The sequence below is a fragment of the Kitasatospora arboriphila genome, from assembly GCF_039528095.1.
GTDB lineage: Bacteria > Actinomycetota > Actinomycetes > Streptomycetales > Streptomycetaceae > Kitasatospora > Kitasatospora arboriphila.
This window is the reverse complement of record NZ_BAAALD010000021.1, coordinates 1-57,671: the sequence shown is the minus strand read 5'-3', so window position 1 is coordinate 57,671 and position 57,671 is coordinate 1. Positions and strand designations below refer to the sequence as shown.

The 57,671-nt window shown below is 70.2% G+C and carries 46 protein-coding genes, 1 tRNA gene and 5 pseudogenes (1 of these 52 running past the window's edge); 23 read left to right on the top strand and 29 right to left on the bottom strand.

Going from position 1 to position 57,671, the window contains the following annotated elements:
* The 3 genes in view from ABD353_RS13890 to ABD353_RS13880 are tightly spaced (at most 10 nt apart) and all read left to right on the top strand, a layout consistent with a single transcriptional unit that may run on beyond the window.
* Positions 1–991 carry the 3' portion of a FomB family phosphonate monophosphate kinase gene (locus ABD353_RS13890; protein ID WP_344623865.1) on the top strand. Its footprint begins 77 nt before the window's first position, so only the last 991 of its 1,068 coding nucleotides appear in the window; the start codon falls outside the window, past its left edge; the stop codon is at positions 989–991.
* Entirely contained in the window at positions 988–1,857 is an 870-nt protein-coding gene (locus ABD353_RS13885) for an EamA family transporter (RefSeq protein WP_344623864.1), read from the top strand. Before ABD353_RS13890 ends, ABD353_RS13885 begins: the two co-directional genes overlap by 4 nt.
* A gap of 10 nt (positions 1,858–1,867) precedes the next feature.
* Positions 1,868–2,335, top strand: coding sequence for a CYTH domain-containing protein (locus ABD353_RS13880; protein ID WP_344623863.1), 468 nt, complete (start codon positions 1,868–1,870; stop codon positions 2,333–2,335).
* A 102-nt stretch (positions 2,336–2,437) separates the two neighbouring features.
* Here the strand turns inward: ABD353_RS13880 and ABD353_RS13875 are convergent, their stop codons facing one another.
* The 4 genes and pseudogenes from ABD353_RS13875 to ABD353_RS13860 all read right to left on the bottom strand — a co-directional run bounded on the left by ABD353_RS13875 (position 2,438) and on the right by ABD353_RS13860 (position 4,780).
* Positions 2,438–2,614: a hypothetical protein gene (locus ABD353_RS13875; protein WP_344623862.1), complete on the bottom strand. Its 177-nt coding sequence runs from the start codon at positions 2,612–2,614 to the stop codon at positions 2,438–2,440.
* Between the two features lie 17 nt (positions 2,615–2,631).
* A pseudogene (locus ABD353_RS13870) lies at positions 2,632–3,578 on the bottom strand (IS630 family transposase).
* 436 nt (positions 3,579–4,014) lie between these two features.
* Positions 4,015–4,092, bottom strand: a tRNA-Pro gene (locus tag ABD353_RS13865).
* 100 nt (positions 4,093–4,192) lie between these two features.
* Complete coding sequence (locus ABD353_RS13860) at positions 4,193–4,780, bottom strand: HNH endonuclease (RefSeq protein ID WP_344623901.1); 588 nt, start codon at positions 4,778–4,780, stop codon at positions 4,193–4,195.
* Between the two features lie 145 nt (positions 4,781–4,925).
* Between ABD353_RS13860 and ABD353_RS13855 the strand changes: the two genes are divergently transcribed.
* Positions 4,926–6,827 carry a DNA/RNA helicase domain-containing protein gene (locus ABD353_RS13855; protein ID WP_344623861.1) on the top strand — a complete coding sequence of 634 codons (1,902 nt, stop codon included), beginning with the start codon at positions 4,926–4,928 and terminating at the stop codon, positions 6,825–6,827.
* Between the two features lie 109 nt (positions 6,828–6,936).
* Here the strand turns inward: ABD353_RS13855 and ABD353_RS13850 are convergent.
* A pseudogene (locus ABD353_RS13850) lies at positions 6,937–7,461 on the bottom strand (HNH endonuclease); the annotation flags it as partial.
* 109 nt (positions 7,462–7,570) lie between these two features.
* Positions 7,571–8,263 carry a hypothetical protein gene (locus ABD353_RS13845; RefSeq protein WP_344623860.1) on the bottom strand — a complete coding sequence of 231 codons (693 nt, stop codon included), beginning with the start codon at positions 8,261–8,263 and terminating at the stop codon, positions 7,571–7,573.
* 491 nt (positions 8,264–8,754) lie between these two features.
* Here ABD353_RS13845 and ABD353_RS40415 point away from each other — a divergent pair.
* Positions 8,755–9,833, top strand: a protein-coding gene (locus ABD353_RS40415) for an IS630 family transposase (protein WP_425555151.1) whose coding sequence is annotated in 2 segments (ribosomal slippage) — positions 8,755–9,256 and positions 9,256–9,833 — 1,080 coding nt in all. Because the reading frame shifts where the segments join, the coding sequence is not laid out codon by codon here.
* Here the strand turns inward: ABD353_RS40415 and ABD353_RS13830 are convergent.
* Positions 9,825–10,235 (bottom strand): hypothetical protein, encoded by a 411-nt coding sequence (locus ABD353_RS13830; RefSeq protein ID WP_344623858.1) that lies wholly within the window; start codon positions 10,233–10,235, stop codon positions 9,825–9,827. The two genes, ABD353_RS40415 and ABD353_RS13830, sit on opposite strands and share 9 nt — an antisense overlap.
* A gap of 69 nt (positions 10,236–10,304) precedes the next feature.
* A pseudogene (locus ABD353_RS13825) lies at positions 10,305–11,284 on the bottom strand (IS5 family transposase).
* Positions 11,285–11,640: 356 nt separating this feature from the next.
* Here ABD353_RS13825 and ABD353_RS13820 point away from each other — a divergent pair.
* Entirely contained in the window at positions 11,641–12,624 is a 984-nt protein-coding gene (locus ABD353_RS13820) for a tyrosine-type recombinase/integrase (protein WP_344623857.1), read from the top strand.
* 537 nt (positions 12,625–13,161) lie between these two features.
* On the opposite strand, the gene ABD353_RS13815 is transcribed toward ABD353_RS13820, so the two are convergent.
* The 4 genes from ABD353_RS13815 to ABD353_RS13800 are packed head-to-tail and all read right to left on the bottom strand — an operon-like array spanning position 13,162 to position 22,577.
* Entirely contained in the window at positions 13,162–18,327 is a 5,166-nt protein-coding gene (locus ABD353_RS13815) for an FtsK/SpoIIIE domain-containing protein (RefSeq protein WP_344623856.1), read from the bottom strand.
* On the bottom strand, positions 18,324–20,006 hold the full coding sequence (locus ABD353_RS13810) for a hypothetical protein (RefSeq protein WP_344623855.1): 1,683 nt from the start codon (positions 20,004–20,006) through the stop codon (positions 18,324–18,326). Before ABD353_RS13810 ends, ABD353_RS13815 begins: the two co-directional genes overlap by 4 nt.
* A gap of 1 nt (position 20,007) precedes the next feature.
* Positions 20,008–21,762 carry a hypothetical protein gene (locus ABD353_RS13805; RefSeq protein WP_344623854.1) on the bottom strand — a complete coding sequence of 585 codons (1,755 nt, stop codon included), beginning with the start codon at positions 21,760–21,762 and terminating at the stop codon, positions 20,008–20,010.
* Positions 21,759–22,577: a helix-turn-helix domain-containing protein gene (locus tag ABD353_RS13800; RefSeq protein WP_344623853.1), complete on the bottom strand. Its 819-nt coding sequence runs from the start codon at positions 22,575–22,577 to the stop codon at positions 21,759–21,761. Before ABD353_RS13800 ends, ABD353_RS13805 begins: the two co-directional genes overlap by 4 nt.
* A gap of 721 nt (positions 22,578–23,298) precedes the next feature.
* Between ABD353_RS13800 and ABD353_RS13795 the strand changes: the two genes are divergently transcribed.
* Positions 23,299–24,675 carry a hypothetical protein gene (locus ABD353_RS13795; protein WP_344623852.1) on the top strand — a complete coding sequence of 459 codons (1,377 nt, stop codon included), beginning with the start codon at positions 23,299–23,301 and terminating at the stop codon, positions 24,673–24,675.
* Positions 24,676–24,818: 143 nt separating this feature from the next.
* Positions 24,819–25,025 (top strand): annotated as a pseudogene (locus tag ABD353_RS13790) (transposase); the annotation flags it as partial.
* Between the two features lie 447 nt (positions 25,026–25,472).
* Here ABD353_RS13790 and ABD353_RS13785 read toward each other — a convergent pair.
* From ABD353_RS13785 to ABD353_RS13770, 4 genes and pseudogenes are all read right to left on the bottom strand, one after another.
* Positions 25,473–25,841 (bottom strand): hypothetical protein, encoded by a 369-nt coding sequence (locus ABD353_RS13785; RefSeq protein WP_344623851.1) that lies wholly within the window; start codon positions 25,839–25,841, stop codon positions 25,473–25,475.
* Between the two features lie 40 nt (positions 25,842–25,881).
* Positions 25,882–27,135, bottom strand: a pseudogene (locus ABD353_RS13780) (IS256 family transposase).
* Positions 27,136–27,522: 387 nt separating this feature from the next.
* Positions 27,523–27,768: a hypothetical protein gene (locus ABD353_RS13775; protein WP_344623850.1), complete on the bottom strand. Its 246-nt coding sequence runs from the start codon at positions 27,766–27,768 to the stop codon at positions 27,523–27,525.
* A gap of 154 nt (positions 27,769–27,922) precedes the next feature.
* Positions 27,923–28,717, bottom strand: coding sequence for an NgoMIV family type II restriction endonuclease (locus tag ABD353_RS13770; RefSeq protein ID WP_344623849.1), 795 nt, complete (start codon positions 28,715–28,717; stop codon positions 27,923–27,925).
* Between the two features lie 236 nt (positions 28,718–28,953).
* Here ABD353_RS13770 and ABD353_RS13765 point away from each other — a divergent pair, with 236 nt between their 5' ends.
* Both ABD353_RS13765 and ABD353_RS13760 read left to right on the top strand, forming a co-directional pair.
* Positions 28,954–30,216: a restriction endonuclease gene (locus ABD353_RS13765; protein ID WP_344623848.1), complete on the top strand. Its 1,263-nt coding sequence runs from the start codon at positions 28,954–28,956 to the stop codon at positions 30,214–30,216.
* Positions 30,217–30,266: 50 nt separating this feature from the next.
* Complete coding sequence (locus ABD353_RS13760) at positions 30,267–31,481, top strand: DNA cytosine methyltransferase (RefSeq protein ID WP_344623847.1); 1,215 nt, start codon at positions 30,267–30,269, stop codon at positions 31,479–31,481.
* 162 nt (positions 31,482–31,643) lie between these two features.
* Here the strand turns inward: ABD353_RS13760 and ABD353_RS13755 are convergent, their stop codons facing one another.
* Complete coding sequence (locus ABD353_RS13755; protein ID WP_344623846.1) at positions 31,644–31,832, bottom strand: AbrB/MazE/SpoVT family DNA-binding domain-containing protein; 189 nt, start codon at positions 31,830–31,832, stop codon at positions 31,644–31,646.
* A gap of 78 nt (positions 31,833–31,910) precedes the next feature.
* Here ABD353_RS13755 and ABD353_RS13750 point away from each other — a divergent pair, with 78 nt between their 5' ends.
* Together ABD353_RS13750 and ABD353_RS13745 are read left to right on the top strand one after the other, a co-directional pair.
* On the top strand, positions 31,911–32,864 hold the full coding sequence (locus tag ABD353_RS13750) for a NaeI family type II restriction endonuclease (RefSeq protein ID WP_344623845.1): 954 nt from the start codon (positions 31,911–31,913) through the stop codon (positions 32,862–32,864).
* Complete coding sequence (locus ABD353_RS13745; RefSeq protein WP_344623844.1) at positions 32,861–33,400, top strand: very short patch repair endonuclease; 540 nt, start codon at positions 32,861–32,863, stop codon at positions 33,398–33,400. Before ABD353_RS13750 ends, ABD353_RS13745 begins: the two co-directional genes overlap by 4 nt.
* A gap of 64 nt (positions 33,401–33,464) precedes the next feature.
* On the opposite strand, the gene ABD353_RS13740 is transcribed toward ABD353_RS13745, so the two are convergent.
* From ABD353_RS13740 to ABD353_RS13720, 6 genes are all read right to left on the bottom strand, one after another.
* The gene (locus ABD353_RS13740; protein WP_344623843.1) at positions 33,465–34,775 is read right to left on the bottom strand and encodes a DNA cytosine methyltransferase; all 1,311 of its coding nucleotides are present in this window, start codon (positions 34,773–34,775) and stop codon (positions 33,465–33,467) included.
* A 208-nt stretch (positions 34,776–34,983) separates the two neighbouring features.
* The gene (locus ABD353_RS13735; protein ID WP_344623842.1) at positions 34,984–36,222 is read right to left on the bottom strand and encodes a tyrosine-type recombinase/integrase; all 1,239 of its coding nucleotides are present in this window, start codon (positions 36,220–36,222) and stop codon (positions 34,984–34,986) included.
* 157 nt (positions 36,223–36,379) lie between these two features.
* Complete coding sequence (locus ABD353_RS40410; RefSeq protein WP_425555152.1) at positions 36,380–36,883, bottom strand: helix-turn-helix domain-containing protein; 504 nt, start codon at positions 36,881–36,883, stop codon at positions 36,380–36,382.
* A gap of 5 nt (positions 36,884–36,888) precedes the next feature.
* A complete protein-coding gene (locus ABD353_RS13730; RefSeq protein WP_344623841.1) occupies positions 36,889–37,836 on the bottom strand; it encodes a TRM11 family SAM-dependent methyltransferase in 948 nt (315 codons plus the stop codon).
* A 41-nt stretch (positions 37,837–37,877) separates the two neighbouring features.
* Positions 37,878–38,654, bottom strand: coding sequence for a hypothetical protein (locus tag ABD353_RS13725; RefSeq protein WP_344623840.1), 777 nt, complete (start codon positions 38,652–38,654; stop codon positions 37,878–37,880).
* A 120-nt stretch (positions 38,655–38,774) separates the two neighbouring features.
* Positions 38,775–39,428 carry a hypothetical protein gene (locus ABD353_RS13720; RefSeq protein ID WP_344623839.1) on the bottom strand — a complete coding sequence of 218 codons (654 nt, stop codon included), beginning with the start codon at positions 39,426–39,428 and terminating at the stop codon, positions 38,775–38,777.
* 760 nt (positions 39,429–40,188) lie between these two features.
* On the opposite strand from ABD353_RS13720, the gene ABD353_RS13715 reads away from it, so the two are divergent.
* From ABD353_RS13715 to ABD353_RS13665, 11 genes are all read left to right on the top strand, one after another.
* Positions 40,189–40,956 (top strand): hypothetical protein, encoded by a 768-nt coding sequence (locus tag ABD353_RS13715; RefSeq protein ID WP_344623838.1) that lies wholly within the window; start codon positions 40,189–40,191, stop codon positions 40,954–40,956.
* 233 nt (positions 40,957–41,189) lie between these two features.
* A complete protein-coding gene (locus tag ABD353_RS13710) occupies positions 41,190–41,558 on the top strand; it encodes a pilin (RefSeq protein ID WP_344623837.1) in 369 nt (122 codons plus the stop codon).
* Complete coding sequence (locus ABD353_RS13705; RefSeq protein ID WP_344623836.1) at positions 41,555–43,474, top strand: conjugal transfer protein TrbL family protein; 1,920 nt, start codon at positions 41,555–41,557, stop codon at positions 43,472–43,474. Before ABD353_RS13710 ends, ABD353_RS13705 begins: the two co-directional genes overlap by 4 nt.
* Positions 43,471–44,385, top strand: coding sequence for a PrgI family protein (locus tag ABD353_RS13700; protein ID WP_344623835.1), 915 nt, complete (start codon positions 43,471–43,473; stop codon positions 44,383–44,385). The genes ABD353_RS13705 and ABD353_RS13700 overlap by 4 nt, the downstream gene beginning before the upstream one ends.
* Positions 44,382–46,127 (top strand): VirB4 family type IV secretion system protein, encoded by a 1,746-nt coding sequence (locus ABD353_RS13695; protein ID WP_344623834.1) that lies wholly within the window; start codon positions 44,382–44,384, stop codon positions 46,125–46,127. The genes ABD353_RS13700 and ABD353_RS13695 overlap by 4 nt, the downstream gene beginning before the upstream one ends.
* On the top strand, positions 46,124–48,490 hold the full coding sequence (locus ABD353_RS13690) for a DUF8128 domain-containing protein (protein WP_344623833.1): 2,367 nt from the start codon (positions 46,124–46,126) through the stop codon (positions 48,488–48,490). Before ABD353_RS13695 ends, ABD353_RS13690 begins: the two co-directional genes overlap by 4 nt.
* Positions 48,491–48,498: 8 nt before the next feature.
* The gene (locus tag ABD353_RS13685) at positions 48,499–49,482 is read left to right on the top strand and encodes a replication-relaxation family protein (RefSeq protein WP_344623832.1); all 984 of its coding nucleotides are present in this window, start codon (positions 48,499–48,501) and stop codon (positions 49,480–49,482) included.
* Between the two features lie 8 nt (positions 49,483–49,490).
* Complete coding sequence (locus ABD353_RS13680; RefSeq protein WP_344623831.1) at positions 49,491–50,435, top strand: C40 family peptidase; 945 nt, start codon at positions 49,491–49,493, stop codon at positions 50,433–50,435.
* Between the two features lie 94 nt (positions 50,436–50,529).
* Entirely contained in the window at positions 50,530–50,814 is a 285-nt protein-coding gene (locus tag ABD353_RS13675; RefSeq protein WP_344623830.1) for a DUF7662 domain-containing protein, read from the top strand.
* 271 nt (positions 50,815–51,085) lie between these two features.
* Positions 51,086–52,324 carry a hypothetical protein gene (locus ABD353_RS13670; RefSeq protein WP_344623829.1) on the top strand — a complete coding sequence of 413 codons (1,239 nt, stop codon included), beginning with the start codon at positions 51,086–51,088 and terminating at the stop codon, positions 52,322–52,324.
* 233 nt (positions 52,325–52,557) lie between these two features.
* Complete coding sequence (locus tag ABD353_RS13665; protein ID WP_344623828.1) at positions 52,558–53,301, top strand: MarR family transcriptional regulator; 744 nt, start codon at positions 52,558–52,560, stop codon at positions 53,299–53,301.
* A gap of 173 nt (positions 53,302–53,474) precedes the next feature.
* Here ABD353_RS13665 and ABD353_RS13660 read toward each other — a convergent pair whose 3' ends face one another.
* From ABD353_RS13660 to ABD353_RS13635, 6 genes are all read right to left on the bottom strand, one after another.
* Positions 53,475–54,107: a hypothetical protein gene (locus ABD353_RS13660; protein WP_344623827.1), complete on the bottom strand. Its 633-nt coding sequence runs from the start codon at positions 54,105–54,107 to the stop codon at positions 53,475–53,477.
* Between the two features lie 148 nt (positions 54,108–54,255).
* Positions 54,256–54,528, bottom strand: coding sequence for a hypothetical protein (locus tag ABD353_RS13655; RefSeq protein ID WP_344623826.1), 273 nt, complete (start codon positions 54,526–54,528; stop codon positions 54,256–54,258).
* A gap of 236 nt (positions 54,529–54,764) precedes the next feature.
* Positions 54,765–55,181 (bottom strand): hypothetical protein, encoded by a 417-nt coding sequence (locus ABD353_RS13650; RefSeq protein ID WP_344623825.1) that lies wholly within the window; start codon positions 55,179–55,181, stop codon positions 54,765–54,767.
* 118 nt (positions 55,182–55,299) lie between these two features.
* Entirely contained in the window at positions 55,300–55,818 is a 519-nt protein-coding gene (locus ABD353_RS13645) for a hypothetical protein (protein ID WP_344623824.1), read from the bottom strand.
* Between the two features lie 100 nt (positions 55,819–55,918).
* Entirely contained in the window at positions 55,919–56,392 is a 474-nt protein-coding gene (locus ABD353_RS13640) for a hypothetical protein (RefSeq protein WP_344623823.1), read from the bottom strand.
* A gap of 109 nt (positions 56,393–56,501) precedes the next feature.
* Positions 56,502–57,314 carry an SPDY domain-containing protein gene (locus ABD353_RS13635; protein WP_344623822.1) on the bottom strand — a complete coding sequence of 271 codons (813 nt, stop codon included), beginning with the start codon at positions 57,312–57,314 and terminating at the stop codon, positions 56,502–56,504.
* Positions 57,315–57,671: the final 357 nt, after the last annotated feature.

The following is a 57,671-nucleotide window of genomic DNA, read 5'->3' as shown; positions in this document are numbered from 1 at the left end:
CACCAACCTGGAGGAGTTCGCGGCCTACGCCTACTTCTCCCGCGAGGCACCGCCGGGCGAAGAGCCCGACCACGAGATCTACTGCATCGACCTCGACCGGGACGACCACGACACCGACGAACTGGCCCGGCTCGCCGACCGCTCGCTGCGCGCCAAGCGCTTCCGCACCGGCTACTACCTGAACCACGTCTTCGGCGACCCGGCGTACCTGATCACCGAGGGCCGGCGCTCGTACGTCTTCGGCCGGCGCCTGGAGCGCACGGTGTGGCCGTACTTCGTGAAGCGGATCCTCACGGACTTCGCCGTCGACCACGGGTACCTCCACCTGAAGGCCGCCGCGTTCGTCCTCGACGGCGCGGCGACCCTGCTCGTCGGCCCCAACGCCGGCGGGAAGACGGTGTTCATGACCCAGGCGTGCCTGGCCGGCGCACGCTTCCTCAGCAACACCCACCTGCTCGTCCGGGACGGGTACGCGTACGGCGTGCCGTCCGCCGTCCGGGTCCGGCGGGACGCCTCCTTCGGCCCGCTCATCGACCGGCACGGCCTCACCGAACACCTGGAGCAGGGGGACTTCGTGGCCTCCCCGGAGCTGCTGTTCCCGGGCGAGCCGGTCGACGCCGCACCGATCCGCAACATCGTGATCACCGACTTCGACCCGTCCCGACCGCCCGGCTTCGAGGAGATCCCCACGGCCCGGGCGGAACTCTTCCTCGACCAGTTCGCCTTCGCCGTCACCACCTACGGCCTGAAGGACGACCTGATGAACCACTGCGGCGGCGACGTCCTGCGGTTCACCGACGTGCTGGGCGCCATGAAGGCCCAGCTCGCCGAACTCGTCGGCGGAGCACGGTGCTTCCGCTCCAACGTCGACATGCTCGACCCGGCCGCCCGGGACACCGTACTCCGCGAGCTGGCCGGTACTCACTCGGCCGGCGTCCCTGCGGTCGGCGCAGCCGCTGGCGCCACCCGCCTTCAGGCCGCAGGCCGGTGACGCCGCTCGTCGCGGCCGTGGTGCTCGTCGCCGCGGTCACCCACGCCGGCTGGAACGCGATCGCCCACAGCATCAAGGACGAACTCGCCGGACTGTGCATGGTCGGCGTCGGCCGAACGGCGTGCGGGGTGGGCCTGGCCTGCCTCGCACCCGTCCCGGCGCCGGCCGCCTGGCCCTGGCTGCTGGTCTCGGTCGTGCTGCACGTGGTCTACCAGGTCCTGCTGATGCGCTCGTTCCGGCTGGGCGACTTCGGGCAGGTGTACCCGATCGCCCGCGGCACCGCACCGGTCGTGGTCACCCTGGTCGCCGCACTCGTCGTCGGCGAGCACCTTGCCGGGGCGAGCGCGGCCGGCGTCGCGGTGGCCTCGGCCGGCCTGGTCGGGCTGGCCGTGCGCGGCCTGCGCGCCGGGCGGCGCCCGGACGGCACCGGCGGCACCGCCTCGCCGTGGCCCGCCGTCACCGCCGCCGTCGCCACCGGACTGACCATCGCGGCGTACACCGTCGTCGACGGGGTCGGCGTCCGCTCCTCCGGGGCCGTCCTGGGCTACATCGCCTGGCTGATGGCACTGGACGGCGCCGCCGTCCCCGGGTACGCCCTCCTCACCCACCGCCGCGGGCTCGCCGAACGGCTGCGGCCGGTCCGGGCCCGCGGACTCCTCGGCGGTGCCATGTCGGTGCTGTCCTACGGGCTGGTGCTGTGGGCCCAGGCGCGGGCCGCGCTCGCACCGGTCGCCGTGCTGCGCGAAACCAGCATCATCGTGGGTGCGGCGATCGGCACCGTGTTCTTCCGGGAACGCTTCGGCGGGGCGCGGATCACCGCCGCCGGCGTGATGCTCGCCGGCATCGCCCTGATCCTCTGGCAGTAGGAGGCCGCTGATGGCTGTGGAGATCGAGAAGAAGTACCTGCTGTCCGGCGAGGACTGGCGGGCGGAGGTGGTCCGCACCGAGACGCTCACCCAGGGCTACCTCTCCATGGACCGCGACCGCGAGGTCCGGGTGCGCCTCTCCGGGGACACCGCGGCCTTCCTCACCGTCAAGGCCCGCCGGAGCGGCCCCGCCCGCCTCGAATACGAGTACCCCGTACCGGTGGCCGACGCCCGCGAACTCCTCGCCCTCTGCCTCGGCACCCCGCTCCAGAAGCACCGCCACCACCTCTCCCGCACCCCCGGCCGCTGGACCGTCGACGAGTACGCCGGCGCCAACACCGGCCTCCTCGTCGCCGAGGTCGAATGGGACGAACACCAACCCGAACCCCCCACCCCCACCTGGGCCGGCCCCGACGTCAGCACCGACCGCCGCTACTCCAACGCCGTCCTCACCCTCACCCCGTACACCTCCTGGTGAACCGGACGGGCAGCTCACCAAGGCCGCCCGGGCTACCGAGTGGGCGTGGGCACGCGGTCGTCGCTCAGCAGCGCCCCGCCGCCGCGACCGTCCGGCTCACCGTCATCCGACCCGCAGCTTCAGTTGCCGGTTGTGCTCGGAATGCTCGGAGACGACGCCTCCGACGGTTTCGCCCACCACAGGCCACAACTCCGGGGGCACGGGATCGCGGTCGGGGTAGTAGGAGATGGCATCCACCACTGCCGCGACCCCGGCATGCCCGGGGATTTCGACGAACATCCCGAACGGCCTATTGATCAGAAACTCAATTGGTTCTCGTCGAGGGTGTAGCGGACCTGCGGACCGTGGAAGTAGCCGCGGACGATGTGGGGTTGGCGCTGGCGTCGGTGGAAGAAGCGTCGGGCTTCGGCTGCCAGCTCGGCCTGGTCCCGGGCCCGGTGCCTCATGGGCAGGCTGCGCTTGAGGTCAGCGTTGACGAGTTCGTCGGGATTGAGCTCAGGCGAGTACGACGGCAGGAAGTGCAGCTCGACCCGGTCGGCATGGTCGGCCAGCCAGGCACGGACCTTCTTGCTGCGGTGGGCCGAGTGGCGGTCCACGACGAGGTGGATCTTGCGGTCGAAGTGGCCGGCAAGCCGGTCGAGGAACCGGCACATGACCTGCGCGTCGAAGGTCTCGGTGAAGACCATGAAGTGCATGCGGCCCTGGTGCTGATCGCCGACATCGCGTTGACCGAGAAGCGGTTCCCGGTCCGGCGCACGATCGGGGTCCGCCCCTTCTCGCCCCAGGTCCGGCCGGTGACCTGGTCAGAGCGGATGCCGACCTGGTCGGCGAAAAGCACCTCGGCGTCCTCGGCCTTCGCCCGTGCTCGGATCGCCGGCCAGGCCTCCTCCAGCCAGCCGCGCACCGCCTCGGGATTCTGCTCGACGGCCCGTTTGTCCGGGCGCTGGAACGACAGCCCCCAGCGGCGCAGGTACTTGCCCACCCCCGGCTCCGTCAGGCGGACCCGGTACAGCTTCGCGATCAGCGCACCCACCTGGGAGCGCGTCCACAGCTGCCCGGCAAGCCCCAGCTCACAGGGCTGGTGGTCGAGCACGGCCTGCCGCACCGCGGCCTGCTCGGCCTCGGACAGCACCTGATGCTCCCCGACCCGCCGCCCGCGCGGACGCCCGATCAGCGCCTCACGACCGCCGGCCAGCCACTTCGCCCACCAGCCGTCCACCGCCTTCAGCGAGACCTTGAACATCGCCGCGACGTCCTCGTGGTCCCGCCCCTCGACCAGCGCGGCCACCGCCCGCAGCCGCAACGCTTCCTGCGCCGACGGCGACAAGTGCCGCGCGTCCCCCACCAGTCCACTCACACGGTGTTCAACGACCCAGAACCCCCTACCGTTTCGGATCAATAACGGTCGCGACTTCTCCGCACAGCACGGCACCGACCGGGTGGTCGAGCTTTGCGGCTTCCCATTCCTCGGAAGTTGTCATCGATGTCGGATCCTCGGGAATTCGTTAAGTCAAGCCCTGAACCGCTAATTCGAAACAGCACCCAGCAATTGTCTGATCGTCCAACCTCGGCGACAACATCGCCGACGCGAAAGACGCGCTTGGCTGGATCCAACCCCCGCTCTCCCGTGCTACGCAACGCGGCGGCCCTGGAGGTCAGCAGGGCTCTCGGGTTTCCTGCCAAGACGACAGCATTTGAACCTGCAGCCCCTTGATCCCCCATCAAGGAACCAGCCGCGCCCACAGGTCAACCACTTGCTGGCGGACGAGCGTGCGTTTCATCGAGCTGCCCCCGGCCCCCTGCACTGCGCGTGGTCCCCAACTGGTCCCCAACAGCCCCGGTTCCGATCGAAGCTCCTCACTGACGCCAGCGCTCGCGGTGCTGTCGCACACAATTGAGATCGATCTTGTGCTGCGGATGGGTACGGAGCAGTCCCATCTCGGTACCGCCCTTGATGACCATGAGATCGTCACTCAGGACGATGGCGCCCACGTCAAGCATGACGTGGCAGTTCGGACAGAGGCAGAGAACGTTCGCAGCGAGGTCAGGTCCGTTGTGGGGGCTGCCCAGTGCTTGGATATGGGCGCCCTCGCTGTAGCTGCCGCCGGGGACCTCGATGCGCAACGCACATACCTGGCACCGGTTGTCGTGCCAGGCCTTGACCCACCGTCGCCCGGCGATGTTGACTTCAGTCGCCCGGGAATAGCTATCGCTGCACGTCGGACGGTAGACAGCCCGCGCTGTTCGTTCACCGAAAGACGCCTCAGAGGCGATGGTGATCGACGCGTGGTCCCCGGCACGTCCCCGGTTCTCCCCGCTCCAGAACTCCCCGCCTCCGTCGCAGCTGTCGTGGCCCAAGCCGTCGGAGCAGCCCCCGTCCAGACGGCCGCCCCGGGGCTCTGCCGGCCACGCAAGCCGCCCCGTCACCCACCTCCGGTCCGCCATACGCCGGTGGAGGTGCAGGTGTTCGGGCACCGGCTCAGGCTCTCCGTTGTAGGTTTGGCCCTGTCATCAGCGCGGCCCGCCGGGCTTCCCTCCAGGGACATGCCCCCACCCGCACGAGTCACTTCGTGCTGCCTGGGAGCATTCCTTGCTGTTCCGCGACTCCGCGTCCGCGGTCGCCGCCGAGAGCCTGGCCGGATCACTGTTCGTGCGCCTCATCGACCAGTTCGTCCACAAGCACGGCCACAAGCCCAGCCCGTCCGAGGTACGTTCCTGGGAGCGGAGCATCCCGGCTCTGACCAATGCTCTCCTGGACGCCGGGCTCGGCATGGTCGAGGTGCTCCTCGAGTACTCACTTCCACTCAACAGCAAGCGCGCGGACGTCATACTCGCCGGCGTCCACCTGGGCACGGGCGAACCGTCGTATGTGGTGGTCGAGCTCAAGCAGTGGAGCAGTGCGCTTCCGGAGGACGGCGAGCCGCTGCTCTGCCGGGTCGACGCGTACACCCGGCCGGTGCTGAACCCGATCGAGCAGGTCCGCGGCTACTGCGACTACCTGATCTCCTTCAACGGCGCGCTCGCCGCCCATCCCGAGCGGCTGTCCGGCGTGGCCTTCCTCCACAACGCGACCGAGTTCGGCGTCCAGGGCCTCTACGAGGTGTCGCAGGACGATCGCGGCCGGCTCTTCACCGCCGAGCGCCGCGGGGAGTTCGTCCAGTACCTCCGCTCGAAGCTGAAGCCGGTCTCCGGCGCGGAGGCCGCGGATCAGTTGCTTGCGGGCAAGGTGGCCCCGTCCAAGCAGTTGATGGCGGTGGCCGCCGAGGAGGTCCGCGAGCGCGAGCAGTTCGTCCTGCTGGACGAACAGCGGGTCGCCTACGAGCTGGTGCTGCGCGCGGTCCGCCAGGCGCAGCAGGCCGACCACAAGGAAGTCGTCGTTATCACGGGCGGCCCGGGCACCGGGAAGAGCGTCATCGCGCTGTCCCTCCTGGGTGATCTGTACCGGCGTGGCGTAACGGCTCTGCACGCGACCGGGTCCAGCTCGTTCACCACCACCATGCGTCGGACGGCCGGTGCGCGGAAACGCGAGGTGCAGGAGCTGTTCAAGTACTTCAACAGCTTCATGACGGCCGAGCGCAACGTGTTGGACGTGCTGATCTGCGATGAGGCACACCGGATCCGGGAGACGTCGGCGAACCGGTACACCCGGGCCGCGCAACGGACGGGGAAGCCCCAGATCGAGGAGCTGATCGATGCCGCCCGGGTGCCGGTGTTCCTGCTGGACGAGCACCAGGTCGTCCGGCCGGGCGAGATGGGCACCGTGGCCCAGATCAGGGCCGCCGCCGCGGTGAAGGGGCTGGACTGCCAGGTGGTCGAGCTGGACAGCCAGTTCCGCTGCGGCGGCAGCGACGCCTACCTGCACTGGGTGGTACGCCTCCTGGGCCTAGAGCCCGGCGGCCCCGTCGACTGGGAGCCCGACGGCAAGGTCGCCCTGGAGGTCGTGGACAGTCCCCGGGAGCTGGAGGCGTTCCTCGATGCCCGGCGCGCGGAGGGGTACGGCGCCCGCATGTCGGCCGGGTACTGCTGGAAGTGGACCACGAAGGTCGCCCCGGGTGATCCACTCCCCCTCGACGTACGGATCGGCGACTGGGCCAGGCCGTGGAACGTCTACGGCGACCGCTCGATCGCCGGTGCTCCACCGGCCGCGCTATGGGCCACCGACCCGGCTGGCTTCGGCCAGGTCGGCTGCGTGTACACCGCCCAGGGCTTCGAGTACGACTGGAGCGGCGTCATCCTCGGGCCGGACCTCGTCTGGCGCACCGACCGCTGGATCACCGACCGGACGGCCTCCAAGGACCCCGTCTTCCGCAAGTCCACCACCGACGCCGACATCGACCGCCTGATCCGCAACACCTACAAGGTGCTGCTGACCCGTGGAATGATCGGCACGGTCGTGCACTCGACGGACCCGGAGACGCGCGTCAAGTTGCGTGATCTGGTTACCGGGCAGCGGGCGGGACGGATCGAGATGGGGCACGGCCGCCGCGGCTGACGTCCACTCACGACTCCGCGCGGGGCGTCCGGTGCCATCGGTTCCGCAGGGTCTGTTCCCGGCCGTGCGGTACGGAGCCGGACGGTACGTGGTCGTCAACGCTGGTGGATCAGCAGTCGGGCAGCCTCTGCCCGACGGTGTGCGCCGGTGTCGGGGCTTCTCTGGGCTCGCCGCGGAAGACCTGGTCGGCATGCCACTTCCGGTGCCGGCCCGCAACCGGTGGGATCCCCGCCTGCGGGCCGATGACCGGCCGTCCGGCCAAGGCGAGCACGTGCTGCCTACTGGCCTCGCTGCGTCCGACGAAGCGCCGTGAAACGAGTACGCGGTGCCCGTCCCCCAGTCCCAGGACTCCCTTGCCGAAGAGCTTGTGGTGCAAGGAGCACAGGCACAGGCCGTTGTCGACCTCATCCGGCCCGTCATAGGACCACCACCGCACATGAGCTGCTTCCAGGCCGACCGTGCTCGCGCCCAGCATCCCGTCGTAGCCGCAGAAGGCGCACTGGAACTCATAAGCGGTCAGAACGAGTTCACGCATCCGCTGGTCCCGCTGCCGTCGCGCCGCCCGCTCCCTTCCGCCCGGGACGCCTCCCGTCACGCCCTCGGTCTCGGCCAGGTCCAAGTCGAGTCCGACGGCCCACCAGCCGGTCACCTCAGCGGCAGTCGTCGCCGAAAGGCCGGACGGGAACGGGCCAAGCCCCCGGCAGCGGGGCCGGGGGCTTCTCGAACGGGCGCGTCGCCGGGGGTCAGCCGGCGGGCCACGCTTCCGGCGCGGGGCCGAACGCGTATCGGGTGGCCTTCACGCACCCGCCGGCCAGGAGGGCACTGGCCCCGCCGCCGAGGGCTGCGCCGATCCCGAACGGCACGATCCGGCCGAGCACCACGATGCCCTGCTTCGACCCGTACTTCGTGATGAAGTTCTGCCCCAGGACCTTGTTGATCTGGCGCAGCGTCTGGGCGGGGACGCCGTCGACGACATGTCGGGCCCAGTGCCGGGCGGTGCGGTTGGTGGCCTCGGCGATGGTCTTGCGGCCGCCCCCTCCGAGGAGGATCCCGAGTACGAGCGCTCGGCGGCGCTCGACCTCGTCGACCGGGATTCCGTGGACGTCCGAGACCGAGAGCACGAACAGGGCGCTGACCTCCAGGGAGGTCAGCGCCTCGCCTGCGGACATCGCCAGCGCCAGCCCTGTGCCTATCGCCGGTACGGCGGCAGCACCTCCTACCGCGGCGCCCGTCGTGGTCTGGGTGGCGAGGTACATCCGCTCCAGGGCTCGGACCACCTCCGCCGGCGTCGCGGCCCGGTTCCGGTGGCGGGCCCGGGTGATGTTCTTGCTCACCATCGGGCTCTGGGTCTCTATCGCCTTGTCCAGCAGGCGCAGGACCAGCGAGCGGGACTCAGGATCGTCCGGGCCCCGCCCGTCGTGGTCGCTCGTCGGCATGTTCAACTCCTCGGTGACTACGTCCCGGTTGAGTGTCCCATCCGATCGTGGAAGGCCTTGACACAGCGGGTGTGACGGCGGCCCGCCAACTGCGGAGAGGACGCCCCGGAGATGACAGCGCCGCTCCAACCGCCCGGCCGCCGCCACCGCGGCCCTGGACCCGGCTGGCGGCCGCCCGCACAACACCGCGCCGCACCATCGCCGGCGCACGTGCACCGCGGTCACGCGCGCCCCCGACGCCACCGTCCACTACACGTCCCCGAATCCCCCGGTGGCGGCGAGGACGGTGAGGCCGTGCGATGCACGCGACTGATCGCCATCGCCGATCAGCTTACTCGGAGATCGTGTACGGGATTTCGAGCGAATGCTCTTCAAGGCTACGCAGCGTGAGGACGCCGTCGGCTGCCTCGTCGATACTGACTTCGGCGCGTCAGGGTGATCCTTCTTGAAGTGCCTGATAGGGCCGGGGCGTGGGCTGTATCCCGTGGTGTGTGAGATATGCGGATGGGGGCGGGCTGACCGTTGCGGGACGACTGCGCCGTGAGTCGGTGCGGGTTCAGGCAGCCGAGCTGTTCGAGCAGCAGGTCAAGCCGCCGGAGGTGGCTCGGCGTCTGCGGGTGAGTCCGAAGTCGGCTTACCAGTGGCACCAGTTGTGGCGCGAGGGCGGGGTCAAGGCGTTGGCGTCGCGCGGCCCGAGTGGGTCGCGGTGCCGGCTGTCGCCGCGCTGTCTGGAGAAGCTCGCCGTGCATCTGGAGCAGGGCCCGGCCGCGCACGGCTGGGTGGAGGACCAGGTGTGGACCGCTGCGCGGGTGGCCACGCTGATCGGGCGGAAGTTCCACGTCTCGTACAGCGTCTCGGGCGCCACGAGGATGATGCACCGGCTCGGGTTCTCCCCGCAGATCCCCGCACGCAGGGTGGCCGAACGCGATGAGCAGGCTGTGAAGGTGTGGAAGGAGGCGACCTGGGCGGAGGTAAAAGAGCCCGGGCGGCCTGCGGGGGCTACATCTGCTTCGAGGACGAGGCAGGCTTCACCCGGCGGCCGCCCCGGGGACGCACCTGGGGCCGGCGGGGCCGCACTCCGGTCGTGACGGTGAGCGGCCGTCGCTCCGGACGCCTGTCCGTGGCCGGGCTGATCGCGATGCGGCCAGGGTCACGCACCCGTCTCTCCTACCGCCTCCTTGCCCACCCGGCGGGCAAGGGCAAGCGCCGCAGCATGGGCGAGAGCGACTTCATCGCGCTGATCGACGGTGTCCACCAGCTCGTGCGCGCGCCGCTCGTGCTGGTCTGGGACAGGCTGAACACCCACGTCTCCCGCAGGATGCGCGCTCTGATCGACGAGCGTGACTGGCTGACGGTGTTCCTGCTGCCTGCCTACTCACCGGACTTGAACCCGGTCGAGGGCGTGTGGGCCCACGTCAAGCACAGTCTGGCCAACCTCGCCGTCGTCGCCCTGGACCGCCTGGAAAGCCTCGTCCGCAATCGCATCAAACGACTCCAGTACCGGCCCGAGACCCTCGACGGCTTCATAGCCGGGACCGGCCTCACTCTCAACAGCCCGACGTCACCCTGACGAGCCGAAGTCAGTAAGGAACAGCTCGCGTGCATTGCACTGGGCGCACAAGCTCACTGCCGCGAGCGGCCAAAGGTCGACCGGCTTGCCGGAGGGCGTGCTGACAACATAGATCCGGTCGGGGCGCAGCGGGAACTGGCTGGGGCGTTCGAACGGCTCCCAGCTCGGATGGCTTCCTCGCAGCCGCTGGCCGACCAGCCGGTACGAGGACTCATCGAGGTACTCGCAGCGCTCCACCCAGTCCCAGTGGGCGCCGGATAGCCAGTTCACCAGACCAAGGGCCTCTACTACGCGAGGCTCCAACTGGGCGACTTCGCTGTTGAGTTCATGGCTGGCGCGGACTCCGTGTGCGTGGTGTGAGCCGTTCCTGAAGTCCTTGATGCCCTCCAGTACGGAGTACACGCCGTCTTGATCGCGAACATCCAGGAGTTCTCGTACACCAGGAGCACTAGGGCCTGTGTGATGTTGTGATCAGTCGGCATTTCGCAGGAGGTCGTCGACCCAGATCATCGAGGCGCGGAGCTGGAGGCCGGCGAGGTAGCTCTCGGGCTTCTTGTCGCAGCGGGTGGCGATGCCTCGCCAGGCCTTCAGTTTGTTGATCAGGCGCTCGACGGTGTTGCGCTCTTTGTAGAGGTCGGCGTCGTGGCCGACAGGCCGACCGCCTCTGCTGCCCTTCTTACTGCGATTGGCGGCCTGGTCCCGCTTCTCGGGGATGACGGCCTTGATGCCGCGTTTGCGCAGGTAGGCGCGGTTGGCGCGGGACGAGTAGGCCCTATCTGCGGCGACCGCGCCGGGCCGGGTGCGGGGTCGGCCGACGGGCCCTCGCACGCGCACCTCGGCGAGGACGGGGACGAACTGCGGGCTGTCACCGGCCTGTCCCGCGGTCAGGACGAGCGCGAGCGGACGGCACCGGCGGTCGGCGACGAGATGGACCTTGCTGGTCAGTCCACCCCTGGACCGGCCGAGCAGGGCCAGCTTCAGACGGAGCTTGCGTCGCAGTTGGACCCGTCTTCGCTCGTCCTGTCCGTTCTGTTCCTGCGGCTCGCCCCTTTTTGTCGGGCCGCCTCCTGCTCGCGCGCGGCCTCCTCCAGGGCCTGCATGAGTTCCTCGTCCACGAGCATTCCGGCGGCATCGTGGTGGGCGCGGACGGTCGTGGAATCGACGCCGACCAGCGACAGGTCCGTCTTTCCCGCGCGGGCGGCCTCGGCGATCAGGCCTTCGAGCAGTGCGCTGAACACGCCGGCGTCCCGCCAGACCCGAAACCGGCCGAAGACCGTGGACCAGGGGCCGAACTCGTCAGGCATCTCCCGCCACTGGGCGCTGGAACGGAACCGCCAGATCACTCCCTCGAACTGGTCGCGAAGCCGTTCGGGATAGGGCCCGAACCTGCCGATCGGCAGGTAGGGCTCGATCAAACTCCACTGCTCGTCGGTGAGTTGCCTGCGCGTCACGGCGGCCCAAGCGCCATGCTCCGCCAGCTGCCCTCCCCGGACGCCGAGCACAATCGTGGAACGTCTCTCCCATCTGGAGGTAACCACCATGACCGCTCGTCCCGACCGAGGCCGGACCTACCGGCGTTGCGGCTGCCGCGACGCCAACGGAAAGCAGTACGGCGCACGCTGCCCCAAGCTCAACCGAGCTACGCGCCACGGCTCCTGGGCCTTCGCCGTCGACCTGGCGGCAGCCGGCGCCCCCCGCCGACAGCAGTGCCGCAGCGGCTTCCCCCACCCGCAAGGCCGCCCGCGAGGCACTGGAGCACGCCCTCGAGTGCGAGCGCACTGGCCTGGACCGCGACGACGACCTCACGGTGGCCGGCTATCTGACCGGCTGGCTGCGCACCAAGGAGGACGTGCTCAGGCCCACGACCTTCGCCCGCTACCGCGACCACGTACACAACGACCTCATTCCGGCCTTCGGCCGGCTCAAGCTGTCCGACCTGCGCGAGCGACACATCACCGCCTGGAACGACGCCGAGCTGGCCCGCGGGCGGGAACGCACCAGCGTCTACCGCGCCGGCGCCACCCTCTCCAGCGCCCTGAACGCCGCGGTCCGCACCCGACGGCTGGCTGACAACCCGGCGCGCTACGCCGTCATGCCCCGCCCCGCCGCGCCGGAGCGGATCTGCTGGACCCCGTCGCAGGCTGCGGCGTTCCTGCAGCACAACCACGACACCTACGGCGACCAACTGGCGGACGCCTTCGAGGTCCTGCTGGGCACCGGGATGCGCCGCGGCGAACTTCTGGGTCTGCACTGGCCCGAGGTGCACCTGGCCGAGCGGATACTGCTGGTGCGGTGGAACCTCACCGCCGTCGACAACAACCACCTCCACCTCGACCACCCCAAGACCAAGGCGAGCCGCAACTGGGTCAGCCTCTCCCCTCGGGTCGTCGCCGCGCTGGAACGGCGAGCTGCGGCCGCGCGGGCGAGCCTGCCGGAGGACGCCCCGCTCGAAGGCCTCGTGTTCTGCCAGCCGGACGGCGCGCCACTGCGGCCACAGCAGCTTCTCGTCACGCTGCGCCGCAGGTCGGCGGAGATCGGCCTCCCGCGGATCGGGGTTCACGACCTGCGGCACACGGACGCCACCATCATGATCAGCTCTGAGGTTCCGCTGGCCGTGGTGTCGAAGACGCTGCGGCACTCGACGCTGTCGACCACGGTCAACATCTACGGCCATCTGCTCCCGCACGCCGCACGCGATGCCGTCACCGCACTGTGCCAGGCACTGGACGACGCCTCACCACCCTCCGCCGCCCCCGACGGCGGAGCGTCAGACCTTCCGGAAGCCGCGTAGCCGACGAGAAGTCACCTCGGCCACGCGCCCCGCCATCACGTCGCCATCACCGTTCACCCGAACGAGAACAGCGGGCCTGTCATTTCTGACAGACCCGCTGGTCGCATACGTCGGGACGACAGGATTTGAACCTGCGACCCCTTGACCCCCAGCAGCGTGTCAATTCGTCAGGAGTTCATAGTTTCAGGGTAGTTCGAGAATGCTCCTCGCATACAGAGCTCCCTACAGGGATTTTGAGAGACGCGGACTCCAGCCCGCGTCGCCGCGCGGTTGCCAGACGTTCCGCACCGTTGGCACGTCGTCGGGCGCGGCTGGGCGCTAAACACGAATCCACGCACCTGGGCGCCATGCAGCCCTGAGCCCCAGGCTCGCAACCACGGCGATGGACCCGAATCCGCCCGGTGAACCTCTGGCCCCTTGACCCCCATTGCCGAGAGGCAGAGCTCCGTCTTCGCCGTCAGTTCCAGGCCGTCTGCCGTCCCCGGCCTGCGCGTCCCTCTGGACGCGCAGGCCGGGGACGACCGGTCTTGGCTGCCCTCACGTCCAGGTGGACGTCGCGGCCCGTACGTCGTCGAGGGTGGTGAAGAACGCCTGCAGTCGCTGGGTGGCTCCGCCGTGGTCGAACAGCAGGTCGCCGCGGTCGCGCAGTGACTCAGCGCCACCCCGGCCGAGGATGGTCGTGCTGTCGACTGCTGACTGCATCTTGAGCGCGACGCGGGCTGTGAGGTTGGCTTTGATGTCGCCGGTGATCACCTGGACACTCGGCCTCTGGGTCGCGAGGACCAGGTAGATGCCGAACGCTCGAGTGAGCTGGCCGAACCTCTGGATGAGTCCCATGAACGACTGCCGGTCTCGGCGCTGCAGGCTGCCTGCCAGGTCCGCGAACTCGTCAATGAGGATGACCATCTGCGGGAGTTCTTCGAGGGCATGCCCCATCTCGTAGAACTCCAGGGCGCTGGTCGCTCCGACGGCCTTGAGCTTGGCGCGCCGCTCGCTGACCTCTGCTTCGAGGGTGTCCGCAAGAACGGCGATCGCCTCGGCCGGGTCGGTGATGATCCGGCCATCAACCAGGTGCGGCATGTCCTCGAAGGGCATGAAATCGACCTGCTTCGGGTCGATGATCATGATTTTGAGTTGCTGGGGGCTGCGGGCGCGGGCTAGGCAGCACAGCAGCCCGCGCAGCAGCACGCTCTTGCCTGATCCTGTGGCGCCGGCGACTAGCAGGTGGGGCAGGCGAGCAAGGTCCTGCACGCTGACCTCGCCGCTGGGCGCGACGCCCAGGAGGAACGGCAGCGCGCCGGGCTCCTGGACTTGCTGGAGGCGGCCCAGGGCCGCCTCCAGCGGTACGACGACCCGTGCGCTACGCGGGACGTCTACAGTGAGGAAGTAGGGCTCCTGGTCGACCAGCACACCTTCGGCCACGCCGATCTCACGGCCGATGTCCAGGGCCTTGCTGCGTACCCCCGCAATGGTCTGCTTGCCCAGCAGCCGGGTGCGGTAGCGGATCACCGACGGGCCGACCTGGGCCGCCGCGGTGTCGAAGGGCGCCAAGTTCAGCTCGTACTTGGCAGCGGCATCGTCCAGTTCCGCAGCCTTCGTGGCGACTTCCCGCTCCAATTCCGCGGAGTCGTGCGCGACCTCGGCCGCGGATGCGGGCGGTGTCTGGCCAATGGTGCGGGCAGAGCTGGCAGGCGGCTCGGCATGGCCCTGGCCCGGGGGCGAGCTGGGTGCGGAGGGCTCGGGGGCTACCCCTCCTGTACCGCCTTCGCCCTCCTGGGGCGGGCTGCTCGGCGGAGCAGGGAAGGCGACGGCTGCCCAGCCTTGGGGCCGGCTCAGCTCCTCGCCTGCCGCCAGCCGCTGGAGGGCGGGCGCCCCAAGACGGATGTAGCCCATCGCCGTCGCACCGTCGCCGGGCAGGCGCTGGCGGTGGGCAAGCAGGGGGCTGTCCAGTTCGAGACTGATCACGTCGCCGGTCAGCCGCTGGCCCCCCGCGGTGAACCCGAAGTCCAGGTCGAACTTCCCTTCCGCGACGGCCGCGGCGAGCCCTTCCACCCTCGTGCTCGTCGGGCCCGGCAGCCCGAAGCTCGTGTTCCTCGCCGCTGCGATCCGGATGAACTCAGACAGGTCCCGGGCCCGGAATGCCATGGCTGGCCCCTGCCGGTTGTACAGGTCCCTGAGCCAGGCCTGCGTCGCCTCCACCTCTGCGCGCGCAACAGCAAGGTCAGGTCGGCCCTGCTGCGCGTACTTGACCTCAATCAGGCGGCACCGCAGCTGGATGCGGCCCTCTTCCTGTGCAAAGACGCGCATGTACAGCAAGTCGTCGCATAGGCGAGCCGAGGGACGGGGGACACCGCTGCCCTTGAGCAGGCGGAACAGCTCCTCCAGCGACACCAGGATCCCACCGAGGTCGTCCTCGCCCTGCGGCAGCCCGAAGGCTCCGTCCAGGTCACGCAGAGCCGCGACGGCCGCGAGGACGCCCACACGCTCGCGGACCCTGTTGTCGTCCAGCGATAGCAGGTCAAGGTTCCACTGCCCGCTGACGGCATTGCCGAGCCTGATGAGGCCGCCCAGCGCGCTGGGTTCCAGACTGGCCCTGTCAGCGAACGCACGCCCTAGGGCGACCCGGTAGGGTTCCATGCGCTCGGTAACCGTGATGCTGTCCAGGCCGGCCTGCCAGTAACCGCTTCGGTCGTCGAAGTCGACGATGCTCGGCGCGCTCTCAGCGTCCGAGGCGAACGCCTCCGGCCCCATCAACCGGTCAGCGTGGGTCGTCCACACACTGGAGGCGTAGACCGGCTCCATGGCGCCCTTGGCGATGACGGTGGTCGTCACCTGCGTGGCTCCGTCGGCGAGCATGCCCCGGGGCTGCCCTCCGACGAGCTCCAGGGTGCGCGTGAGCAGCGGGCCCAGCGGCTGGCGCAGGGGGTCCGCGAACAGGCCGGACGCGAACTCCATCTGGTTGGCACCGATGCGCGCGTAGCGGCCGGGTCCGGCCGCCAGTCCTGCAATCCAGGTGGTCGGTGCGCGCTCCCCTATTGCGGCGATCCGTGGTTCGCGCTGTGCCGGTGAGCGGAAGACGAAGGACAGGTGCGCGAACGAGGGCCGTTCCTCTGTGCTGCGACAGGCCAGGCTGATCCGGCTCCGCACGAACTTGTCTATGTCGTCGTCGTTGTCGGTCGCCACGAGGCGGGCGAGCTCCTCAGGAACGAGCCCGTCCGTTGAGTAGACGGTGATATCCATGCCGGGCTTGACCAGGGAGGCCTCGGGGCGCCGTTCGGCGCCGTAGAAGGCCCGCAGCGCGTCGGCCACGCTGTCGGCGTCTCCGGGCTCGTGAACAGCGACGGCGAGGCGCTGGCGGGGGTCCTTGTAGATGGGGAAGACCGCCAGGAACTTGTCAAGGCGGCGTGTGATGGTCCGCGGGTCTCCGTTACCAAGGGCCAGGGATGCGCTCAGCGGCTGGTAGCGGCGCCACAGGCGCGGCGACCTGGTATCGGTCTCCCACCAGTGCTGCTCATGGTGCAGCAACGGCAGGAGGAAGGCCGGGGTCAGCGCGTCGAGGTCCCGGGTGGGCAACTGGGTCCCCTGCATCGCCCACTCTTCGGCCTTGTCCGCGAGTTCCAGGGCCCAGGCGACGGTGACCGGGTTGGTTGGGGCGAGCCAGCGCTGCCCAGCATGGGAATCGGCGACGAGATCACACAGCAGGAGCCGGTCGTATTCGGGTTCGTAGCGACCCGGCACCGGAACAGACAGCAATAGTTCCTGGTAGGCGCTGACGTAGGCGCGGGCCTCCTGCAACGCGGTACCGCACAGCAGGGCGTGGACAGAGCCCTTGCCAGCCAGCGCAGCGAAGAAGGCTTCCCGCGCCGCGAAGAATGCCTGGACGCTGGAGGCGGGCAGGGAATCGAGGCTGAGTGACTCAAGGACCCGGTCCGGTACGAGCCGTAGCGCTCTGCCTTCGCGCACGACGGAGAATGCCAGCGCCCTGGGCCGGTTGAGGATGTCGCGTTCGAGCGCCAGGCCGTCCAGCCCGTGCCCGAGCATCTGCGGCTCAAGCGGCCGGTTGATCCCCCCTCCGGAGAACCCTGGGCTGTCGCCGCCTCGGAATTCCAGCAGATCCGGCTGGATCGGCAGGCCGGATCCGGCCCTGGCACTAGCGAACTCCAGGAGTGCGTGCGTTCCTGTGGCGACCGGCCCGTGCGGCACCGGCCAAGGGTCGTCCTCGTCGTCCGGGCCCGGGCGGTCCCCGGTGCCCTCCTCCGGGTTCTCGTCTTCGGTCGGCCCTTCGCCGTCTCCCGGTGCATCACCCTGCCCGACCGGCGGGGGCACGTCGGGGTCGGCATCGGTGATGAGAGGGATCTGCTGCTGCTTGCCGCCGAATGACACGGTGGCCTCGACCCGCTCGTCTTGTTCGTCCAGAGGGGTGCTCATGGCAGCGTTGCCGACAACGACGCCGTCCGGGCCCACAGCGGCGATGCTCGGCGGGTCGGCGGCGATGAACGCCTCGGCCAGCGTGTCCAGTTCCAGGTTCCGCTCGACGGGGAACCAGTCGCCTTCTCCTCGGAAGACCGCGAGGTCCAGGTGCTGGCCTCGGCGCAGTTCAAGGTGTCCGAAATTCCATCCAGTTGTCCCCTCACTGGGGACGTTGATGCGGATCACCAGGTCGGCCTGGTCGATGGTGACCGGCTCTGGGGTCCGCCCCGCCCACCGCACGCGGGCGGAAGCGGACAGTCCGCGCGCGGTTCCAGTGAAGCTCACTGCGATGGACCCGTCACCGATGCCCATCCAGGCGGCGACCGAGCCCCCGTTCGGCAGGAAGGACCGCACTCCATGGAGTTGCGCCGGAGAGACGATCGCTGCCGGCGACTTGTCCTGGCGCGAGGGGAGGTCACTGAGTGTGAATCCCTGCCAGTTGAGGCCGCTGACGCCGCGTGCATCCAGGACCTTCTCGATCCCCGGCGTCATCTCACCGGCATAGCGGACGAGTTCCGCCGTCAGGTCGCGGTCCGGGCGCGACCATGTCTCAAGCCACTTGCGCCACTCGCGGGACTGGCGGAGCCGCTCCGGTGTGGGCTGGGTGTCGGCCAGATACAGCTTCAGGCCCGCCAGTGCCCGGCCAGCATGCTCGGCAGTGTCCCAGTCAGCTGCAGCGAATGCCGCGAACTCGTCCAGCAGGTCGCCCTCGCGAAGCTCCTCCGGCAAACGGCCGAGGTCGTCGGCGACGCAGGCGATGGCACTGGACGCGGGCCCCTGGACCCCCTGGGCGATCCGTCCGACCAGGGAGGACCAGCGCAGCTGGGGCAGCCGGGCCGCATCCTCCGCTGCCGTAAGGACAGTCTCGAACGGGTGCTGGTCAAGGATGAGCAGGACGAAGGGCGTCTCGGCTTCCGCCTGAGCGGCAAAGTCCGTCCGCAGCGTGCCCGCGTAGCCGCGCAGACCCCGGTTGGGGCCCGGCCTTCCGGGGTCGACCAGGTAGGGGATCAGCAGCGCCGTCCCCACCTGTGACGCTGCCATCCGGGCCGGAGTGTCAGCGCCGACGGTGACCTCTACTGTGAGGTCGGCTTCCATGGCGTCGAACACTGCGGCGGGCGAAACGGACAGGTGGTCGCGCAAGTAGAGGCGTCGGTGCCCGGTGCTCTGCGCAGCGGCTTCCTTCAGTGCCGAAGCAATGGCCGCGGCAGCTGTGGACGCTCCGTTCTCGGTCACTGGTCATCCTCGCTGCTGGTGTCGGGGTGGTGGACGTACGCGCTCTCGTCTGCGTCGGAGTAGCGCTCGAGCATGCCCAGCCGGGCAAGGGCCGACTGGAGCTGCTGTTCTTCGGCCGGGCTCTGCGGAGCCAGTCCGTAGCGGCGCAGGCGGTGTAGGAACTCGGCGTAGGGGATGAGGCTGTCGCCGCAGCAGACACGCACGAGCAGGTGCAGCATGTCTTCGTCGACCTCGAAGAAGACAGCGGCAGTCCCGTTGTTGGCGATCAGGCGTCCGGTGCGGACATCCTTGGCGAGCTGGTGGACCACGTCCCGGCCCTCGCGGCGCATAGTGGTCCTGCGGCTCTCAAGCAGGGCCAGCCGCAAGGCATGGAGGCCGGGCAGGTGGTCGGGGACGGCCGCCCCCGCGGCGCTGTTGCCCCGCAGCTGGTAGCGGCGGCAGACGGCCAGCAACCGGACGACCGCGTCGAATTGTTCCCGCAGGGCGCTGTCGTCGGCCAGTGCCGCGTGCAGGCCTTCCAGGTCTGCCGGCGCCAGCTCAGGGCCGCCGACCGCTGCGAGTGCTTCGCGCGCAAGGTTCGATGTGCTGATCGTGACGGGCAGCGGCAGCAGGTAGCTGCTCGTCAGTTCCCGGTAGCTCGACACGCACGATTCCGACAGCTTCACCGCCCGGAATCCTCCCGAGCCTGTGCGGAAGCGCATCCGTCCCGCGAGGTCGCAGCGTTCCAACTGGCCGTTGCAGGTCACGGCGCAGGACGCGTCCGCCGGATAGGCCTCGCTGCCTCCGGGGAACAGGGCTACACACCGGTCCAGACGAAGACCCAGTACCAGGCCGGCCCGGTACAGGCGTCCAGTCAGGTGAAGCGCCAGAAGCAGCGTCAGCTTGTGGATCAGATCCCTGCGCGGCAGGTCGAGCGTGAGGACCTGGTCCAGATCGCTGCGGAACTGGTCCAGGGAGGGGGCACAGAACGCGCCTCCGGCGTACTCCAGACCCCGCAGCGCCCTCTCTGAGTTTGCGATCAGCACGTCGGCCTGGAGCGCTTCGGCTCCAGGGGAGATCTCGGCGGCGATCTCCAGGACCTTCCGGTCAATGACGGTCAAATCCCGGTCGTCGCTGAAGATGGCAAGGACCCGGTCCAGCAGGTCCCGGTCGACGCCGTCGGACGGGCTGCTTAGGAGGAAGGGGAGAAGGCTTCCGCGGAACATCTTGTAGCGGAAGGCGGCCTTTCCGCCGGTGCCGGCCGACTGCTGGAACGACAGCGGCAGGCTGGCGTGCAGCGGCAACAGGTACTGCCGCTCGTTGTCGCTGGCGCGGCGGGCGGCCGCCGTGGTCCAGAACTTCGACCGCATGGCCGCTGAGAGGGCCTCGCGCTGTTGAGGCGATTCACCCGGCAATTCGCGGGCGAGGGCCTCGCGCAGCTCTGTGTCCAGAGGCAGCTTCGCATGGAGCTCGCCGGCGTCCCTGACTACGCCGAAGAGCAGGGTGTGCCGGACCTCGCCATGGGGCGTGTTCGGCCACACCGCGGGCGCCTCGTGCTTGAGCCAGTCGGCAGCCTTCTGGGGAACCGGCATCCCGCCTGCCCCTGCAACGGCGATCGTACTGCCCTGCAGGGTCACCCCCAGGGCGGCGCCGGGCAGGCTGTCCGCCAGGCGCTGCAGTTCCGAATAGCCTTCACTCATCTCACGCCACCTTCTCGATCTTGAGGCGCTGCTGGCCTCGGCGCGAGGTCTGCGCCACCACGAATGCGGCCCCCTGGCCGTCATAGGTCACCAGCAGCGGACGGTCCTGGTGCTCAGCTGCCGACCTGCCCAGCCGCTCCGCGGCGTACCGCAGGGCGTGGAAGCGCTCGACGTCGACCGTCGCCGCAAGCGCGCCCTGGGAGGCCGCTTCTAGGAGCCTGTAGAGGGGAAGGTCCAGCCGGACAACCGACCTGCCGATCCGCAGACGGGCCGCCAGCGGCCGCAATCCGACCACCGCAGATCCTCGGGGGTTGAGCTTCCGAGCGCGGTCCTCGAGCAGTTCGACTTCGCGGTCGAGGTCGATCTGGACCAGGACACGGGCTTCCCGGCTCTCCGCCAGGCTCTCGGTCGGCAGGTAGGCCTTGTGCTCTGCCTCCCGGCCGAATGCGCTGACCAGGCCCTGGCAGGCCACGTCGATCAGCTGGTCCTCCGCATCAGCTGCTCCGGCGAGCGCTTCCTCGAACGCCGCAGGGATGACCGAGTCCAGGGTGATGCGCCCGCACAGCCAGTGCGCCCGCACGAGCCCCCGCGCAGCCTCCTCGGTGCTCCCCTCTCTCAAGGCGCGCGCCGCCGTCCGGACCGCGAGCCGCTGTCCCTCAGGCGCTGCCAGCAGGCGCTCAAGCCCCTGCGCGTCCTCCTGCGGAGCGATACCGACGGCAGCCATGACCGCGTGGGCCTCGTCGCTGGGCCGGTACGAGGGATCAAGGTCCGCCAGCTCCCGGGTCAGGTCTCCCTGGGGGGCGGCAAGAGCGCCGTTGGGGAGCAGCGCCTGCCACACGGCTGCTGCATCTTCTCTGTGCGCGATGCGCGCGACGGCGTCGCACGGGTCGCCTTCCAAGCTGATACCGCCCAGCGCCAGTTCGCCTACTGCATCCCATAGCTGGCGGGGTGCCACGTCGCGGCCGCGGCGCAGTGCGATCTGCTCCACTGCCTCGTCGAGTGACTTCCCGATCCGGTCGTCGGCGAGCAGCTCAGCATTGGTCCTCGGCGCGCACCAGCCCGCGACCGTGCAGGTCCGACAGCGCTCTGCCCCCTCCAGGACTCCCTTCGGATCACTGGGATCCAGGGAGCGCAGCATCCTGCGCAGGAGGTGCTGCTCCCCGCCGCTCGTCGGGCGCTGGTCCAGATCGACGACAAGGACCGCGTCGGCGAGCTCAGCCCTGCGGTCCTGCCCTAGGGGACGCCTGCCGGGGACGCCGAGTACCTCAAGGGCGTAGGCAACGACACTGGCCAGCGCCTCCTGGCCATGCTCGGCGAATTCGCGGTGCAGTTCGAGCAGAAGGCCAGTGTTGGCGGCGATGACGGTGATGTCTCCGTGGGGCGGGACACCGGATTGGAAGCCCGCAAGGACTCCGGCGAGCCGTTCGGTCTGCCGCTTGTTGGGGCTGTCTGCATGCGTGGCGTCTTCGACGACCCGCGTCAGTGTCCCCGGCGGCAGACCGTCCTTGAGCTGACGGATCAGCGCACTTTTGCCTCCCCCTGCGCTGCCTGTCAGCAGCACGAGGCGCAGCCAGCCGGACGTCTGGATCTCCCGTGCCAGCTCCTCGTCGACGCGCGTGCGGACGTACATGGCGCGCTGGCGGGTCGAGAGCCGGTCCGTCGCAACGACGCTGTCCTCGCCGGCTGCTCGCAAGGCAGCCAGAGCTGCCAAGGGGCTGGGCAGCGACCGGTCAAAGGGGTCCTGGGCGCTGTTCATGCTGGCTCCTCATCATCGGAAAGGAGGTGCAGGTGGATATCGGGGAAGTCCCCGAGCCGGTAGGCCGCGAGCCAGCCGGGGATGAGCAAGCGCTCGGCCACAGACGCGACGAGCCCGCCAGTGTCCGAGTCCCACGGGTCGACGTCCGAGTTGAAGGCGGCACGCACGGCTGAGGTGAGCAGCCTGGGCGGTGCGAGCAGGAGCCCGGCGAGTTCGGTGGCCTCCCACTCGGGGTCGGTCCCGTAAGGCCATCCGCAGGCCGTCCCGAGCAGGACGTGGGCTGCGGCGTGCGCGATCTGGAAGCGGCTGCCCGACGCTGTTCCTGATTCCCGCCCCGGGCCGGTGCGCGGCGCCGGGGCGGGCGGCTGGCCACGGCTCTTGCGCGCGGATGCCCACAGTCTCTGGGCGTCGACCGCCATCCCGTCCGAATGCAGAGCGGGCGCGACAGCGGATTCAGCAAGATCAGTAAGGTGAAGGCGCCGCAGGGCGCGCCGCGCTGCAGGGCCGTCCGCAAAGGCGCGGCTGAGCGCCGGGTCGCGGGTGAGGTCCTGGGCGGTACGCGTCGGCAGCCCAGCCGCCTCAAACAGCTGGCTTCCGCAAGCAAGAACGCGAGTGAGCGCCTCGATCGTCTGCGTGCTGAGGCGGTGAGGGTACAGGCCGCGCTCCAGACGCGACAGCGTGCTGCGGTCAACGCCAGCAGCGTCCGCTAGCTGAGCGCGGGACATCCCTGCCTCCCTCCGGGCCGCTGATAGTACGGAGGCGAGAGCTTCCGCCGCTCCGCCGGCTTCTGCCGCCCCGCCTGCTTCACCAGTCACGACAACACCGTCACAGATGAGTCGCCGCCGCAGCAACAGAGTTGCTGTGTCTGGTGCGCACAAGACACAATTGGCTCTCACTCCAGCCAGGCCGCAGCGCTGGCGGATCGATAGCCCTCACGAAGGCGTTCTCGCCGTCCAGCCGGGCCATCCGGATGTGCAACCCCGTCAGCACGAATACAAGCGCGCGGCAGACAGGCTGGACGATCCCGAGGAGGCGGCACCTGCGCATCGTCCGCTGACTCGACTCGGCGGCGGTCAGTCGGCGCCGAAGGCGTTCACCCCAGACCTGGCACAGCCTCCCAGGAGCCACCCTCAGCCGGACATGTCAAGACCGCCCTGGATGCATCCGGGACCGCTGGTTCTTAGACTCGAGGTGTGCGGGGCACGCTCCCGCCGAGTCAAAGTCGGTCATGCACATTCACAGTCAGAATATGCGCAAGATGCCCAGTCGTTTAGTCAAAGTCCCCTGACCATAACAGAGAATCATGCGATCTTCTGAAGAAAGTGGGACGGGCATTGGACCGCAACGCTGAACTCTTCCTCATATCGGCGCTTCTTGTTGTAGTCGCCCTGGTGTCTCAGCGCTACCCGGAGCAGACTCTAAACCCTCTCTGGGCTCTGCTTGCTGGGACAGCCATCAACTGGGCATGTAGTAAGAAGCCGAACGGAATGTGAGGTTGAGTCACAAACGTTGAGTGCTCATCCTGGGCTACCCAGGATGAGCACTCTCGGCCTCGTCGAGGGCGCTCTCATGACGCATTACATAGTTGACTTGACGCGAGCGCGTGAAGGTATTGAACGTCAGATCCTCGAAAACTTCCTAAAATCTACCAACCGCAATGAGTCCAACACTGTCGAAGTCGTAGTGCTGGAGACGCAGCGCGGTCGGGTTGTCGTGGACGATCCCGCCGTGGAGTTCATCTCATTACCGGTGGACATTAGCGAGGGGAAAGCAGCGGCCACAGTTGCAGAGACGATCACGTATGCTGCCACCACGAAAGAGCCTGTCGTTGTAACCTCTTTTCGGCCCAGCGCCCGGCAGCAAGTCGAGAACCTATCAGTAAACCCGTCCAGCAATATCTCGTACTGGCCCCTGGCGAGGTTTGTAGGTGGCGCTTCCCAGGGTAACGAATATGCTCGATGGCCGGAAAGTTTCATGCCGCGCCAAGATATCGTTGACCATGTCGTATCGGCGCTGGCGAACTTTGATAGCCCCGTCCGAAGAAGTGACATAAGATCAATACTACAAGGTTATGATGACAGATTCCGAAGTCGACAGGGGACGGAGTCGTCCAAGGCGGGGTTCATCTCTAGGGTAGTTGAGCCAGCCATAGAAGATGGCCTTGTGGTTCAGCAGGGTAAGGCTGGGGATCCGAACCCATTCATTTCCTTGACACTAAAGGGACAGGAGCACGCTCAACAGATAGCCCCAATAAGTCGATTCCAAATGCGCAGCACGTCACCTGAACCGGCGCGATCAAAATTGCACAGGCATGAAATTTATTCGAGGAGGTCGGATGAGTTCATAACTGCACTTAGGAAATCTGGATTTGGCCCCTTCCAGCAGATCAGGCTGGACGTTTATGAGAAGATCGAAAATCTGGCCGGGCAGAAACGTACGGTCCCGAAGCTAATTAGAGATGCGATTAATGAGGTTAGGAAGGACCGGGAATATTCGGAATCTGAGGGTCGGGAACTGGCGACGCCTGGGGATCATGAACTGCAGGTGCCCGAAAAGCCGATCCCGTGGGCCAAAGTGCGAACCTTCTTCATTTCCTTGATCAACAGATGCCCAGTCCTCCTCAGTGGCGGAGAGCCCGTCAGTCACTCTTGGGCTGAGGCTGAAATTAAGGTCGACGGACTTGTTGACGACTGGAAAATTAGGCTGGATGGCGAGCTTATCTGCTTTCTGCTAGAGAATGGGATAGAGATATCCCTTGCAGACGTCGCCGATCTTTCGGGGGCAATCTATAACAGCAGGAAAGACGAGTATTTCGATCGCATCCTAAGTGTTGTTCAGCTTCTGCTTCGAGAAGGAATTGTGGAAGAATCCTCGGGTGGGGTTCTGCGGTTGTGCAGGAACGTTGTCGTTTAGTGCCTCAGCCGCAGCCCCGGGGTCGGTGACCGAGGTAGCGGTGGCTGATGCTGACTCGCTGGTCGTGGTCGCGGCGGCGTATCACGACTAGGAACCGCCGGTCGATCATGTGACTGTCGGCTGGTCGGATCATTGCCCCATGTATGGGGCGGGGCAAACGCGGGGATCTGTCGGACGCGGAGTGGGAGCGGCTGCGGCCGTTCCTGCCGGTGAGCAACGGTCGGTGCGGGCGGTGGCGTGATCACCGGCAGGTGATCAACGGGATTCTGCACCGGGTGCGGACCGGGGCTCACTGGCGTGACCTGCCGGAGCGGTTCGGGCCGTGGAAGACCGTTTATGAGCACCGTGCGCCGCGAGGCGATTTGTTGTATCCCCGGAGTATCCGGGATGAACTCGGAGGAAGTTCTTGGGTCACCTGACTTACCTGGCGGTGAAATCCAAAGGGGACCGTAGCATGCCAGGAAAGCGGCGGCCGTTCTGAAGATGCATGACAACGGAGCGCCGCAAGACCCGCGCAATATGGTCAAAGCTGGATTGCTTAAAGCCTAATTTCCAGGGGCGCAAGTAGAAACCCATCGGAACAGCATCTGAAACCGATGCTCCTATTCTTCCCGGCTATGTGACGTTTGGCCGGGCACCTCCGGAACAGGAGACGCCTCCCAATGAGCAAACCGAGGGTCCTGCGGACGCCGCCCCGAGTGCGGGAAAATCGGTGCACGGGCCGTCCGGCCGACGTCGTGGCCGCTTGGCGTGTCAGAGCCCGGCAGGAGAGAAATTGTCAAGACCTGTGGATTGATCTACTCGCCCTGGGGCTTAGCGAGGTAGAGGAGGGTGTGTGACCGCCCCGGCCAGGTGGCGTCGGGTCGACCGGCGTGGACCCGGCTGATGATCGGTGAGTGTTGTTCGGGCCCGCCAGCGAGGAACGCCCGGAGCCCGAAGGCAATGTCATCGATGTCTTCTTCGATCGCGGCGGTGCGAGTAGTGATGGCGAAGTGGAGAACGACGGCGTCCAGCCGGCCTTCGACAGCGATGCCGAGCATGTCTGCCCCGATGAGGCCCAGCGCGGCCTGCCCGGTCATGAGCACGAGGTAGTTGCGCCGCAGTAGGGCACGTTCCTCGGCTGCGGTGAGGTTCGGGTTGTAGTACTGCTGGGCGGGGTGATCCACTTTGGAAGGATATCGGCTCATCCGAACAGACGTTTGGTCGTCATGCGGCTTGCGGCTCGTCGCGTTCGACCAGCTGACCGCGTTCGAAGCGGGCTCCGGCCCGGACGAGCGGGACGAGGTGGGCGCCGGTGATCGCGCGCCATCGGCCCTGGGCGGACTCGACCAGCTTGAACACCATCGCCAGGGCCGCGGCCGGGCTGCCGGCGCCGCGGGTGACCTTGGTCCGGAGCTTGACCGTGGAGAACGTGGACTCGATGGGGATTCGTGGTCCGCAGGTGGATCCAGTGCTCGGCCGGGAAGTCGTAGAACGCCAGGAGCTCCTCGGCGTCACCGGCGATCTTCGCGACGGCCTTGGGCCACTTGGTGCCGTAGGTCTTCGCGAACGCCTCGATGGCCTTCTCGGCGTGGGCGCGGTCCTCGGCGTTGTAGATCTCCTGCATCGCCTTCGTGGCGCCCGGCTGTGCGGACTTCGGCAGGGCGTTCGTGACATTTCGGGCCTTGTGGACCCAGCAGCGCTGGTGACGGGCGGCGGGGAACACCTCCCCCAGCGCCTTCCACAGGCCCATCGCACCACCGCCGACGACGAGTTCGGGGTCCCGCATGCCGCGTCGGCGGCAGTCGCGCAGCAGGTCGGCCCACGACTCGGTGGACTCCCGCAGCCCGTCCGCGAGCGCGATCAGCTCCTTGGTGCCGTCCAGCCGAACCCCGAGCAGCACCAGCACGCACGAGTGGGCCTGGCCGAGCCGGACCTTGGGGTGCACGCCGTCCGCCCACACGTAGACGAAGTCGCGGTCCGACAGGTCGCGCTGCTGGAAGGCGGCGTGGTCGTCCTGCCACTGCCTGGTCAGCCGGGTCACCGTCGCCGGCGACAGCCCGGCGGACGAGCCGAGGAACTGCTCCAGTGCCGGCACGAAGTCTCCCGAGGACAGTCCGTGCAGGTAGAGCAGCGGCAACACCTCGGAGATCTTCGGGGACTTGCGGCACCACGGAGCCAGGATCCTGGAGGAGAACCGCTTGCGCTCGCCGGTGGCCTCGTCCACGCGGCGGTCGTCCACCCGGGGCGCGGTGACCTCGACCGGCCCGGCGGCGGTGACCACGGTGCGGGGCTGGTGGTGACCGTTGCGAACCACCAAGCGGTGCCCGCGCTCGTCCCGTTCGGCGGCCAACTCGGCTATGTACTGTTGACTTCCGCCTCCAGCGCGGCGGCGAGCATGCGCCTGGCGCCCTCGCGAACGATCTCGTCGATCAGGGAGCCGGACTCGGTGGAACCGTCGGCAGTGACTACGCTGAGCACGGGCGTGCCTTCCCGACCCGCGCTGCAACGCGGGCCTACTCGATGACCATCACAGGATCATTCGGGAAGGTACGCCCTCCGCATGCCTTCCCGAGGCTGATCCACAGGTCTTGAGCATTGCTCCTCCCCAGTGATCACGGCGGCACTGGCCGATCAGCGTATGCCGCCGAGCGCCGGTTCGGAAAGGGCCGCTCAACGCGGATCATTCCAAATGCGCGGTAATGCCGAGCTGGAAAGTGGCAGCGGACCACGCGTCGCCAAGGGGCCAAGCGTACGGCCGTGGACGCGCGCGGGAGAAGGAGAGGTCCGGCTGTGGTTGTGGGCCACCGGCGCTCCCGCAAAGCTGTCGTCCGGCCCCTCCGCCACGGCGGCGCGCAGCAGGCGCTGCTATGCCGGATGGAGGTCCTGAGCCTCGTCGACCACGATGTGGCGGTAATAGGACGTGCCAGAGCAGGCCTCCCTCAGCGCGCGGGCCGCCTCGGCACACAGCCGCAGCTGGATGCTGCGTCCTTCCGCATCAAGCTGCTGGGTGAACTCCGACACTGCCCGCCACAGCAGCGAGCGCTTCGACGCGGCCAGCGTGCTCCCCCTTCCTCTGCGGTCCGCGGCGGTGCACTCCTCCTCGGTGAGCAAATCCTGAGCAAGAAGCTGACTGCCGCAGAGTTGAGCGCACCGCCGACAACAACAGCGCCGTCCCGCCAACGAGTTGCGGCATCGGCCTGGCTTCTATCGAAGACATACGGCAGTGATCAATCTACTTCCCGCAAACTGTCGTCGTGCCGGATAGTCAGATCCGGATGAGGTCGTATACCAGGTCGTTGTAGTCCTTCAACCGGTTCTGCTCCGTCATCTCCTGCCACAGCTCCAGTTGGCTGGGCTCGCTCTTCTTGGACCGGGTGGCGCCGTAAGTCTCCACGGCTTCCCGGGTCTCCTCGAAGGCGAGGTGATAGACCGCATCGATCTCGCCGGTGCCGCGGGTGAGTGAAGCAAGGCGGCTGGGCAGAGGCTCCGCGGTGACAGCAACCAGGTGGGGCGTGCGGCCGCGGCGGGACCGGACGAGCAGGTTGAACTCGTGCCGCACGTTCTGCGCGCGGTCGGAGCGAAGCGTCCACTTGCAGGAGACCACGGCGTGCAGCGGCCGACCGGGCACGTCGAGTGCCACGGTGATGTCGGGGGCGATCTGGTAGTCCGTTCCAAGAGTCACGCGCAGGCTCGGAACTTCGGAGAGGAGCTCGCGCAGCTCTGCGAGGTGCTGGTACTGCTCGAACGTCCTGACGTCTTCCCCGCGCTTGACGGCCCAGGGACGTGCGGGATCAAGGCTGGGCAGCTTGTGGGCGAGCTCAGCCGTCACGGCATTCTCGAGTGCTGCACCCCGACTCTCTTCCTTGGCGTCAGCAGAGTTCGCGCTCACCTTGCGGGTGACGCCAAGGGCGTCTAGGACCGACTTGGCTATGCGCATGCTGGTCATGTTGTCCACGTCGGAGATGTTCGGCGCCCATGGTCCGCCGCAGGCTGCGACCACCTTCTTGTTGTCGGCCTTTTTCCACGCAAGGAGTTCGCCGAGCCAGTCTGGTGCTGCCATACCACGTTTCCTTCCGAGCATCGGTAGGCGGTCAAGGCGGCCTCCGCGCAGCGGCTGAGCTGTCCGTCGCGGCAGGCCCGAACAGATCCTATGCAGCAGAGGTCTGTAGATCCGTCAGCTATGGATCCGCCCCTGAACCGGGCGAGGCAGCTGCCATCGAGACGGACTGTCAGTGGTGTGGTGCAGACTGCCGTCTGAGCCGAACAAGCCGAGGGTCGTCTGACCTCCTAACAGACGTGGAGAACTTCGTGGCCGCGCCAAACGCTCCTATTGCTACGCCGGGGAAGCATGCGGTGGCATTCGGTCAGCTACAGGAGGCTGACCTCCAGGTGGATGCGCTGTACCAGGGCGGCACGAGCGGCAACAGCGGGGACGATCCGATCGCCAAACTCGTCCGCGGTGTGGGCAACCAGGGCGGTTTCCGATACGTGGGATCCCCGCTACGCGGCGATGTACGTCTCGTCATCCTCTACACGACCGGGGATCAGCCCGACTGGCCGGATGCGCTCGACCCCCAGACGGGGGCGTTCACCTACTACGGCGACAACCGCACGCCGGGCCACGAGCTCCATGGCACCAGCCGCAAGGGAAACCTTCTGCTGAGGGACATCTTCGCCGCCTCCCACGAAGCGCCGGAGCAGCGCCGCCGGGTCCCGCCGTTCCTGCTCTTTGAGAAGGCTGCGACGAAGGGGCGAGACGTTCGCTTCCGCGGCCTGCTCGCGCCAGGGGGACCTGCGTTGACCTCAGACGATGAGCTCGCGGCCGTGTGGCGGACCACAGCCGGTCGGCGATTCCAGAACTACCGCGCGCGCTTCACCGTCCTCGATCACCCGGTGGTCTCCCGCGGCTGGATCGATCACCTCCGCTCCGGCGGCGACCCTCTGACCGGCGACTGCCCACCCGCTTGGCAGGCCTGGGTGCAGACACGCTCCTATTCACCGCTCACTGCCCCGGTCACCACGCTCATCCGCAGCCAGGCCGAGCAACTGCCGACCGACCCGGAAGGCCAGGCCGTGCTGGAGGCAATCCGCGAGCACTTCCGGGGAAGGGAGCACGACTTCGAGGCGTGCGCGGTTGCCCTCTGGCGACTCCTCGCGCCGGCCACCGGCCAGGTCGACATCACGCGGCGAAGCCGGGATGGCGGCCGGGACGCAATCGGCAAGTACCACCTCGGGCCATCGGCTGACCGAATTGCAATCGACTTTGCGCTCGAAGCCAAGCTCTACAAGACGAGCAACTCAGTCGGGATCCGTGAAGGAAGCAGACTGATTTCTCGCCTTCGCCACCGCAACTTCGGCGTCCTGGTCACCACTTCGCACTTCAACCGGCAGTTCCAGGAAGAGGTCCGTGCCGATGGGCATCCGATCGTCCTAATCTGCGGACGCGACATCACGGAGCTACTGCGGCAGCACGGTTTTGCGACGGCAGAGGCAGTCCGTTCGTGGCTCACTCACCAATTTCCAACCCCGGACGTGATCAACCTCCAGTCTCAGCATTAGCCAAGTCTCAGACAAATCCCTCCGACATTGTTGGACAGGTTCCAGTCTTAATGCCAGGATCTCACAGCTCCGCTCGCAATCCGATCCACATCATCGACCTATTCTCTGGCGGTGGCGGCTTCGCGGCCGGTTTCCACTCATTTTCCCAAGCGGATCCCAGGGCGGCAGAGTTTCTCCCAGTCGCGGCAGTGGAGTTCGACCGTGCCGCGGCCAGCACCTACGCCGCGAACTTCGAGTCCGCCTATGTACACGCCAACGATATCGCCTCATTCGACGCTCACCCCTTTGCGAGCATTGTAGACGTCGTGGTCGGGGGGCCGCCGTGCCAGGGGTTCTCTCAGCTCGGCTCAGGACGCCCGGATGACCCGCGAAATCTCCTATGGAAGGAGTACCTCCGGGTCGTCGCCACAATCCAGCCGAAGGTCTTCGTCCTGGAGAACGTGGAACGCTTCAAGCAATCGCCCGAGTTCAACGCGCTGACGGCGGCCACAGAGCCTGGAGGCCCACTCGATCACTACCGGCTGGAGACTGGTATCCTCAACGCCGCGGATTACGGGGTCCCCCAGGCCCGACGCCGCACCATAGTCATTGGGACGCGCAATGACCTGAAGCCTGTCATTCATCCGATTCCCTCACATGGCAAGAACCCTGGACTCCCCTACAGATCGACCGATCTCACACTCTTCAGCGCCCCGGATGAGGCCGTCCTAAAGCCTTGGGAGGCCGTGGCAGGCGTCTTCTCCCGATCTGCAGAGAAGCAGATCACAGGCACCGACTTGCCGCGCCGCTCGGTAGAAGTCCTGCCGGGCATTAGCGTGCCTGGCCTGTACCGCACCTCTGAACTGCACGTCGGCAGGAACCCGACTGCTCTTTCCCTCGCCCGGTACGCAGCCATTCCCCCTGGCGGAAACCGTTATGACCTTCGCGGGAAGGCGGCCGTCATTAACGGGCGCGAGCATAAGCTTTCAACAGCTTCTTGGGACGCGCATAACAGCGGATCCGCCGATGTCATGGGGCGGCTTCACATAGACCGCCCCTCCGTAACCATCAGGACTGAATTCTTCAAGCCGGAAAAGGGCAGATATCTCCATCCGTTCAACCACCGCCCGATTACTCACTTCGAAGCCGCATTGATCCAGGGATTCCCCGAGGATTACAAGTGGTGCGGAACGAAGATTGAGATCGCTCGCCAGATCGGGAACGCGGTTCCGGTTGGCCTGGCTTCGGCCATTGCTGGCGCCATCCACGATCGTCTGCGTCCTTGACGCGAGCGCTGGAAGGTGGCTCCTGGGGCCGCGGGCCGAATTGGGCTCTGCCTGCGCGCGGCCGGCCGCGGCCGTGGGCCGTGCCGCATGGACTGGGCTTACCAGAGCCCCCCGTCCATACGGCTCAGTTGATCTCCGACCGAGTGTGGCGCTTGGCCGGAGTCAGAGGTCTCCAAGTTCCAATAGGTGGTTGATCGCATCAGCCTCACGCTGCAGCACGATGCGGCCATCACCATCGCTGTAGGCGAGCAGCCGGGCGCCTACGTCCAAGCCGGCCTCCGCCAGGAGGCCCATAGGGAGTGTCACGCGGCCTTCCGCGTCGATAGCGAGTTCAGCAGGTTCTCGGATCACGCCGGAGAGTCTCCCACTCCCGCCCTCAGCGTGCGTATTTGATGCTCGGAGCGGACGCGTGCCCGATACCCTCTCAATGTGGATCACGGACTCGATGCCGAACAGCCGAGCCTCTTCTCGAACACGCCCGGGCGCGACTCGGAGCTGGAGGCTGTTGCCAAGCTGATCTTGGATGAGGACCCGGAGGGCCGCCGCTTCGCGGCCACCGTGCGGCGGAGCATCGACATGCTGCTGGACGGCCAGCACACTGGGCGCTTCCGGTGGGACCAGCTCTATAAGACGGAGAAGGCCCACCTTGGAACTCTGATCGAGATCAACCTGCAGCGGGAGTTCGGGTTCGGTGACGGCGAGAGAATGGACTATCGGATCGCCGGCGTGGACGTGGACTGCAAGTTCTCGCAGACCCGCGGCGGATGGATGATCCCACCGGAGGCGCACGGCGAGCTTCTGCTGGTCGTCTGGGCGAACGACAACGACTCAGCCTGGTGCGCGGGGCTCGTTCGAGCGGATCCAGGGGTGCTCAACTCTGGTGGCAACCGCGATGCCAAGCGGACACTCAGCGCTACCGGACGGAAGGCCGTGCGCTGGTTGTTCGACGACGCCCCGTTGCAGGACAACATGCTCCTCCGGCTGTCACCGGATGACGTCGCGGCCGTCTTCCGGCACCAATCGGGCCAGCGCCGCATCGACGAGCTGTTCATACGCGCGCAGCGGCGGCGGATCAGTCGGACTGTGGTGGCCACTGTGGCAATGCAGGAGGACTACATGAAGCGGGTCCGCTACAACGGTGGATCGCGTTCCCGACTACAGCCTCGCGGGATCGTGATTCTCGGCCACTACTCGAGCCACGGCGCAGTAGCGCAGCAGCTGGGTCTGCCGGTGCCGCTGTCCGGGGAGTTGGTGAGTGTGCGGCTGGCGCGTCTCAGGCCCCACCATGGAGATGCACCATGGGTCAAGCTCAGCGGCGAGCAGTGGACGCAAGCCTTGCCAGACGACCCCGAGGAATTCGTACCGAAGCTGCCGGAGATATGAGCACTGCTGAGTCCTCCAATACGAACGCCGAGGCCTGGACGGCGCCCGAGGGATCGTGGGCATCATCGGCGGCAAATCGGCGCAGCATGCTTGGGAACCGCAGCCGGGACACATCACCGGAGCTGGCACTGCGCTCGATGGTGCACGCGGCCGGGCTACGGTACAGGGTTGCGGCGAAGCCGCTGCCGAAGATGCGGCGCACAGCTGACCTGGTGTTTCGGCCGGTCCGCGTTGCCGTTTTCATCGATGGCTGCTTCTGGCATGGATGCCCGGAGCACTTCGTGCCCCCAAAGACGAATCCGGCCTACTGGGAGTCGAAGATCGGCGGGAACGTTACCCGCGACCGGGATACCGACGAGCGACTCGCCGAGGAAGGGTGGCTGGTACTGCGGTTCTGGGAGCATCAGCCGCCTGCAGAGTGTGCGGCTGCTGTAGTGGCTGCGGTGTCGGCACGCCGGGAGGAGCTCGCAGAGCGGAAGCAGCGGCGTGCTGAGGGGCGGCGGGGAGGTATCGCGCCTGCGCCGCCCACGGGCTGATTGCCCGGGGCGGCGCGGGCAGCTCGGCTTGGTGTTAGGTTCTTCCCCGCCGTACCGTGGGCCGCTACTCGGCGACTGCCGCAGAGGGAGGCTCCGGGCTCAGGTCCACCACCCCGGGATGTGCGCCAGCCTCAGCGCAATCCCGCGGCGAGGGAAGCTGTGCGGCGTCCCCGAGGGACAGCGGAAGCTCCAGGGCAGGCTCGCTGTCGTACAGGTCGTCGTCGAGCTGCGGTTCAGGGTCGGGCGTCTCGCTCTCTGGCAGCTCGAGGGCTTCAGCGATGGCGCGGGCTACGGCTTCTGCGACTGGCGGTGGGAAAGCGTTGCCGACCTGTCGGTAGCCTGCGGTCTTGCGGCCCTTGAATTCCCAGTTTTGCGGGAAGCCCTGGATGAGTGCAGCCTGCTTGACCGTGAGCATCGGGCCGTTCGGTCCGAGGAGGTCTCGGCCGACATCAGGGGTCTTCTCGTCGTTGGCGACACCGAGCGCGTCGACACCGAAGTCCTTCTTCCATGCCGCTTTCGCGCGGGTCGGGCCGAGGTCTGCGCCACCGTGCTTCTTGGACCCGCCGACGAGAGTCGGCGCCACACCAGGAACCGCTGCCCTCGCCTTCTTCCTCCACTCGTCGTACTTCTGCTCCGCGAGTGCCCGCAGTGCTGGCGTGTCGAGCCCAGGCGCAGTCTTGACTCGGATGCCGTAGCGCCGCCGCATGCTGGGATCGAGCACCTCGAAGACGGTCTTGCCGCCGATGTTGCTCTCCTTCGGCCAGGTGAAGCGCCGCCAGCAGTCCTTTCGGATCGCGACCAGGATGGCGCGGGGGCGAAGCTGCGGCACCCCGAAACTGGCGGCCTCCAAAACCTCCCATCCGCAGACGACATAACCGTCGTCGCCGGCGTTGCGGAGCTGCTGAAGGATCTGCTTCCGGTAAGAGCGGAACTTGTGAGCAGGCTCCAGAAGGCCGCGGACGTTTTCGATCATGACAGCGCGGGGCTGCAGTTCTTCCACAAGCTGGAGCATCCGCGGAAAGAGGTCGCGCTCGTCATCCTGGCCGAGCTGCTTGCCGGCGATCGAGAAGGGAGGACATGGGACACCGCCAGCGAGGAGGTCGAGCTTCCGCGGCTCCAAGCCGGGGATCTTCTCGAGGGGCCTGAAGTCCTTCACGTCGCCCTCGTGGATCAAGCAGTGCTCGCGCTCCCAGCCCCAGGGGTCGTCCGGCTTCGCCGGGCGGTCCTTGATGTTCCACTGGAGCGTCTCGACAGCGTGCGTGTCGATCTCGACGAGGGCGAGATGCCGGAACCCGGCGGCGTGGAGTCCGACCGCCTGGCCGCCTGCACCGGCGCAGATCTCGATCGATGTCAGCTTGGCGCCGTCGCTGCCCATGGGGTTGTTCCCGTCCTTCCTACCGTGCACAGGGGTCCTAGTCTCGCAGAGGCGCGCCGATGCGCTGACCGCGACGCTGCTCCGTCTGTACCCTGGACCGAAACAGCGACCGTCTCACATGGGACTGACAATCGCCGCTGCGGGTCCGAGGCGGTTAGTGAGTGATCAGGCACACAGCCTGGTAGCGATCTTGCTGTTCCCTGAAGCCTCATTCGGGGGAGACCTCGGCAGCTGGTCGGAGAGCACGCTGCCAGCGGGCTTCGAGGGCGGCGAGGAGGCGCTGTTCGACGCTGGCGGCGACGTGGGAGTAGACGTCGTCGATTTTGTCCTGGAGTCGGTGGCCGAGGCGGCGGGCCTGGGCGACGCCGGGGATGCCGTCCTCGATCATCCAGGTCTTGTGCGAGTGGCGCAGGCCGTGGAAGGTGAGGCCGGGCTTGATCGGCTTCCATACAGTGCCGTCGGGGAGGGTGGTGCCGTTGACGGCAGGGGCCCATACGCGGCGTTGGAAGCCGGAGCGGCGCAGGTGCTTGCCCCTGATGGTGGTGAAGACGGGCGGGGTGCTGGTGCGGGCGAGTTCGGCGGCGAGGAGCGAGGCGAGGAACGGCGGGAGGGTGACGGTTCGGGCGCTGCTGGCGGTCTTGGGCTGGCCGTACGAGAGCTCGCCGTTGACCTCGTGCAGGGCTCCAACTTCGGGATCGATGATGATGCAGGGGTTGGGAGCTCCGGTGCGGCAGCGCTCTCGGCGGAGGCCGGCGAGTTCACCCCAGCGCATGCCGGTGTAGGCGGCCGTGATGACGAGGAGGGCCTGGTTGGGTCCAGCGAGGGTGAGGATGCGGCGGGCGATCTCGTTGACCTCGTACTCGGTGGCCCATACCCGTTCGGTCCGGGGCTCGGTGCGCCCGCGGCCGCGGTTACGGGGGCGGACGGGGTTGCTGTCGCGCAGGCCGTTGTCGGCTGCATCAGCCATGATCAGGGAGAAGAGCTTGCGGATGCCGCTGACGGTTGCCGGCTTGTAGCGCTCGCGCAGCTGCTTGGTCCACTTGGCGACGTCGGCACTGGTGACTTCGGTGACAGGGGTGGTGCCCCAGCGGGGCAGGATGTGGTTCTTGGTGATGCTGCGGTACTGGGCGAGAGTGTTGTCGCCGATGTCGATGGTGTCCCACCACTCCTCGATCCACTGTGCAACGGTCGGGCGGGTGGAGCCGGGCGGGGGTGTAGTCGGCACCGTCTCGGCAGGGCTGGTAAATGCAGGCGCGGACTGCTGTACAGGCGGCAGATGCCGCGGGGTGAGGATGACGGACGGGGCGGGGGCCGGGGTGGCCAAGGATGCGGCGTGGGTGCGGGCCTCGTCCTCGGTGGTGAAGGTGCCGGGGACGGATCCGGTGGTGCCGTCGCTGTTCCGGTAACGCACGCGCCAGCTGCGTCCGTGCTTCTCGATCCAGGCCACGGTGGGGTCCTGCCTCTCGGTCGGGGTTAAGGGGCTGACCGACCCGCGGTCGCGGGTCGGTGTTGCCATGGACGCTTGGAGGCGGCGGTGAGGGGAAGGCCATCCGCGAATGTTCGCTGTACGCAGATCCCGACTGGTAAGCGCATGTGACAGTCGTTCAGGCCCGGTGGTTCCGGGGCCTGTTGCCGACCCGGATGATGTCGTCGAGGTCCTGCTGACTGAAGCGGAGGTGGCGTCCGAGGAGGGTGGAGGGGATCAGCCCGGCGGCGGCTTTCTTGCGCAGCCACGAGGCGGGAATCTGGAGCAGGGCGGCCGCCTGCTCGGGGGTGAGCAGGAGATGGCCAGGAGCCGGACAGGGTTCACCGGCGGATCCGGCTTGAGACGAGGTCTGCTGGGCGGCCCGGGCGGAGGCTGGGTGGCGCTGCTGGGGGCGGCGTACCGACGGCTGCGCTACCGAGGCACCGGGCTGCGGCAGACCGAGAAGACTGGCCAGGCCCCCGCCGGGGTCGGGCTGAACCGGACCAGGGGCCGCGGGGCTGCCAGGGTTGTCAGGATGGGTAGAGTCGGCCGCCGCGGCGCTGGTTCCCTTCCCGCCCTGCCTACCGGTCGCCGGGATGGGGCCTGACAGGCCGGGGTGACCCGGCCTGCCGCTGGCGTTCATGCTGCTCACGCGGACCGCCGGTGAGCGGTGTCCGGCCGGTTCTCATGGCCCGTGACCTGTGGCTTCACCGTTTGGAAGACGAGGACGTCCTCGTGAACGATCAGGTGCATGGGCACGCCTGCGGTGCGGGCGGCGCGGACGTTCTTGAGCTGGAAGAACGAGGGCCGGGCCACCAGGTGGCCGTCGCGGACCCCGGCGAGCAGGGCGATGCAGCGCTCGACGGGGACGAGGCCGGCGGCCTGTCCGGCGGCGATGACGGCCGCGGGCAGGTCGACGAGTTCGCCGTGGTGGCGCCAGGGCCGGGCGGTGACGGCGACATAGGCGCGCGGGGCGAGCAGCGGCAGGCAGCTGGTGAGGATGGCGGTGAACGCCTCCAGCAGGTCGTCGGTGGGGGCGTGGGCGAGGTTGGCGGGGTGGTCGCCGTAGGTGGTGTCGAACTTGCCGATGCCGGGCCGGCCGCTCTCGCGGGTGGAGCGGACCTGGCCGTGGACGGAGGCGCCGTAGGGCGGGGAGGTGAGCAGGAGCCGGGCGCGGCCGTAGTGCTCGGCGCCGATGACGGTGTGGGCGCGGCGGGCGTCGCCGGTGCGCACGCGCGCGCGGCCGGTGGCTCCGGCGGTGCGGGCCTGCTGGAGGTTGGCCCTGGCCACGGCGGTCCAGCGGCCTTCGAGTTCGACACCGGCGGCGTCGCGGCCGAGGTGGACGGCTTCGACCAGGGTGGTGCCGATGCCGCACATCGGGTCCAGGACGAGGTCGCCGGGGGCGGTGTAGGTGGCGACGGCGTGGCGGGCGATCGCCGGGAGCATCTTGGCGGGGTGGGCGGCGGAGGCCGGGGTGTAGCGGCCTCGGCGCTGGTTGCGGGCGTCCTGCTGGGCGGTGACCCACACGGAGGTGGGGAGCTGGGCGAGCGTCAGCGGGGCGGGCAGGGCGGCGCTGTTCCGGGGGTCGGTGGTCATACGGGTGCTCCTCGCGGCGGGTGGTTGGGGGCGGGGTTGGTTCAGGGCTTGGTGAAGACGAGGAGGTCGCTGTGGATGAGGGCGTGGCGGCCGGCGCCGGGGCGGGCGTGGCGGCAGGCGCAGTCGGGGCCGTGCTGGGCGGGTGCGGCGGTGGCGGGTACGAGGCGGCCGTCGGCGGCGGTGGCCTCGACGGCGGCGATGTGCTGGAGGTAGGCGAGGCCGGCGGCCTGGGCGTGGGCGACCAGGTGGCCGCAGGCGTCCTGTCCGGCACTCTGCCGGGAGGCGGTGACGAGGATGCCGCCGGGCTGCAGTGCCCGGGCGCACGATTCGGCGAGCGCGGCGAGGGCGGCCGGGGTGGCGCCGTGGTGGGGCGCGGCGATGGCGAGGCGGGCGCGTCCGCCGGCCCGGTCGGCGCCGGACGGCAGGCTGCCCGGGGCGCCGCGGCGCAGTACGGCGAGGGAGGCCACTTCGGCGGCGTTCTCGCGCAGGGTGTCGTAGGCGCGGGCGGCGGCCGGGTTGGTCGGGGCGAAGGCGAGGACCTTGCGGCGGGCCTGGACGGGGGCAATCAGGCAGGCGGCGTTGCCGGCCTCGGGCACGTACACCAGGTCGCTGGGGGCGGAGAACGCCTCGGTGACCTGCCGGGCGAGGCCGAGCGGGAGCCGGTTGGCGCAGGCGGCGTCCGCCGGGCCCTCGCACGCGGGGCAGCAGCCGGTGAGCGGCTCGGTCAGCCAGACGGACAGGGGGACGGTGCTCTGGCCGGCGACGGTGCGGGTGCGGCCGGAACGGACGGCAGTGGGGGCGGGACGGGTCTGGTCCATGGGCGGGTCGGCCCGACGGCCGCCGCGTGACGCTGACACCCATACAAACCGCCGCGGGCGCCCATTCCTAACGCACCGCCAGTAGGAGGGAGCCTGGGCGCTGGTCCCGGCCTGCAGCGCCTACCCGGGTCGGCGGCGGCCCTCCGGGGTGAAGGTGAAGGTGTCGGCGAACGGCCCGTCGCCGCAGCGGACCGCGAGGAGAAGCGGCTCGACGCGCGGCGGCGGCCAGGTGTGCCCGGCGCCCGGGTCGGTGCCGTTCCAGAGGTGGAAGAACACCATCGGCTCCTGCGGCGACTCGGACGCATAGCCGAGCACCTTGCCGTAGTAGGGGTTCGTCCCGCCGAACAGGACCGATGGCGGACCGAAGGCAGCCTCCACGTGGGACCACGTCCGGTCCTGCGCAGTCCAGAGAGCAATGGCGGCGCGCAGCTCGGCGTACGCGCCCGCGTCCAGCAGCCGGTCGGTTTCGAGCCAGCCCTGGCGGCGGGCGAACTCGGCGTAGACCGAGGCCGTGCTGCACCCGTGATCACCGGGCAGCAGGTCCTCGAACGCCCCGCTCACCCCGACGCTGGTCCAGGCCCCGCGCCGGTCAAGGGTCTCTCTCAGCTCCTCCCATGCCTCCGGGCGGCGCTCCGCGGCGAGCAGGTGGTCCAGCACCAGCCGGATACCGGTCTCCCGGCCCATCATCCCCGGGCGGCGCAGGGCGAGGTTGAGCCGCTGGAGGAGGTATGCGTGGATCTCCTCGGAGGAGGCGAGCTCTTGACGGACGGTCATGCCGTCAGTCTTCCGCATGGCATTGTCGGGCGGCTGCTTCGGGCCGGCGTCTGACCACAGGCTGGTAAGGCGGTGCGGTCAACCAGTCGCAGCATTGTTTGCCCGCCGCGTATCTGCGCAGTTCAGAGACCGAATGGGGCAGGTGTGGGGCACTCCTCCACAGGAGCTTTGGTTGCGCTCAAGAGGCTGCTGGAGGGGCGCCGCCGCCCGTGGGCAGGGTCTGGCCTGGCGGGACGAAGAGAGCGGCGCTGTCGGCATCCTCGGTCCAGCCCCACTCGTCGGCTGTGATCGCCGCTGTCCTGCCCCTGGAGGTGATCAGCCAGGCCGGCACCTGCTCGGTGAGCGGTGTACCTCCCGGCCCCTCGTCCTTCCAGTACGCCCTGCCAGCCCCCGCTGGGGACGGCGGCCACGATCTGGTCCGCCTGTTCGAGCTGGACGGCCCGGCACCGGTCGGACAGGAGGCGGCGGGGTGGGGTGGCTGCCTCTGGTGCAAGAGGTCGGGCGAAGGAATTTCGGGTTCTTCCTGCATGCTTCCGCCGCACTGCGCCGACGACGGAGGCCGGGAGTATCCGCAGGTCAGCAGTCGATTGGGGCGCTCGTGGGGCGGCTCTCCACAGGCAGTGGGCCGTATCCGCCCCAGGGGTGCCCCATCGCTGACCCGCAAGCGGCAGATCTTGGTTCCGGATGTGCCCCAACGGGTCCGGCGGACTCGTTCCCGGGCGGCACGGTGCCGCCGCGAGGGACGAGAGGAACCACTGCGATGGACGCGATCACCACTGCCGGGATGGAGCCGCTGCGGGTGCTGGAGGCGGAGCTGATGCGGCTGGTCGAGCGGCCGCGGCCGCTGACGCTCGTGGTCGGGGACCTGGCGGCGGGGCTGCCGGAGCACCCGATGGACATGGCGGAGCTGCGGGCGCTGCTGCTGCACCCGTCGGTCGGCTACCAGGCGCGCGGGCTGGTCTGGGTGCGGCTGGTGAAGATGACCGGGTGGAGCGGGCGGCGCGGGGAGGAGTGGCGGACGGCGGTGTGTGCGATGGCGCTGCCCGGGCTGTGGCGGACGGCGGCGCGGCTGCGGCGTACGGCGCCGGACGTGTCGCAGCACGACGTGCAGCAGGCCCTGCTGGCCGGGTTCTGGGAGGCCCTGGTGGATCTGCGGGGACGGGTGGACGGTGTCGAGGAGCCGGGGCGGATCCCGGCGAGCCTGTGCTGGGCCGCCGACCGGGCGGCCCGGCGGCTGGAGGACGTCGAGCGCAGCCACCGGGCGCTGCGGGCCGGGCTCGGGGAGTGCCCGGACGGAGAGCAGGGGCCGACGCCGGTGCACCCGGACGAGCTGCTGGACCGGGCGGTCGAGCGCGGGCTGCTGACCCGTGCCCAGGCGGAGCTGATCGCCCGGACCCGGCTGGAGAGGGTTCCGGTGCGGGTGCTGGCCGAGCAGGAAGGCGTGACGGCGGAGGCACTGGGGATGCGTCGGCACCGGGCGGAGGTACGACTGGTGCGGGCGGTCCGCGCCGGGCTGCTGACGTCCTGACGGGACGTCCGTTAGAAACGCTCCTCCCTAGCGGTTTGTGAGGGGTGAGAGGGCGCTGCCGGGCCGTTCAGCGGTCCGGCGGGCGGCGGGGAGTCCGCCGCAGACGCTGACACCGCTGCCCGCCGCCACCCGGTCCCGTGAGGGAGGTGACGGCCCGATGGAGTTCCCCGCCGCCCGCCGGACCCGCCCGGGCGCCCTCTCCCCCGTGCCCCGCCTGATCCCAGGAGTCGTCCATGGCCGTTCGTCCGTGCCCCAGGCCCCGGCGTCCGCCGCGGTCCCCGTACGCGCTGCCCGCCGTGCTGTCGCTGGCGGTCCTGCTGGTGGTGTTCGCCCTGGCGGCGGTCGCGTTCGCGGACCCGCCGTCGCCGCCGAGCGTGGACCAGGTGTTCAAGAACATCACGCTGTGGATCGTCGGGATCGTCGCCACGGTGGCGACGACGTTCCTGACGATCGGCGGGCTGCGCTACCTGCTGGCGAGCGGCGACCCCGGCGAGGTCGAGAAGGCCAAGGGCGCGCTGCGCTCGGCCGGGATCGGGTACATGATCGCGATCCTGGCGCCAGTGATCCTGGACATCCTCAAGTCGCTGGTCGGCGCGAAGTGACGCCCCGCTCCCGGCCCGCGCCGTTCGGCGGGTGGCTGATGGCGGCCGTGGTCGCCGCGACGGCGGTGGCGCTGACGGTGGTGCTGGCGGCCGGCGCATACGCCGACCCGCAGCCCGCACCGGCTCCGGGACCGACCGGCGGCGCACCCGCCGTACCGGTCGTGCCGACGGCGCCGGAGCCGTCGCCCGGGCTGACGTCCGCGCCGCCGGTGACCACGCCCTCGCGGCCGCTGCCGGTACCGTCTCCGTCCCCCGGCCCGGCTCCGCCTGCGGAGGCTCCGGCGACGGACGACGGTTCGGACGGCGGGGTGGCGTTCTGGGACATCCCCGGTCAGGTGAAGAAGGCCATCACCGGCTGGATCGCCGATCTCCTGCGGCCGCTGGTCGTGCCGCTGGTCAACGCTGTGGTGCACGCACTGCTCACCGTCCCGGACGTCACCGCCCTGCCGAAGGTGCGCGAGCTGTGGCAGAAGCTGCGGATGCTGGCGCTCGGCCTGTACGGGCTGCTGGTGCTGGCAGGCGGGATCACCGTGATGGGGCACGGCACCGTGCAGCAGCGCCACGGCGCCCGGGAGCTGCTGCCGCGGCTCGTGTTCGGCATCGCCGCCTCCAGCCTGTCCCTGACGACCTGTTCGATGATGCTGAACCTCGGCAATGCAGTCAGCTGGGCCATCGCCGGGGACGCGATCAACGCGGACTCCGCGGCCGCCGCGCTGGTGGGGATGCTGCTCGCGCAGGTGAACACCGCCACCGCGCCGCTGTACAACCTGGTGTTCGCCCTCGTCCTGCTGACGCTCGCCTGGACACTGCTGGTCACAGCGCTGGTGCGGCTCGCCGCGGTGGTCGTGCTCACGGTCGCCGCGCCGCTGATGCTCGCCTGCCACGGCCACCCGGCCACCGACGGCATCGCCCGGATGTGGTGGCGGGCCTTCACCGGCTGCGCCGCCACCCAGATCGTCCAGTCGATCGTCTTCCTGGTCTGCATGCAGGTGCTGCTGGATCCGGAGAACACCGGCGTCTTCGGCATCCCGGCGGCGGGCTCGCTGGTGAACCTGACGGTGCTGTGCGGCACGCTCTACCTGCTGGTCAAGGTCCCCGGCTGGATCAGGTCCGTCGCCGCGAACCCGGCGCGCGCGATCACCAGCGGCGGGTCCCGCTCCGGCGGTCTGTACACGCTGCGGAAGGTCGCGGTCGGGGCGCTCGGCATGCCGATGGGCCCGTACGCCTTCGGTGCGCAGTTCGCCGGACGGCTGCGGACGCTGCGGACCGCCCGGTCGGCGGCGGGGTCCGGCCGGCCCCGCGCGGGTGGCCCGGTGCCGCCCCGCCGACGGCCTGGCGCTGGCGGGCCCGCGATGCCGCCGCCCGCCGGGCCCTCGGGGAACGGGCCGGGACCAGGCCGCCCCGGTACAGGCCGACCGGGCGGCACCGGGCCCAGGGCCGGCTCCGGCCCGGGCGGGACCGGAGGCGCTGCGCGGCCCGGTCCCACCGCCCCGCCCTCCGGCGGAACCGGCTCTACCCCGAACAACCCGGGCACAGGCGCCTCCGCGGCGGCCTACCAGTGGGGCCGTCCGCGGCGGCACACCCCCGGCAACCAGGTTCCGGCGCCTGCACCACCACCACGCGGTATTACCGGCAGCGGCCCCGCTCCGGGAGCACCGCCGAATCCACCGGGGCCGCCCCAGCCGACGGGCGGCCTACCAGGCCCGCTGCCTCCGCCGCCCGGTCCGGGCAGCGGGCCGAAGCCGCCACCATCGCCGCCGCCTCCGCCCGCGGTCCGGCCGACGTCCGCCTCGAACCTGCGGCCCGCCCGCGTCAATCTGCCGCCCCCGCTGCCGCGGCCGGCCGTCCTGCGCCCGCCGCTGGACAGCGGCCCGCCCGGTCCCGGCCCCCGCCGCCGTCGAAGGAGGAATCCGTGAGCAGCCGCCCCGCCGGGGACGAGGTCTGGCCCTCGCCCGTGAAGATCCCCGCCGATGTCGACCGGGAGGACACGGTCCTCGGGCCGCTGACGGCCCGCCAGGCTCTGCGGCTGGGCGCCGTCGCCCTGGTGCTGTGGCTCGGCTACCAGGCGGCGCGCCCGTTCGTTCCACTGCTGTTCTGTGCGGCGGCGGCCCTGCCTGTGGCCACCGCCGCCGTGCTCGCGGTGCTCACCCGGCGCGACGGCCTGGCGCTGGACCGCTGGCTGGCCGAAGCCGTACGCCACCGCCGCACCCCGCGCCGCCTGGCCCCGACCGCCCGGCCGGGCCAGGACCCGAACCGGCTCCGCCTTCCGGTGGCGGAAATCGCCCCGGACGGCACCGTCGGCCTGGGCCCCGACGGATGCGCCGTACTCGCCGAGGCGGGCACCGTGAACTTCGCGCTGCGCACCGGCGGCGAGCAGCAGGCGCTCATCGCGGGGTTCGGACGGTGGCTGAACTCGCTCACCGGCCCGGTGCAGGTCCTGGTGCGCACCCAGCCGCTGGACACCGCCCCCGCAGTCCTGGCGCTCCGGCGGGCGGCGCCCGGGCTGCCGCATCCGCTGCTGGAGCAGGCGTGCCTGGCGCACGCGGAGTTCCTCGCGGAGCTGGCGGAGGGCCAGGACCTGCTGCACCGGCGGGTGCTGCTCGTCCACCGCGAGCCGGGCACCGACCGCGGGGCTGCGGCCCGGGTGCTGCGGCGGGCCGAGGAGTCCACCGGTCTGCTCGCTGCCTGCGAGGCGGCGGGCCGGGTGCTGGACGGTAGTACGGCGTACGGGGTGCTCGCCGCCGCGTGCGATCCCGGCATCCCGGTCCACCCGCGCCCGGCCCTGCCCCACTCCCCCGTCACCGCGGCCGAAGGAGCCCCCTGGTGAAGCACACCGCCCCGCCGCAGGAGCAGGATGCCGGGCTCGGCCCGGACTCGGTGCAGGTCGAGCCGCGCGTGATCGCGGTCGGCGACCTGCTCGCCGCCACGCTGATCGTCACCGGCTACCCGGCCGAGGTCGGCCCCGGCTGGCTGGAGCCGCTGCTCACCTACCCGGGCCGCCTGGACGTGTCGCTGCACGTCGAGCCGGTGCCCGCCGCCACCGCCTCCGCGCGGCTGCGCAGGCAGCGCGCCCGGCTGGAGGCCAGCCGCCGCATCGGGCACCGGCGCGGCGGCCTGGACGACCCGGAGACGGAGGCCGCCGCCGCGGACGCGGCCGAGCTGGCCTGGCGGGTGGCGCGCGGTGAGGGCAAGCTCTTCCGCGCCGGCCTGTACCTGACCGTCTACGCCCCGGACCGCGAGCAGCTCGCCGGCGAGCTGTCGGCCGTGCGGGCGCTGGCGGAGTCGATGCTGCTGCGCTGCCAGCCCGCGACATGGCGGATGCTGCAGGGCTGGACCACCTGCCTGCCGCTGGGCACCGACAGGCTGCAGGCCGTCCGCACGTTCGACACCGAGGCCCTGGCCGCCTGCTTCCCGTTCGCCTCCCCCGACCTGCCCCGGTCCGCGGCGGGCAGCGGCAGCGGCGTGGGCGAGGTGCTGTACGGGCTCAACGCGGCCGCGTCCGGGATGGTGCTGTGGGACCGCTTCGCCCAGGACAACCACAACTCCGTCACCCTGGCCCGCTCGGGCGCCGGCAAGTCGTACCTGACCAAGCTCGAAGTACTCCGGCTGCTCTACCAGGGCGTCCAGGTCCGCGTCGTCGACCCGGAGGACGAGTACGCCCGCCTGGCCGACGCCGCCGGCGGCACGGTCATCCGCCCCGGTGCGCCCGGTGTGCGCATCAATCCGTTCGACCTCCCGCCCGACGGCACGCCGGACCCGCTCACCCGCCGTGTGCTGTTCCTGCACTCCTTCCTCGCCGTCCTCCTCGGCCAGGCGTTCCCGCCCTCCGAGAAGGCCCTGCTGGATGCGGCTGTCCTCAGCGCTTACCGCGCCGTCGGCATCACCGGCGACCCCGCCACCCACCACCTGCCCGCACCGCTGCTCTCCGGCCTCGCCGCCGCACTCGCCGGCATGGAGGACCCGGCTGCCGGGCGGCTCGCCGCCCAGCTCGCCCCCTACACCACGGGCAGCCACCGGCAGCTGTTCGACGGCCCCACCACCCACCGGGCGGACGGGCATCTGGCCGTCTACTCGCTGCGCGAGGTCCCCGACGAGCTGAAGCCCGCCGCCACCATGCTCTGCCTGGACGCGGTCTGGCGCACCGTCACCGACCCTGCCGACCGCCGGCCCCGCCTGGTGGTGATCGACGAGGCGTGGCTGCTGATGCGCGACGAACACAGCGCCCGGTTCCTGCACCGGATGGCCAAATCCTCCCGCAAGCACTGGGCCGGGCTGGCCGTGGTCACCCAGGACACCGCCGACCTGCTCGCCACCGACCTCGGCCGGGCCGTCGTCGCCAACGCCGCCACCCAGATCCTGCTGCGGCAGGCCCCGCAGGCGATCGACGCGGTCACCGAGGCATTCCGGCTCTCCGCAGGAGAAGCCGCCTACCTCCTCACCGCGCCGCGCGGCGAGGCACTGCTGTGCGCGGGGCCCGGACAGCGCGCCGCCTTCACCGCCGCCGCCTCCCCGGCCGAGCACCGGCTGATCACCACCGACCCCGGCGAACTCGCCGACGGCGAGCGGTGAGCGCCGCTCTGCCGGGAGGACTGCTCGGCACCTACCTCTCCGATCCCCTCGCGTTCTGGCAGCACACCGCACGGCTCCTGCTGCCCGCCGCACCCGCCGCCGCAGTCCTGGCCGCCGGCTGGCACACGGCCAGGCATCTGCTGCACCGGCGTCGGCAGGAGCGTCTGACCGCCGGCGGCACCGCGTGGACCGTCCTGCTGCCGCCCGCCGTCGAAGCCGCGGCGGCCGAAGCCTTCTGGAGCCACCTCACCGGCCTGCTACGCCCCTGGTATCGGCGCCTCACCACCGGACAGCCCCACCTCGCCTTCGAATACCGGTTCACCAGCACCGGCCTCGCCGTCCGCTTGTGGGCACCCGGGTGCGTCCCGCAGGCGCTGCTGCGCCGGGCCGTCGAAGCGGCCTGGCCCGGCGCCCACACCCGCATCGAACAGCCCTCAGCCGGTCCGGCGAAGGGGGCGCAGTACTGCACCGGCGGCGAACTCCGCCTGACCCGGCCCGAGATCCTCCCCCTGCGCACCGCGCACGACGCCGACCCGCTGCGGGCTCTGCTCGGCGCAGGGGCGGCCCTGCCCGCGGGCGCCGAGGCAGTGGTCAGCGTCCTGGCCCGCCCCGCCACCGGGCGGCGCGTGCACCGGGCCAAGCACGCCCTGCGCCGCCTGCGGGCCGGCGCCGGAAGCCCCTCCCGGGCAGGCGCGTTCCTCGACTTCCTCACCCACCGGCCGTCCCGCGCCGCCTCCGCCGCCCGCGATCCCGAGCAGGGCGGCGAGCTGCGCGCCGCCCTGGCCAAGGCTGCGGGTCCGCAATGGGAGACCGCGATCCGGTACGCCGTCAGCTTCCCGGCCGGTGAGGGCGGTGAAGACGCCGCGCGGACCCGGGCGCGCGGACGCGCCCATGCCGTCGCCTTGGCCTTCGCCGTCCACTCGGGCCGCAACTTCTATGCCCGCCACCGCCTTCGCCGTCCCGCCGAACGCACTGCCGCCCGGTGCTTCCCGCTCCGCGGGGACCTGCTGTCCGTCCCCGAGCTCGCGCACATCGCCCACCTGCCGCTCGATGCCGAGGCCCCCGGCGTCCAGCGGGCCGGGGCGCGCTCGGTCCAGCCGCCGACTGCAGTCTCCTGGCCAGGGCCGGACGCCAAACCGCTCGGTACCGCCGACACCGGGCCCGCCCGGCCCGTCGCCCTCGCCGTCCCGGACGGCCGCCACCACCTGCACATCATCGGCGCCACCGGCTCCGGCAAGTCCACCCTGATGGCGTCCATGGTGCTGGCGGATGCCGTGGCCGGACGCGGCGTGCTGGTCGTCGACCCGAAGGGCGACCTCGTCCACGACCTCCTCAGCCGCCTGCCCGCCTCCGCGCTCGGCCGGACCGTCCTCATCGATCCCGGCGACCGCGGCCTGCCGCCCCGCCTCAACGTCCTCGAAGGCCCGGACGCGGACGTCGTCGTCGACAACCTGGTCGGCATCTTCCGCCGCATCTTCACCGCCTTCTGGGGTCCGCGCACCGACGACGTCATGCGCGCCGCCTGCCTCACCCTCATGGCGGCCGCGCGCACCGCGAACAGCACCGTCACGCTCGCCGACATCCCCCGCCTGCTCACCGAGCCCGCCTACCGGCGCCGCGCCACCGCCGGCATCGACGACAGGGTGCTGCGCGGCTTCTGGCACTGGTACGAGCAGCTGTCCGAGCCGTCGCGCGCCGCCGCCACCGGCCCGCTCATGAACAAGCTCCGCGCGTTCCTGCTCCGCCCGTTCGTCCAGAACACCATCGCCGCCGGGCCGTCCACCTTCGACCTCGCCGACGTCCTCGACGGGGGCATCGCCCTCGTCCGCCTCCCCAAGGGCGTCCTCGGCGAGGAGACCGCCCGCCTGCTCGGCTCCTTCACCGTCGCCAAGACCTGGCAGGCCGCCGCCCGCCGCGCCGGCACCGGCGAGCACGCCCGCCGGGACGCCGCGCTGTACCTCGACGAGTGCCACAACTTCCTCACCCTCCCCTACCCGCTGGAGGACATGCTCGCCGAGGCCCGCGGCTACCGGCTCTCCCTCGTCCTCGCCCACCAGCACCTCGCCCAGCTCCCCCACGACCTGCGCGAAGGAATCTCCGCCAACGCCCGCTCCAAGATCGTGTTCAACGCCTCGCCCGAGGACGCCCGCGACCTCGAACGCCACACGGCACCGAACCTCACCGCGCACGACCTCTCCCACCTCGGCGCCTACCAGGCCGCCGCCCGCCTCGTCGCCGCCAGCGCCGATACCCCCGCCTTCACCCTGCGCACCGCCCCGCTCCCGCCACCCGTACCCGGCCGCGCCGCCGAAGTGCGCCGCTCCTCCCGCCACCACTACGGCCCCGGCCACCCCAACCCGTAGGAGAACCCGTGCCCGCACGCGCCCGCAGCACCGACCTCGCCCGCCTCGCATCCCGGCTCACCGGCCGCGACCTGTGGCTGCTCCACCTCCTCCTAGAGCACCGCGTCCTGACGACCGGCCACATCACCGACCTCGCCTTCACCGGGCGCCGCTCCGCCAACCGCCGCCTCGCCGACCTGCGCGCCCTCGGCCTCACCGACTCCTTCCGCCCCCACCGCCGCACCGGCAGCCACCCCGCCCACCACGTCCTCGGCCGACTCGGCGCCCAGCTCCTCGCCGCCCGCCACGCCACCACCCCCGCCGCCCTCGGCTGGCACCCCGAACTCGCCACCCGCACCGCCTACTCCCCCTTCCTCGCCCACGACCTCGGCGCCACCGCCTTCTTCACCCGGCTCGCCCACCACAGCCGCACCCACCCCGACAGCGGCCGCCTCACCGCCTGGTGGTCCGAACAGCGCTGCGAGCACCACTGGGGCGACCTCGTCCGCCCCGACGCCTACGGCCACTGGCAGACCCCCACCGCCGCCGCGTCCTTCTTCCTCGAATACGACACCGGCACCGAACCCCTCACCCGCCTCGCCGCCAAACTCAACGACTACGCCGAAGCCGCCGCCACCACCCGCACCCGGCCGCTCGTCCTGTTCACCCTCCACAGCACCCGCCGCGAACAGACCCTCCACCAGCGCCTGGACGGCCACGACGCCCTCGCCCGGATCGCCGCCGCCACCACCGCCCGCGACCTCCCCGCCGCCTGCGCCGCCGACCACCACCCCGCCGCGGCCGTCTGGCTCCCCGTCGGACGCCCCGCCCACCGCACCCGCCTCGCAGGCCTTCCCGCCGCCTGGCCCGTACCCGAACGCCCCTGGACCGCACCACCGGACACCACCGCCCCCACAGCCCACTCCGGGCCCGGCAGCGACCGCGGCCACCCATACATCCCCGCGCCACCGCCCCTGCCGCCCGGCAACGCCGACCAGATCTACGACTGGTAGAGCCCGCATTGGCCTCCGCCGGCACCCGCATCGCCGTCAGTGCCGGAGTCGGCTGCCTCGCCTTCCTCACCCTGGCCGTGGGCGCAGCCACCGGAGTCGTCACAGCCCTCACCGGCGGCACCAGTGCCGGGGCCGCGCCCAGCGACAGCGCACTCGCCGACATCCCGCCCACAATGCTCGCCCTCTACCAGCAAGCCGCCCCCACCTGCCCCGGCCTGCCCTGGACCGTCCTCGCCGCCATCGGCAAAGTCGAGACCGACCACGGCCGCGCCCCCAGCCTGGTCTCCACCGCCGGAGCCGTCGGCCCCATGCAGTTCCTCCCCGCCACCTTCCAGCAGTACGCGCTACCCGTCCCGCACGGCGGCGCCGAACCGCCCACCCCCTGGGACCCGGCCGACGCCGTCCACGCCGCCGCCCGCCTGCTGTGCGCCCACGGCGCCCGCGGCGGACACGACCTGCAGGCCGCGGTCTACGCCTACAACCACGCCCAGTGGTACGTCGACAAGGTCCTCGCCCAGGCCGCCGCCTACGCCGGCACCACCGGCCCCGGCCGCCCCGCACCCGCGCCCAGCCAGGCCGCGGCCACCGCAATCGCCTTCGCCCGCGCCAGAATCGGCACGCCCTACGAATGGGGCGGCACCGGCACCCCCGGCCACGGCTACGACTGCTCCGGCCTCACCCAGGCCGCCTACGCCGCCGCCCGCATCCCCATCCCCCGCGTCGCCCAGGACCAGTACAACGCCGGCCCCCGGCTCCCCGCCGGAACACCCCTCCTCCCCGGCGACCTCCTCTTCTACGGCAGCTCCCCCGCCGCCATCACCCACACCGCCCTCTACACCGACAACGGCCGCATCATCGAAGCCCCCCGCACCGGCATCCCCGTCCGCGAAGCCCCCTACCGCCGCCAGGATCTGCACTTCGTCGGCGCCACCAGACCCACCGCCCGGCGCTGAGTCAGCAGATGTCCGCACCGACCGTCAGCACAACATGGTTCACTTGCTCCGGTCAGCCGCCGCACCGGCACGCGCCCGAACAGGAGCTGGGAGAATGACCGAGGGCAAGTACGGACCCCTGCGTGCCTACCTTGAACTTGCCGCTGTTCGCAGTGATTCAGCCATCGAGCTGGATTTCTCCTTCATCGACGAACTGGTCGGCGGCCTGCCCTCCACCGCTCGCACCAATCCTGGATGGTGGGCGAACAACAGCCATGTCCAGGCAAAGGCATGGCGAGACGCGGACTGGCACGTCGAGAGCAGGAACCTCCGTCAGGAACGCATCCGCTTCGCCCGCGGCCGCATCGGCGGCACCTACGCCCAGCGCACGCAGACCTGAACCGTCAGGACCCCGAAACCTGCCTCACGACACGGCAGGCAGGACTGCCCGATGCGGGCCACACGCTGCATTGTCGAGTCCGAGCCGAGCTCGTCAAGGCGGCAGAAGAACGTAGCCAGGCCAGGGCGGGCGAAGGTAGCGTCAGGCAGGCCGAGGTCTTCCGGACGGGCAGTGTGAGAACTTCCACCATCGGAAGACCTCGACTCCTGCCCGGCCACTGCCGTGCACACCGCCCACGCCCTACTGCGAAGAGCCGTCTCAGGAGCCGACGATGAATGACGACGTTCAGCTGATCAGCGACGGCGACGGCCTGGCGGTCATCGGAAGTCCGGCAGCTGTTGAGCGCTTCCTCGTCTCCGAAGGGCTGCCGTCGAAGGACCTCGGACTGCCGAGGCTCGGATCAACCCTCAGCGCCGCGGCCGGGGCCGCGCAGGCAGCCTCCGAGATTGCGGCCAACTCGGGTCGCTGGGTGAAGCTGACCGAGCAGTCCGCGCAGGCTCTCAAAAAGTACGGGCTGATGAAAGGCTCACATGCGGGCGCCAGCCGTGCCGTTCTGACGAAGAACGGCAGGATCAAGGGACTCCTCGAACTGACGCGGACGCCCGGATCGCTTCTGACCAACCCGGCGTTTCTGGCCGGTGCCGCGGGGCTCATGGCGCAGCTTGCGATGCAGCAGACGATGGACGAGATCACCGACTATCTCGCCGCGATCGACGAGAAGGTCGACGATGTCCTCCGCGCCCAGAAGGACGCAGTGCTGGCAGACATGATCGGAGCGGGCTTCGTCATCGAAGAGGCCATGACCGTTCGGGAGCATGTAGGTCGGGTCTCCGAGATCACGTGGTCAAAGGCGCAGACAACATCGACGACGATCGCGCGGACCCAGGCCTACGCGTTGCGTCAGCTTGACGCGCTCGCCGAGAAGATGGAGCGCAAGACAAAGATCGGCGATCTCGCCAAGGCGTCCAAGGACGCAGAGTCCACAGTTCGGGAGTGGCTCGCGGTACTGGCTCGTTGCTTCCAGCTGCACGACGCGATCACCGTGCTCGAACTCGACCGCGTGCTGGATTCGTCTCCGGATGAGCTGGAACGGCATCGCCTCGCACTCCGGGCTGCCCGGCAGAACCGGATGGAGCTCATCTCACGTAGCACCGAGCGACTGCTGGCCCGCGTGGATGCGGCCGTCGACACGGCCAATACGAAGGTGCTACTGCACCCGACCGCGTCCCCAGCCGTGGTGCAGTCCGGCAACCATGTCGCGATCGCCGTTGTCGACTTCCACGGGCGGCTCGGGATCGAGGGCGGTCGACAGTCGTTGGACGCGAGACGATGGGGGGCCGCGGCCGCGGAGGCGAGGGACAAGGTGCTCGAGACGGGGGCAGAGGGCGTCGACGCCGCCAAACGCCTTGGCGCCGAGACCCTCGTCCGGGCCAAATCGGTGACGGGCAATCTCTCGAGCGGGTTTGCCGAGCGAGTGCTCCGTAGGCGCGGGGACGGCGAGGAAGACTGAGAGAACGGCACGAACGCACCGACGGCAAACCGGTCGCTACGGGAAGCCGACGGCTTCGGGCCCTCCGGACAAAGAGTCACTACACCGGGCAACCGGCTTGACTCCGCGGCGGCGACCAAGCGTCCATGGACCCGGCCCGCAGCATGCGGTGCGCACCGCGCGGGCCCGGCGGCACCCGTCACCGCCCCGGCCGGGGACCCCTACTCCGCTACGGAGCCATGGAGGCCCCACTCATGACCACCACGACGAACAGCAGTCCGGCGGCCGTCACCGCGCTCACCGGCCCGGCCGCCGCCGTCTTCACCGAACTCCACAGCACCGACGGCGGTGCCACCGTCGCGGCCCTCGCCCTCGCGGCCGGTGTCAGCCGCTCCACCGCCGGGAAGGCCCTCACCGCCCTCGAGAGCGCCGGCCTGGCCGTCCGCACCCGCGGCGGCAACGATCGGGTGCGGCGCCTCCCCGACATCTGGCGCCTCAACAGGACCAGCACCGCACCCCCGGCCGGCACCGACGACACCGGCTCCAGCGGCGCTCCGGCGAACGGCAGCACCGGGGACACGGCCCCGGCGGCAGACGGGGACCGGACGGACAGCCGGGGCGACGAGCCGGCTCCCGGGACCCCGGCACCCGCCGCCACCGGCCTCGCACCGGCCGCCACGCCCCCCGCGCCGCCCGCCGTAACGCCCGCCGTGGCACCCGGGCAGCCCTGCCCCACCTGCGGCCACCGCAGCCGCCCCGGCGGCCCCCGGGCCGCCACCAGCGGCGGGCCCCGGCTCGCCCAGGGCGAGCTCCACCGGATGGTCCTGGACCACCTCCGGGCCCACCCCGGGCAGGACTTCACCGCGACCGGCATCGCCAACGCCGTCGGCCGCTCCTCCGGCGCGATCGCCAACGCCCTGGCCACGATGACCACCCGGGGCGAGGCCGAGCAGACCAGCGCCAAGCCCCGCCGCTACCGCGCCACCGAGCAGGACTGACGGCACCGCAGAGCCCGCCCGGGCCCGGGGAGATGACTTCATCTCCCCGGGCCCCACCGCTCACCTGGCCGGTACAACCCGGCTCAACCCCGGCGGTCGCCGCCGCGCCGGGGAAGCGGGCACCGTTCTCCGGCCCGACCGCGCCGACTCCGGCGACAGACGCGCCTACGGCATCAGTGTGCGGCCGGCCCGGGCAGGTCCAGGCAGCGGGCGAGAACGGCAGTGACCCCGGCGGCATGGCCCGGCAGGTGCCGTACCGCCCAGTCGGCGGCCAGCTGGAGGAAGTCGGCCAGGCCGCGTTCGGCGCCGGTGAGCAGGCGGCGCAGCTCGGCTGCGGACAGGTCGATGACCGGGCTGTCCTCCCGGTCGGCGTCGGCGGTCAGCCGGACGGTGCCGCCGTGGCGTTCGGCGTGTGGTGCGGGGTCGTGGCCGAACCAGGCCTGGCCGTCGCCGTCGAGGACCTGCAGCCAGGCGCGCCATTCCTCGAGTCCGTTGCAGCAGCCGGGCAGCAGGGCTGCGCCGGTAGCTGTGTCGGTGACTCGCAGACCACCGGGGGCCAACGGCGTGTCGACGGTGAGCAGGCCGTGCAGGAAGGCCCCGACCGGATCGGCAGGCCGCGGCGTACAGCCGTCCTCCTCCGGGTCGGGATCGTTGTAGTCGGCGATCCGCATCACCGCCGTACCGACCTCGGCCGTGTCGAGTCGGCCGCTGAGCGGCAGATAGCCGTACCGCTCGACCGCCGCGACCGGCCACAGGGCGAAATCGCCGGGAGGAAAGACCTCCAGGACCGGATGCATCATGAACATCCGGGCAGTCTGCCGCACCTCCCGCCCACCCCGCCTCCCGATTGCCGTGCCCCGCCGCGCTGCTGGGAGGGCAGCGCGGCGGGGCGCAACAGTCCGAAAGGGGCCGGTCTCCCGGGACCGGACAGGTTCCCGGTGCCGCGGGGGCGGATCAGGCCGCGCCGGTGAGGCCGCTTCCGGGCTCCTCGTGCAGCTCGACCCAGACCTCGGGCGGGAGGTAGCCGATCTGGCCACCGTCGCCGATCCAGACGGCTCCGGTCGGCACGCTGCTGGGAGCCACCTGGATCCCGGGAGTGGCGGTGACGGCGCCGACGTAGTGCTCGAAGGGCCACTCCGGGGAGAGGGCGAGGCGGACGGGGGTGCGCGGGTCGTGGCGGGTGAGGCTGGCGATCAGGTCGGCAACGGTGAGGTGGCGCTGGGGCATGAGGGTGGTCTCTCCTGTGCTTCGGGCGGAAGGGTTGCGGGACCGCTCCGGCTCTGCGCTCGGCCGCCGCGGTCCCGCCGGTGGCCGGGCGGTCTGCTGGCAGGCCTCGTCCTGGGCAGGCGCCGGGGCGCGGACCAGCGGGGGATCCGGTGCTGCCCCGGCCGCGGCGGAGCCGGCCCGGGCCCGGGCCACGCCCCGCCGCCGGGGGCGGCAGGTGTGCGGCCCGGAACCGGCGGTCAGCTGGCCTCCGGAGGCGGGGTGTTGAGCTTGCGGTAGGTGTGGAGGAGCTGGCGGAGGTGGCGGGTCTGGGTACGGGCTACGGCGCCGAGGAGGTCCAGTTCGGCGCCGGTGGCGGCCATCACCGGCTGGTCGGCCGTGCTCAGCGCCCGGCCCGTGGCGGCCGCTTCGAGGCGGTCTCGGGCCCGGGCGGCGGTGCAGTGGAGTTCCTCGGCGGTGTCGTCGAGATCCTCCGCGGTGCGGGTGATGATGACGAGGAGGTGGTCGAGGGCCTCGCCCCGGCCGGTTCCGCGGTGCGGGGACGCCGCGAGGTGCGCGGTGATGAGGTCGGCGGCCAGCGCGCTGCCGGGCGCCGGGGCCTGGCCGGAGGCGGGCTGGTCCGGGTGCTGCGCGGCCGTGGTCTGGTGGATCGACATGTGGTGGTCCCTCTCTGTTCGGATGATGGCGGGTGGCAGCGGGCGGTGGTGCCCACCGGGGCGTGGCACTGCCCGGGGCTGGCGGGGCCGCCCGCGGGGGGCGGCCCAGGGCTTCCGGTCATGCGCCGGGTCCGTATGTGCAGGCGCCGGAGTGGCCGCGGTCGTCGGCGAAGCTGTAGGAGACGCCCTCCGAGCCGGAGCCGCAGTCCGGGATCTCCAGGGGCCGGTCGGCATCGGCGAGGTCGGCCAGGTTGGCGATGTCGCGGACCGGGACTTCTGCGCCGCAGACCGGGCAGGCACCGAGCAGGCGGACCGTGTCGTCGTCGTAGAAGGGGTCGGCGATGCTGAACCGGTAGGAGGCGGCCGGATCGGCGGGGTCGGCGGCCGCGAGGATCACCGCAGCGTGGGCCAGGGTTGCGCGGCGGTCGTCGTCGGCAACGGTGACCGCGGTCGGCGGGATGCCGAGGAGAGAGGCGATGCGGAGCCGGGCGCGGACCCGCTCGCTGGCGTGCAGGCGGGGGTCGGGCTCCGCTTCGACGGCTGCGCGGACCATGGCGGCGGCGCGGCGGGCGCGCTCGGCGAGGGTGGCGGCGCCTGCGGGCGTCATGGGGCCGGGGGCAGCGGGTGCTGCTGTCATGGTGCTTCCGTTCCGGGCAGGGGCGGCCGGGCCGGTGGGATCCGGCCGCCGGGTGGTCGTCAGGTTGTGCGGAGTGGGGCCGCTTCCGGGCAGCGCTCCGTCAGGCCCGCAGGGCGGCAGGCAGCGGTGCGGCCGGGTCGGTGTTCCAGGGCAGGAGGTGGCTCGCCCACTCGGTGCGGGTGCTCTTCCTCCAGTCGGTGCGGATGACCTCCAGGCCGTCGGGCCGCAGGAGGTAGATCCACTCGTGCCACAGCGGGTCAGCCGTGTCGTGGGTGATCAGCTGGGCGGGGCCGGACCAGCGGCCGTGGCAGTAGCACTGCTCGGGCGGGGCGTACGGGTCCTCGTACGGCGCGGGGCGGCCGCCCGGGGCGGGTACGGCGGGGCCGAGCCTGCTCCATCCGGCGGGGTGGTCGTCGAGGTAGTGCCGGGCGGCGGCACCGGGGTCGCCCCCGTACAGCCGCTGCACGGTGGTGAGGAGGACCGGGACCCGGCGGTCGGGGTGGCCTCCGCTGTGGACGTAGCGTCCGGCGAAGCCGCCGGGGGCGGGGCGGGCGATGATCGAACGGATGCTCATGGTGCGTCCTCCGTCTGGTCGGCGGGGGCTTGCGGGTGGCAGGCTGGGCGGGGTACCGCCCCCGATTTGGGCGGGGGCGGTACCGCCCGGCCGGTGACCGGGCCTCCGATCAGGTGAGGGTGATGTGCGGGCGGGCCGCGCTGGGGATCTGGTGCTCCTCGCGGACCAGCGGGGCGGGGTCGACCAGGGCGGTCACGAAGGCGGCGATCAGGTCCGCCGGGGTGGCGGTGGAGAAGACCGCCTCCCACAAGGGCCTGCGGTACGGGGCGGGGGCGGCCCAGACCGTCCAGCGGGCGGCGCGGTCGTTGAGGATCTCGTCCTCGGGGCGGCTGTTCACCGGGGTGCGCAGTTCGATGGCGGCGCGGCCGTCGGGCGCGGTGAGGCGTGTGAGGACGCGGCCGGTGCGCCGGGTGGCGTGGTCGAGGTCCCATCCGGCGGCGCGGGCGATGGCGAGGATGCGGTCGCTGTCGCTCCCGAAGGGGGCCCGCGGCCCGGCGATGCGGGGCGAGTCGGGCCGGTACGCGGCGGCCCAGGCGGTGGTGAAGGCCCCGATGTACTCGTACGGCACGTAGTCGTCGAAGGCCGCCATCCAGGTGCGGGGGCTGTGGTGGTCGGGGCGGGCCCAGGCCTTCCAGAGGCCGACCGGCTCGGGGTTGGCCTCGGGCAGGAAGCCGAGGTAGGCGCGCCCGCAGGGGCTGGTGAGGTGGCAGTTGGCGAGGTCGTCGCTCCAGGCCTGCCAACCGGCCTGCCCGGTCAGGGGGTTGAAGGCGTCGTCGGCCACCGTGCCGGGGCCAGCGAGGTAGCCGGGGGTGACGAGGCGCTCCCAGGCGGGGCGCGCGGCGGGGAGGATGTCGGCGGCCTGCGAATCCGTGGCGGGCAGGTCGGCGCCGGGCTCCGGGGCGGTTCCGCTGGTTTCCGTCATGACAGAATTCACCTCTCAAGGGAAATGGAAGGGGAGGCCCGCAATTCCAGATTTCCGGCCTGGACGTTAATTACATCCGCCGGTTTTCCCGGGCACACTCCAACCATAGGGGATCGCCGGGGACGCATGAATACCTGAACCGGGCTTGAAATTGCTGGAATTTCCGGGATTTCACGACGCCTTGGGTCGCAGAATTCGGAATGCTCGACGCCTTCTGTCGTCGATTCCCAGCCGCGCGACCGAATCGCAGCCGGGCTCCCGCGGCACGGCCGGTTCACATCACCCGATCGGGTGATAGTTCCGCGGCCCCGGGCGGGCGGCCCCGGGCGGGCGGCCCCGGGCGGGCGGCCCCGGGCG

Coding starts and splice junctions, on each gene's coding strand:
- ABD353_RS13880 (WP_344623863.1), top strand. CDS start 1,868: ATGGCTGTGGAGATCGAGAAGAAGTACCTGCTGTCCGGCGAGGACTGG.
- ABD353_RS13875 (WP_344623862.1), bottom strand. CDS start 2,614: ATGTTCGTCGAAATCCCCGGGCATGCCGGGGTCGCGGCAGTGGTGGAT.
- ABD353_RS13860 (WP_344623901.1), bottom strand. CDS start 4,780: ATGGCGGACCGGAGGTGGGTGACGGGGCGGCTTGCGTGGCCGGCAGAG.
- ABD353_RS13845 (WP_344623860.1), bottom strand. CDS start 8,263: ATGCCGACGAGCGACCACGACGGGCGGGGCCCGGACGATCCTGAGTCC.
- ABD353_RS13810 (WP_344623855.1), bottom strand. CDS start 20,006: ATGAGTGAAGGCTATTCGGAACTGCAGCGCCTGGCGGACAGCCTGCCC.
- ABD353_RS13805 (WP_344623854.1), bottom strand. CDS start 21,762: ATGAACAGCGCCCAGGACCCCTTTGACCGGTCGCTGCCCAGCCCCTTG.
- ABD353_RS13795 (WP_344623852.1), top strand. CDS start 23,299: ATGAGCACTCTCGGCCTCGTCGAGGGCGCTCTCATGACGCATTACATA.
- ABD353_RS13770 (WP_344623849.1), bottom strand. CDS start 28,717: ATGGCAGCACCAGACTGGCTCGGCGAACTCCTTGCGTGGAAAAAGGCC.
- ABD353_RS13760 (WP_344623847.1), top strand. CDS start 30,267: ATGCCAGGATCTCACAGCTCCGCTCGCAATCCGATCCACATCATCGAC.
- ABD353_RS13745 (WP_344623844.1), top strand. CDS start 32,861: ATGAGCACTGCTGAGTCCTCCAATACGAACGCCGAGGCCTGGACGGCG.
- ABD353_RS13740 (WP_344623843.1), bottom strand. CDS start 34,775: ATGGGCAGCGACGGCGCCAAGCTGACATCGATCGAGATCTGCGCCGGT.
- ABD353_RS40410 (WP_425555152.1), bottom strand. CDS start 36,883: ATGAACGCCAGCGGCAGGCCGGGTCACCCCGGCCTGTCAGGCCCCATC.
- ABD353_RS13730 (WP_344623841.1), bottom strand. CDS start 37,836: ATGACCACCGACCCCCGGAACAGCGCCGCCCTGCCCGCCCCGCTGACG.
- ABD353_RS13725 (WP_344623840.1), bottom strand. CDS start 38,654: ATGGACCAGACCCGTCCCGCCCCCACTGCCGTCCGTTCCGGCCGCACC.
- ABD353_RS13720 (WP_344623839.1), bottom strand. CDS start 39,428: ATGACCGTCCGTCAAGAGCTCGCCTCCTCCGAGGAGATCCACGCATAC.
- ABD353_RS13715 (WP_344623838.1), top strand. CDS start 40,189: ATGGACGCGATCACCACTGCCGGGATGGAGCCGCTGCGGGTGCTGGAG.
- ABD353_RS13710 (WP_344623837.1), top strand. CDS start 41,190: ATGGCCGTTCGTCCGTGCCCCAGGCCCCGGCGTCCGCCGCGGTCCCCG.
- ABD353_RS13675 (WP_344623830.1), top strand. CDS start 50,530: ATGACCGAGGGCAAGTACGGACCCCTGCGTGCCTACCTTGAACTTGCC.
- ABD353_RS13670 (WP_344623829.1), top strand. CDS start 51,086: ATGAATGACGACGTTCAGCTGATCAGCGACGGCGACGGCCTGGCGGTC.
- ABD353_RS13665 (WP_344623828.1), top strand. CDS start 52,558: ATGACCACCACGACGAACAGCAGTCCGGCGGCCGTCACCGCGCTCACC.
- ABD353_RS13660 (WP_344623827.1), bottom strand. CDS start 54,107: ATGTTCATGATGCATCCGGTCCTGGAGGTCTTTCCTCCCGGCGATTTC.
- ABD353_RS13655 (WP_344623826.1), bottom strand. CDS start 54,528: ATGCCCCAGCGCCACCTCACCGTTGCCGACCTGATCGCCAGCCTCACC.
- ABD353_RS13650 (WP_344623825.1), bottom strand. CDS start 55,181: ATGTCGATCCACCAGACCACGGCCGCGCAGCACCCGGACCAGCCCGCC.
- ABD353_RS13645 (WP_344623824.1), bottom strand. CDS start 55,818: ATGACAGCAGCACCCGCTGCCCCCGGCCCCATGACGCCCGCAGGCGCC.
- ABD353_RS13640 (WP_344623823.1), bottom strand. CDS start 56,392: ATGAGCATCCGTTCGATCATCGCCCGCCCCGCCCCCGGCGGCTTCGCC.
- ABD353_RS13635 (WP_344623822.1), bottom strand. CDS start 57,314: ATGACGGAAACCAGCGGAACCGCCCCGGAGCCCGGCGCCGACCTGCCC.